51 protein-coding genes, 1 tRNA gene and 1 pseudogene (1 of these 53 running past the window's edge) are annotated in these 57671 nt (G+C 72.5%); 15 read left to right on the top strand and 38 right to left on the bottom strand.

From position 1 onward, the window contains the following. The 3 genes in view from ACFO9I_RS09355 to ACFO9I_RS09345 are tightly spaced (each overlapping or abutting the next) and all read left to right on the top strand, a layout consistent with a single transcriptional unit that may run on beyond the window. On the top strand, nt 1-1201 hold the 3' portion of the coding sequence (locus ACFO9I_RS09355) for a hypothetical protein (RefSeq protein WP_379180094.1). It extends 563 nt beyond the left edge of the window; the window shows 1201 of its 1764 coding nt (coding positions 564-1764); its start codon lies beyond the left edge, outside the window; its stop codon occupies nt 1199-1201. Further along, nucleotides 1198-3069: a hypothetical protein gene (locus ACFO9I_RS09350; protein WP_379180092.1), complete on the top strand. Its 1872-nt coding sequence runs from the start codon at nt 1198-1200 to the stop codon at nt 3067-3069. Before ACFO9I_RS09355 ends, ACFO9I_RS09350 begins: the two co-directional genes overlap by 4 nt. Further along, entirely contained in the window at nt 3066-4247 is a 1182-nt protein-coding gene (locus ACFO9I_RS09345) for an acyltransferase family protein (protein WP_379180090.1), read from the top strand. Before ACFO9I_RS09350 ends, ACFO9I_RS09345 begins: the two co-directional genes overlap by 4 nt. 63 nt (nt 4248-4310) lie before the next feature. On the opposite strand, the gene ACFO9I_RS09340 is transcribed toward ACFO9I_RS09345, so the two are convergent. The 3 genes from ACFO9I_RS09340 to ACFO9I_RS09330 all read right to left on the bottom strand — a co-directional run bounded on the left by ACFO9I_RS09340 (nt 4311) and on the right by ACFO9I_RS09330 (nt 9765). Further along, entirely contained in the window at nt 4311-4823 is a 513-nt protein-coding gene (locus tag ACFO9I_RS09340; RefSeq protein ID WP_379180088.1) for an AAA family ATPase, read from the bottom strand. A 101-nt stretch (nt 4824-4924) separates the two neighbouring features. Then, complete coding sequence (locus tag ACFO9I_RS09335; RefSeq protein ID WP_379180086.1) at nt 4925-9016, bottom strand: alpha-(1->3)-arabinofuranosyltransferase domain-containing protein; 4092 nt, start codon at nt 9014-9016, stop codon at nt 4925-4927. After that, a complete protein-coding gene (locus ACFO9I_RS09330) occupies nt 9013-9765 on the bottom strand; it encodes a class I SAM-dependent methyltransferase (RefSeq protein ID WP_379180084.1) in 753 nt (250 codons plus the stop codon). Before ACFO9I_RS09330 ends, ACFO9I_RS09335 begins: the two co-directional genes overlap by 4 nt. A 71-nt stretch (nt 9766-9836) precedes the next feature. Here ACFO9I_RS09330 and ACFO9I_RS09325 point away from each other — a divergent pair, with 71 nt between their 5' ends. Then, nucleotides 9837-11000 (top strand): glycosyltransferase family 4 protein, encoded by a 1164-nt coding sequence (locus ACFO9I_RS09325; protein WP_379180082.1) that lies wholly within the window; start codon nt 9837-9839, stop codon nt 10998-11000. Between the two features lie 30 nt (nt 11001-11030). Here the strand turns inward: ACFO9I_RS09325 and ACFO9I_RS09320 are convergent, their stop codons facing one another. Genes ACFO9I_RS09320 through ACFO9I_RS09300 form a run of 5 tightly spaced genes read right to left on the bottom strand, consistent with a single transcriptional unit; the run spans nt 11031 to nt 15940 of the window. Continuing rightward, the gene (locus ACFO9I_RS09320; RefSeq protein ID WP_379180080.1) at nt 11031-11186 is read right to left on the bottom strand and encodes a hypothetical protein; all 156 of its coding nucleotides are present in this window, start codon (nt 11184-11186) and stop codon (nt 11031-11033) included. A 31-nt stretch (nt 11187-11217) separates the two neighbouring features. Next, the gene (locus ACFO9I_RS09315; protein ID WP_379180078.1) at nt 11218-12927 is read right to left on the bottom strand and encodes a hypothetical protein; all 1710 of its coding nucleotides are present in this window, start codon (nt 12925-12927) and stop codon (nt 11218-11220) included. Between the two features lie 24 nt (nt 12928-12951). Continuing rightward, entirely contained in the window at nt 12952-13707 is a 756-nt protein-coding gene (locus ACFO9I_RS09310) for a decaprenylphospho-beta-D-erythro-pentofuranosid-2-ulose 2-reductase (RefSeq protein WP_379180076.1), read from the bottom strand. A gap of 33 nt (nt 13708-13740) precedes the next feature. After that, on the bottom strand, nt 13741-15081 hold the full coding sequence (locus ACFO9I_RS09305) for an FAD-binding protein (RefSeq protein ID WP_379180074.1): 1341 nt from the start codon (nt 15079-15081) through the stop codon (nt 13741-13743). Then, complete coding sequence (locus ACFO9I_RS09300; protein WP_379180072.1) at nt 15074-15940, bottom strand: decaprenyl-phosphate phosphoribosyltransferase; 867 nt, start codon at nt 15938-15940, stop codon at nt 15074-15076. Before ACFO9I_RS09300 ends, ACFO9I_RS09305 begins: the two co-directional genes overlap by 8 nt. A gap of 109 nt (nt 15941-16049) precedes the next feature. Here ACFO9I_RS09300 and ACFO9I_RS09295 point away from each other — a divergent pair, with 109 nt between their 5' ends. After that, complete coding sequence (locus ACFO9I_RS09295; protein ID WP_379180070.1) at nt 16050-17306, top strand: lipopolysaccharide biosynthesis protein; 1257 nt, start codon at nt 16050-16052, stop codon at nt 17304-17306. A 36-nt stretch (nt 17307-17342) separates the two neighbouring features. Here ACFO9I_RS09295 and polA read toward each other — a convergent pair whose 3' ends face one another. After that, on the bottom strand, nt 17343-20054 hold the full coding sequence (gene polA, locus ACFO9I_RS09290) for a DNA polymerase I (protein WP_379180068.1): 2712 nt from the start codon (nt 20052-20054) through the stop codon (nt 17343-17345). Between the two features lie 66 nt (nt 20055-20120). On the opposite strand from polA, the gene ACFO9I_RS09285 reads away from it, so the two are divergent. Continuing rightward, nucleotides 20121-20576 carry a PaaI family thioesterase gene (locus tag ACFO9I_RS09285; RefSeq protein ID WP_379180066.1) on the top strand — a complete coding sequence of 152 codons (456 nt, stop codon included), beginning with the start codon at nt 20121-20123 and terminating at the stop codon, nt 20574-20576. Nucleotides 20577-20583: 7 nt separating this feature from the next. On the opposite strand, the gene ACFO9I_RS09280 is transcribed toward ACFO9I_RS09285, so the two are convergent. Beyond that, on the bottom strand, nt 20584-21174 hold the full coding sequence (locus tag ACFO9I_RS09280; protein ID WP_379180064.1) for a GNAT family N-acetyltransferase: 591 nt from the start codon (nt 21172-21174) through the stop codon (nt 20584-20586). Nucleotides 21175-21288: 114 nt separating this feature from the next. Here ACFO9I_RS09280 and ACFO9I_RS09275 point away from each other — a divergent pair, with 114 nt between their 5' ends. Continuing rightward, on the top strand, nt 21289-22035 hold the full coding sequence (locus ACFO9I_RS09275) for a DUF554 domain-containing protein (protein WP_379180062.1): 747 nt from the start codon (nt 21289-21291) through the stop codon (nt 22033-22035). A 135-nt stretch (nt 22036-22170) separates the two neighbouring features. Then, nucleotides 22171-23523: an ABC transporter substrate-binding protein gene (locus tag ACFO9I_RS09270; RefSeq protein WP_379180060.1), complete on the top strand. Its 1353-nt coding sequence runs from the start codon at nt 22171-22173 to the stop codon at nt 23521-23523. 248 nt (nt 23524-23771) lie between these two features. On the opposite strand, the gene ACFO9I_RS09265 is transcribed toward ACFO9I_RS09270, so the two are convergent. From ACFO9I_RS09265 to ACFO9I_RS09240, 6 genes are all read right to left on the bottom strand, one after another. Beyond that, nucleotides 23772-24545, bottom strand: a complete 774-nt coding sequence (locus ACFO9I_RS09265) for an ABC transporter ATP-binding protein (protein ID WP_379180058.1) — start codon at nt 24543-24545, stop codon at nt 23772-23774. Then, on the bottom strand, nt 24542-25489 hold the full coding sequence (locus tag ACFO9I_RS09260) for an ABC transporter ATP-binding protein (protein ID WP_379180056.1): 948 nt from the start codon (nt 25487-25489) through the stop codon (nt 24542-24544). Before ACFO9I_RS09260 ends, ACFO9I_RS09265 begins: the two co-directional genes overlap by 4 nt. A 7-nt stretch (nt 25490-25496) precedes the next feature. Then, nucleotides 25497-26672: a branched-chain amino acid ABC transporter permease gene (locus ACFO9I_RS09255; RefSeq protein WP_379180054.1), complete on the bottom strand. Its 1176-nt coding sequence runs from the start codon at nt 26670-26672 to the stop codon at nt 25497-25499. A gap of 12 nt (nt 26673-26684) precedes the next feature. Beyond that, nucleotides 26685-27986, bottom strand: a complete 1302-nt coding sequence (locus tag ACFO9I_RS09250; RefSeq protein WP_379180052.1) for a branched-chain amino acid ABC transporter permease — start codon at nt 27984-27986, stop codon at nt 26685-26687. Between the two features lie 210 nt (nt 27987-28196). Further along, nucleotides 28197-28799, bottom strand: a complete 603-nt coding sequence (locus tag ACFO9I_RS09245) for an ANTAR domain-containing response regulator (protein ID WP_379180050.1) — start codon at nt 28797-28799, stop codon at nt 28197-28199. A 60-nt stretch (nt 28800-28859) separates the two neighbouring features. Beyond that, nucleotides 28860-29024: a hypothetical protein gene (locus tag ACFO9I_RS09240; RefSeq protein WP_379180048.1), complete on the bottom strand. Its 165-nt coding sequence runs from the start codon at nt 29022-29024 to the stop codon at nt 28860-28862. A 101-nt stretch (nt 29025-29125) separates the two neighbouring features. On the opposite strand from ACFO9I_RS09240, the gene ACFO9I_RS09235 reads away from it, so the two are divergent. Both ACFO9I_RS09235 and ACFO9I_RS09230 read left to right on the top strand, forming a co-directional pair. Beyond that, a tRNA-Leu gene (locus ACFO9I_RS09235) sits at nt 29126-29198 on the top strand. Between the two features lie 46 nt (nt 29199-29244). After that, the gene (locus ACFO9I_RS09230) at nt 29245-29988 is read left to right on the top strand and encodes a transposase (protein WP_379180046.1); all 744 of its coding nucleotides are present in this window, start codon (nt 29245-29247) and stop codon (nt 29986-29988) included. 3 nt (nt 29989-29991) lie between these two features. Here ACFO9I_RS09230 and pyk read toward each other — a convergent pair whose 3' ends face one another. The 14 genes from pyk to ACFO9I_RS09160 form a co-directional block, all read right to left on the bottom strand. Further along, nucleotides 29992-31452, bottom strand: a complete 1461-nt coding sequence (gene pyk / locus ACFO9I_RS09225; protein WP_379180044.1) for a pyruvate kinase — start codon at nt 31450-31452, stop codon at nt 29992-29994. 137 nt (nt 31453-31589) lie between these two features. Further along, nucleotides 31590-33056, bottom strand: coding sequence for a glutamate synthase subunit beta (locus ACFO9I_RS09220; RefSeq protein ID WP_379180042.1), 1467 nt, complete (start codon nt 33054-33056; stop codon nt 31590-31592). Nucleotides 33057-33124: 68 nt separating this feature from the next. Continuing rightward, the gene (gene gltB, locus ACFO9I_RS09215; protein WP_379180040.1) at nt 33125-37663 is read right to left on the bottom strand and encodes a glutamate synthase large subunit; all 4539 of its coding nucleotides are present in this window, start codon (nt 37661-37663) and stop codon (nt 33125-33127) included. Nucleotides 37664-37864: 201 nt separating this feature from the next. Beyond that, entirely contained in the window at nt 37865-38767 is a 903-nt protein-coding gene (gene lgt / locus ACFO9I_RS09210) for a prolipoprotein diacylglyceryl transferase (protein ID WP_379180038.1), read from the bottom strand. A gap of 3 nt (nt 38768-38770) precedes the next feature. Then, nucleotides 38771-39394, bottom strand: coding sequence for an SCO family protein (locus ACFO9I_RS09205; RefSeq protein WP_379180036.1), 624 nt, complete (start codon nt 39392-39394; stop codon nt 38771-38773). Further along, on the bottom strand, nt 39387-40184 hold the full coding sequence (gene trpA / locus ACFO9I_RS09200; RefSeq protein ID WP_379180034.1) for a tryptophan synthase subunit alpha: 798 nt from the start codon (nt 40182-40184) through the stop codon (nt 39387-39389). The genes ACFO9I_RS09205 and trpA overlap by 8 nt, the downstream gene beginning before the upstream one ends. Beyond that, a complete protein-coding gene (trpB, locus tag ACFO9I_RS09195; RefSeq protein ID WP_379180032.1) occupies nt 40181-41470 on the bottom strand; it encodes a tryptophan synthase subunit beta in 1290 nt (429 codons plus the stop codon). The genes trpA and trpB overlap by 4 nt, the downstream gene beginning before the upstream one ends. Further along, entirely contained in the window at nt 41467-42249 is a 783-nt protein-coding gene (gene trpC / locus ACFO9I_RS09190; protein WP_379180030.1) for an indole-3-glycerol phosphate synthase TrpC, read from the bottom strand. Before trpC ends, trpB begins: the two co-directional genes overlap by 4 nt. Before the next feature lie 71 nt (nt 42250-42320). Beyond that, the gene (locus tag ACFO9I_RS09185; RefSeq protein WP_379180028.1) at nt 42321-42770 is read right to left on the bottom strand and encodes a DUF2752 domain-containing protein; all 450 of its coding nucleotides are present in this window, start codon (nt 42768-42770) and stop codon (nt 42321-42323) included. Between the two features lie 22 nt (nt 42771-42792). Continuing rightward, nucleotides 42793-42993: an HGxxPAAW family protein gene (locus ACFO9I_RS09180; RefSeq protein ID WP_379180026.1), complete on the bottom strand. Its 201-nt coding sequence runs from the start codon at nt 42991-42993 to the stop codon at nt 42793-42795. Nucleotides 42994-43036: 43 nt separating this feature from the next. Beyond that, complete coding sequence (locus tag ACFO9I_RS09175) at nt 43037-43711, bottom strand: Trp biosynthesis-associated membrane protein (RefSeq protein WP_379180024.1); 675 nt, start codon at nt 43709-43711, stop codon at nt 43037-43039. Beyond that, nucleotides 43704-44057 carry a phosphoribosyl-AMP cyclohydrolase gene (gene hisI / locus ACFO9I_RS09170; RefSeq protein WP_379180022.1) on the bottom strand — a complete coding sequence of 118 codons (354 nt, stop codon included), beginning with the start codon at nt 44055-44057 and terminating at the stop codon, nt 43704-43706. Before hisI ends, ACFO9I_RS09175 begins: the two co-directional genes overlap by 8 nt. A gap of 53 nt (nt 44058-44110) precedes the next feature. After that, nucleotides 44111-45922 carry an ABC transporter ATP-binding protein gene (locus ACFO9I_RS09165; protein WP_379180020.1) on the bottom strand — a complete coding sequence of 604 codons (1812 nt, stop codon included), beginning with the start codon at nt 45920-45922 and terminating at the stop codon, nt 44111-44113. Then, entirely contained in the window at nt 45919-47745 is a 1827-nt protein-coding gene (locus ACFO9I_RS09160; protein ID WP_379180018.1) for an ABC transporter ATP-binding protein, read from the bottom strand. The genes ACFO9I_RS09165 and ACFO9I_RS09160 overlap by 4 nt, the downstream gene beginning before the upstream one ends. Nucleotides 47746-47824: 79 nt before the next feature. Here ACFO9I_RS09160 and ACFO9I_RS09155 point away from each other — a divergent pair, with 79 nt between their 5' ends. From ACFO9I_RS09155 to ACFO9I_RS09145, 3 genes are all read left to right on the top strand, one after another. Further along, nucleotides 47825-48460, top strand: coding sequence for a TIGR03085 family metal-binding protein (locus ACFO9I_RS09155; RefSeq protein WP_379180016.1), 636 nt, complete (start codon nt 47825-47827; stop codon nt 48458-48460). Nucleotides 48461-48524: 64 nt separating this feature from the next. Beyond that, complete coding sequence (locus ACFO9I_RS09150; protein WP_379180014.1) at nt 48525-49562, top strand: hypothetical protein; 1038 nt, start codon at nt 48525-48527, stop codon at nt 49560-49562. Between the two features lie 82 nt (nt 49563-49644). Further along, on the top strand, nt 49645-49818 hold the full coding sequence (locus ACFO9I_RS09145) for a hypothetical protein (protein WP_379180012.1): 174 nt from the start codon (nt 49645-49647) through the stop codon (nt 49816-49818). 17 nt (nt 49819-49835) lie between these two features. On the opposite strand, the gene hisF is transcribed toward ACFO9I_RS09145, so the two are convergent. From hisF to hisD, 7 genes are read right to left on the bottom strand one after another with little or no spacing between them, the layout of a single operon-like run. Further along, the gene (gene hisF, locus ACFO9I_RS09140; protein WP_379180010.1) at nt 49836-50597 is read right to left on the bottom strand and encodes an imidazole glycerol phosphate synthase subunit HisF; all 762 of its coding nucleotides are present in this window, start codon (nt 50595-50597) and stop codon (nt 49836-49838) included. Continuing rightward, on the bottom strand, nt 50594-51331 hold the full coding sequence (gene priA, locus ACFO9I_RS09135; RefSeq protein WP_379180008.1) for a bifunctional 1-(5-phosphoribosyl)-5-((5-phosphoribosylamino)methylideneamino)imidazole-4-carboxamide isomerase/phosphoribosylanthranilate isomerase PriA: 738 nt from the start codon (nt 51329-51331) through the stop codon (nt 50594-50596). Before priA ends, hisF begins: the two co-directional genes overlap by 4 nt. 43 nt (nt 51332-51374) lie before the next feature. After that, complete coding sequence (locus ACFO9I_RS09130; protein WP_379180006.1) at nt 51375-51701, bottom strand: hypothetical protein; 327 nt, start codon at nt 51699-51701, stop codon at nt 51375-51377. Next, nucleotides 51698-52348, bottom strand: coding sequence for an imidazole glycerol phosphate synthase subunit HisH (hisH, locus tag ACFO9I_RS09125; protein WP_379181109.1), 651 nt, complete (start codon nt 52346-52348; stop codon nt 51698-51700). Before hisH ends, ACFO9I_RS09130 begins: the two co-directional genes overlap by 4 nt. Further along, on the bottom strand, nt 52345-52971 hold the full coding sequence (gene hisB / locus ACFO9I_RS09120; RefSeq protein ID WP_379180004.1) for an imidazoleglycerol-phosphate dehydratase HisB: 627 nt from the start codon (nt 52969-52971) through the stop codon (nt 52345-52347). Before hisB ends, hisH begins: the two co-directional genes overlap by 4 nt. Beyond that, nucleotides 52968-54071 carry a histidinol-phosphate transaminase gene (locus tag ACFO9I_RS09115; RefSeq protein WP_379180002.1) on the bottom strand — a complete coding sequence of 368 codons (1104 nt, stop codon included), beginning with the start codon at nt 54069-54071 and terminating at the stop codon, nt 52968-52970. Before ACFO9I_RS09115 ends, hisB begins: the two co-directional genes overlap by 4 nt. A 4-nt stretch (nt 54072-54075) precedes the next feature. Beyond that, nucleotides 54076-55386, bottom strand: a complete 1311-nt coding sequence (gene hisD / locus ACFO9I_RS09110; protein WP_379180000.1) for a histidinol dehydrogenase — start codon at nt 55384-55386, stop codon at nt 54076-54078. Between the two features lie 85 nt (nt 55387-55471). Between hisD and ACFO9I_RS09105 the strand changes: the two genes are divergently transcribed. Then, nucleotides 55472-56137: an LON peptidase substrate-binding domain-containing protein gene (locus ACFO9I_RS09105; protein WP_379179998.1), complete on the top strand. Its 666-nt coding sequence runs from the start codon at nt 55472-55474 to the stop codon at nt 56135-56137. Nucleotides 56138-56149: 12 nt separating this feature from the next. After that, on the top strand, nt 56150-56638 hold the full coding sequence (ybaK, locus tag ACFO9I_RS09100; RefSeq protein ID WP_379179996.1) for a Cys-tRNA(Pro) deacylase: 489 nt from the start codon (nt 56150-56152) through the stop codon (nt 56636-56638). Nucleotides 56639-56928: 290 nt separating this feature from the next. On the opposite strand, the pseudogene ACFO9I_RS09095 reads toward ybaK, so the two are convergent. Continuing rightward, nucleotides 56929-57671 (bottom strand): annotated as a pseudogene (locus ACFO9I_RS09095) (hypothetical protein); the annotation flags it as partial.

Genomic DNA, 57671 nt, shown 5'->3' with positions numbered 1-57671 from the left:
CCGGGGCAACACGCCCGAGCGCCTGCTGTCGCTGTGGGCCCGCTACCGCCCCGGCATCGTGGCGCACACGGTCGTCGCAGCGACGTACCTCGCGCTGTACGTCGAGTACGGCCTCAACTTCTCCCCCGGCGACAGCAGCAACCAGCCGTGGTCCCCGATCGCCTGGAACCTGGTGGCCGTGGCGCTGCTGCCCGGGCTGGTGGGTGGTCCGATCACCTGGGAGCCCCTGACGGTCGGCTCCTTCGCCGACCCCTCCCAGATCGTCCAGCTGGCCTCCTGGGCCCTGGTCGGCGCACTCGTGGTGTACGCCTACCGCACGCGCACCCGCAGCGGCCGGGCCTGGGCGCCGCTGCTCTTCACGCTGCTGGCCAACGTCGCCCTGCTCGCCTCGGCGCGCGCCAACATCGTCGGGCCGGACATCGCGCGCGAGTACCGCTACCAGACCGAGTCGGGCGCGCTGTTCGTGCTGTGCGTCGGGCTCGCGTTCCTCCCGCTGCTGGGCGCCGACGAGGTCAACGAGGCGCGCCCCGAGGTCCCCCGCCCCTACGAGCGCCAGGGCGTCGTGGTGCTCCTGTCCCTGGCCGTCGCGGCCGCGGCGCTCACCTCCAGCGACCGCTACATCGAGCTGTGGCAGGACCGGAACCCCACCGAGGCCTACATCTCCTCGGTGCGCAGCAGCCTCGCCGCCGCCGAGGACAAGCCGGTGCCGCTGGTCGACACCGGCATCCCGCAGACGCTGCTCTGGGCGTTCCGCTACCCCGAGAACGCCTACAGCCACGTGCTCCGCCCGTTCGCGGACGAGACGACCTACCCGCGCCACGCCGTCGACCGGCTCTACATGTTCGACGACGCCGGCCACCTCGCCCCGGTGGTCGTGCCACCGACCCGGCAGATGGTTCCCGGCACCGGCTGTGGCTACCCCCTCAAGGGCCGACGCACGGTGATCCCCCTCGACGGGCCCGTCATCGGGGGCGGATGGTGGATCCAGATCGGGTACGCCAGCCGCCGGGCGCTGTCGTTGCGGGTCACCGCGGGCGACGACGTCCACGACCTCGACCTCCCGGCGGGGCTGCACAACGTGTTCGTCCAGGCGTCCGGCGAGTTCCAGGAGGTGACCGTGAGCGGGTACCCACGCTCCAGCGACGCCTGCGTCGCCGAGCTCGCGCTCGGCGTCCCCGTCCCCGTGGCGGCCACCTCGTGACCGGCACCCACACCCGCCCCTCCCCCGCGGCAGCCACCGTCACGGCCACCCGCCGCCGGCTGTCCCGGCTGGCCCACGCGCTGGAGCACGACCGGGTGCTCCAGACGGCGCTAGCGATGATCGTGGTCCAGCTCGCCTTCCGCGCCTGGGCGACGTACGGCTCCTGGTTCCACTACGACGACCTCAACTTCATGTCGCGGATGATGAACGAGGGCCCGGGCCTCGACGTGGCGGCCCGGCAGTACTCCGGTCACGTCATGCCCGCCGCGATGTACCTCTCCTGGCTCGCCAACGCCGTCGCGCCCTTCGACTTCCGGGTGACCGCGACGATGCTGATGGCGATGCAGGCCCTCGCGGACGCGGGGCTCCTGGTGCTGCTGGTCCGCCTGTTCGGACTGAGGCGGGGCATCCTGCCGCCGCTGGCGCTCTACCTGTTCTGCGCCATCTCGGTCCCGATCGCCGTGTGGTGGGCTGCCGGGGCCAACCAGCTCCCGCTCCAGGTCGTCCTGTTCTGGGGGCTGGCGTCCCACGTCTCCTACCTGCGCACGCGACGGCGCCGACACCTCGTGTCCACGGCCGGGTGGCTGCTGCTCGGCTTCTGCTTCTACGAGAAGACCCTGCTGGTGTTCGGCGCGATCGCCATCGTCTCGCTCTGCTACTTCGCGACGGGATCGCTGCTCGACCGGCTCCGGCTGCTGTGGCAGCACTACCGCCCGGCGATCTGCCTGTACGTCGCCATGGGCATCGCCTACCTGGCGCTCTACGTCCGCATCGGGCTCACCTTCGAGCCGGAACGCGCGGGCAGCGACGCGCTGGGCGCCGTGATCTCCAACATGACGATCCAGGCGTACCTCCCGGCCCTGGCCGGTGGACCGCTGCACTGGGAGGAGCTCGAGCAGGGCGGCTACCCCACGCCGAGCGGTCCGGTGCTGCTGGTGAGCATCCTGGTCGTCCTCTACGTCGTCCGCGAGCTCGCCCGGCACCGCCGGCGCAGCATGCGGGCGCTGTGGCTGCCCGGCTTCTTCCTGGCCTGCAACATCGTCCTGGTCCTCGCCGGACGGGCCTCGTACGTCGGCGCGCTGATCAGCCTCGACTACCGCTACCAGGGCGAGCTCGCCGCGGTCACCGCCGTCGCGCTGGCCTGCGCCGCGATGCCGATCCGGGGCGCCGTCGAGACCGTGGAGAGGACCGGGACCAGCCCGCTGCTCGACGTCCCGCACCGCGTCACCGGGCTGGTGGCGGCGGTCAGCGCCCTGGGCCTGGTGTCGTCCGCGCAGTACGCCGTGCACTGGCAGGAGGCGGCCCCCGCCAAGTCGTACTTCGCCACGCTCTTCCGCGAGCTCGACGCCGCTCCGGGCACGGTCTCGCTGGTCGACCAGCGGGTCCCGACCGACGTGATGTTCGGCCTGGGCTACCCGGAGAACGCGCTGAGCCACCTGCTGCACGACGATCCCGGCCCGGCCCGCTTCGTGGACGTGGCCACCGACCACCTCTCGATGGTCGACAGCCACGGCCGGGTGGTGCCCGCGATCGTGCCGGACACGCGGCGCGGCCGCCCCGGTCCACGCAAGGAGTGCGGCTTCCGCGTCGGCGACCAGCCGGTCACGATCCGTCTCGACGGTCCGGTCGCGTACGGTGGCTGGTGGGTGCGGATCGGCTACATCGCCACGGGCGACAGCCCCGTGCGGATCACCACGGGCGACGTGACCCACACGACCACGGTCGAGGCCGGGCTGCACGCGCTCTACCTCGCGGGCGGCGGCCGGTTCGACGAGATCGAGGTCTCCGCCCTGGCCGAGGGTGTGTCATTGTGCACGGACGACGTGACCGTCGGCCGCCCAGTTCCCAGGACGGAGTTCGCCCCGTGACCTTCCAGGACCGCTCCTTCCCGACCCTGAACGCGGTGCGCGCGGCCGGCGCGATCATGGTGGTGCTGACCCACGCGGCGTTCAACACCGGCCAGATCAACCACGGCTGGACGGGGGCCGCGCTGGCCCGCCTCGACTTCGGCGTCACGCTCTTCTTCGTGCTCTCGGGCTTCCTGCTGAGCCGGCCCTACTTCCTCACCCGTGAGCTCGGGCGCCCGTGGCCGTCGACCTGGCACTTCTGGTGGAAGCGGGCCCTGCGGATCCTGCCGCTGTACTGGGTGGTGGTCGTGGCCTCGCTGCTCCTCGACCCCGCCAACGAGGACGCCACCTGGCAGGACTGGCTCAGCCACCTGACCCTGACCCAGCTCTACCGCCCCGAGCTGCTGGCCAGCTCGCTGACGCAGATGTGGAGCCTGTGCACCGAGGTGGCGTTCTACCTGCTGCTGCCGTTCCTGTGCCACGCGCTGGTGTGGGGCCGTCGGCAGCGCGACGGCCTGCACCTGCCGACGATCTACGGGCGGGCGGCGGTGCTGGCCGTCCTCGGCGTGATCTGGCAGGCCGTCGTGGCCCAGATCCCCGGCCACGAGGGCCACTACGCCCAGTGGCTGCCCGGCTACCTGCCGTGGTTCCTGGTCGGCACCTGCTTCGCGGCCCTCTCGGCCGACCTCGTCGTGCACCCGCGCGAGCACCCGGTGGAGCGCCTGGGCCGGGACCTGCCGGGCTGCTGGATCCTGGCGACCGCTGTGTTCGCTATCGCCTGCTCCCCCGTCGCCGGTCCGCGGACGCTGCTCCCCCCGGGCGGCTGGGAGGCCGCCTCCAAGGTGGTGCTCTACACCGTCGCCGGGGCGTTCTACCTGCTCCCCCTGGTGTTCGGGCCGGTCCGCGAGGGCTGGGTGCGCGCCAAGCTCAGCAGTCCCGTCCCGGTCTGGCTCGGCGACATCTCCTACGGCGTGTTCGCGATGCACATGTTCTTCCTGAACCTGGTCTTCAGGGTCCTCGACATCGAGATCTTCACCGGGCACTTCATCACCGTCGCGCTCGCCACGCTGCTCCTGACGATCCCGGTGGCCACGGTGTCGTTCCGCTGGTTCGAGCGGCCGATCCTGCGCGCCAAGAACGTCTGGTTCTTCGCGCGCCTCGACACCGCCAGCCGCCCCGAGCGCGCCTCGGTGCTCTGAGGGCTCGTGTCCCGGTGCCGCCGGCGCGCACCCGGCGACCGGAGGGAGGACGGGCCGGCGTCGCTAGCCGCCGGCGTCGGTGCTGATCAGCCCCGTGTGACGGAGGATCTCGTCGACGACCTCGGTGAGCGGTGGGGTCGCATCGATCACCACGCCACTCCTGGGGATGTCCTCCCCGGTCCGGTGGAGCCGGACGATCAGGTCGCGCTCGGACGGTCGCGAGCCCCACTCGTCCTGCGGGCGTCGGTCCAGCCGCCGGAGCAGCGTGTCGAGATCGACATCGAGGACGAAGACCTCGTCGAACAGGTCGATGAACTTCACGAAGTTGCGAGACCCACCGCAGAAGAATGTGGCGGGCTCGCGCCGGTCGGCGGCCAGCTGCCGTACGCGTTGCACGTCCCAGAGGTGGTGCTCGTGCACGGCAGTCGCGAGCGGCTGGCCGGTCTCGGGATCGCCCTGGTAGGCCAGCTCCCTGTCGCCGTTGACCGCCTGGTAGCCACGCCGCTGCAGCTCACGGCACACCGAGGTCTTTCCCGTCCCGGAGACGCCCTCGACGAGGTAGTTGCGCACACCCATCGGGGCAGTATCGGCTCGGGCTCCTGCGAAGGACAAGCGTGCAGACCCGCACGGCGCCGGCGACCGGGAGCACCGGCCGGGCGAGGCCGTGCGCCCGGAGGTCAGTCAGCCGGCCGGTCGGCCCGGTGCACGTGCGGGTGGGCGTCGTTCCGTCGCAGTCCGGCGAGCGCCGCGACCGCGAGGCAGATCGCAGCCAGGCTCCACGCCTGGCTCCAGCCCACCGCCCAGCTGCGGTCGGTGATCGCGGACCACGACAGTGCGAGGCTGCCTACGAGCAGCGTGAGACCGGCCAGCAGCGGCCAGCCCTGGAAGCGACGAAGCCCGAGGCCCGCCGCGGTCGCCACCAGGACGCCGGCCAGGCCCCACCAGCCGCAGAGCAGGCCGCCGGCCAGCACCGCGACGGCCAGGTCCAGCAGCCCGGGCCGACCGGCGTCGAGGGCCGGCAGCTCCCGCCGGGCCGGGGAACGACGTGCCCGGAGGACCGACCCCACGACGACCAGCAGGCAGGCCCCGACCAGCACGGCTCCCCCGGCCAGCAGCAGGCTGAACGTGCCCGCAGGGCGGAAGGTCAGCTGCACGTCGCCGGCGGCGCCCGCCGGCAGGCGCCACCCCTGCTTCCAGCCGTCGACCCGCTGGGGGGTGAGCTCCTGGCCCTGCCAGGTCGCGACCCAGCCGTCGTTGACGTTCTGCGGCACGGTCAGCAGCGATGCGCTCGAGCGCTCCGGCACCGCGACGGACACCGGTTCGCCCCGTTCGTCACGCGTGACCGGCACGTCCCGGGTGGTCGGGGTGGTCGTGGCCCCGGTGCGGTGCAGCTCCAGGGAGTCCACCCGGAACAGGTGCGAGGGGGCGGCGAGCACGTCGGTGGTCCGGGCGTCCAGGGACACGTCCGGGTCGCCGCAGACCTCGAAGGGCACGCTCTCTCCCCGGACCAGTGCCCGGGTGCTGGCCTGCAGCCGGGTCCGGAGGACCTGGTCGCCGACACGCACCGTGGGGCCGCTGCCACAGCCGAACGAGCGGGGAACCGCCGTCTGGGGCGCGAGCGACTCCCGGTTGACCCGCAGCCCGCTGATACCAGCCGGCATCTCCACGAACTGCTGACCGACGACGGAGAACGCCGGCTCGGTGGTCAGCACCCGCAGGTCGAGAGAGTCGGTGCGCCAGCCGGGGAGCCGGGCCCGGCCGTCCTCGTCGAGGTCGAGGACTCGGGTGCGCCCCTCGGCCCGGACCTGCAGTCGGCTCGGCATCGACGCGGCGGCGGCCGGGTTCAACCGCACCCGCAGCTCGCGCACGACGCGCGGCGCCCCCAGCTCGACGTGCAGGCGTTCACGGGTGTCGGTGGTCACCCACGTCGTCGCGAGGTTCCCGTCAACGGCGGCCAGCGGTCCCTCCGCGACGTCGGCCGGGCGGCCGCCGCTCGCGGTCGCGGACGCGCCGGAGAGGAGCAGCCTGCGTCCGTCGGTGGTGCGACGAAGCGAGACCGTGCCGGAGAGCTCGTAGTCCTCGGCATAGGCCGGGGTGAAGCGGCGCGCCAGCACGTCCCCGTCCTCGCCGGGCGAGACGAGCGCGTCGTCGCAGGGCAGCGCGTGCCCGACCTTCACGCAGGCGGCCCGGTCCGGGTCACGCGTCAGTGAGACCGTGTCGAGGGGGTAGCGGTCGTCGACCCGGGGCAGCTGCAGATAGCGCTGCGACTGGACGCCGGGGACCTCGACCTCGGCCAGGCCGAAGGACCCGGGCAGCCGCAGGTCGCGACCGGCCGCGGTCACCCGGAGCACCGAGGTGTCGGTGAAGCCGGTCCGGTAGGTCCGGGACCGTCCGGGCGCGGGAGCGGCCACGACCAGCGTGTCCTCGCCGGAGCCCAGACGCAGCCGCGGCACCGGCGCCGAGTCCCGGGAGAGCGTGACGCGCACCTGCGCGACGTCGGTGGGTTGACCGAACGTCACCTGCCACCACTGGCCGGTGGGGTCCACCTGGCGCGCCGATCGCCAGGCGGTCGACGGGTCCCCGTCGAGGGCGGCCCCGGGGTGGGAGCCGATCTGCAGCGGCGGCAGCGCGTCGGCGTACGCCTCCGAGCTGGTCGAGGTGACCGCGCTGACGTCACCGGTCCACACGGCCGTCGTCTGCCAGCGGGCGGGGTCGGCGAGGAAGCGGTGGCTGTGCTCGGGGCCGTTGAGGCGGTACGGCTCCCCGGCCGACATCGTGGCCGACCGGTTCCAGCGGACCGCGGCGAAGTTGGTCTCGCGGCGGCGGGCACCGTCGGTGAGCACGAGCCCCGCCTCGTCGCCGGACGCGTCCTCGGCGAGGACCCGCTGCGCCGGCCCGGCCAGCCCGGCCCGCAGCCCGCTGCCCGGGTCACCCATCAGCACCTGCGGGTCGGTGGTCAGCCGGGCACCGGCCGGCGGATCGACGTCGTACACGTCGATGGAGCCGGTGCGGGCCGCCAGCCCGTTCCCCGTCACCAGTCGGGTGCCACCGTCGGCACTGGTCGTCCAGGCGCCGGAACCGACCCGGGGGCCGAACGACCTCGCCGGCGTGATGCCCTCCGAGGCGGTCAGCACGCTGCGGACGTAGGCCGGGTCGGGACTGCCGGTCTGGAAGCGGGCCAGGTCGTTGCGGACCACGATCCGGCCCACGCCGTTGGCCGCGAGGTAGGCCGCGAGGGTGTCGCTGGGGCGGCCCGACTCCACCGCGCGGGTGACGGCGTCGAGGAACACCACGTTGCCGGGCGGGGCGAGCGGGATGACGTTGCGCACGGCCCACGGGCTCTGCGCGAGCCCCTGCATCACGTCGTCGTGGACGTTGCCCCAGTCGTAGACGCCGAAGGCCGAGGCGGGCAGCTCGAGGGCCACCGTGCCGTCGTCCTCCTCGGCGAGGTAGTCCGCCGCCGCGGACCAGTAGCGGGGCACCGCCTCCACCCCGTTGCGGGGGGCGATCTCGTCCTGCGCCCAGGGCAGCGCCAGGGCGACCAGGGCGAGGGCGGTGGCCACCTGCAGCGCGCGCAGCGCCGGCCGGGCGCCGGGCCCGCGCAGCAGCCGAGGGATCAGGTGCAGGGCGTGCGCGACGCCGAGGACCAGCGGGATGCGCAGCACGACGTCGAACTTGTGCAGGTTGCGGAACGGCGCCAGGGCGCCGTCGAGCAGGCCGGTCCGGTCCGCGGCCCACCACCCGGCGAGGTCGCCGGAGTAGCCGAACCCGACCAGGGTCACGCCGACCAGCAGGCCCAGCGTCAGGAACCGCTGGTGCGGGTTGCTGCGCAGCAGCACACCGACCAGTCCCAGGGCCGCGACGCCGGCCGCGTCGACCATCAGGAAGGGTGTCGTCACGAGGTGCTGGCCCGCGGGGTAGTCGATGCCGGCGAAGTAGGCGACCCAGTCCGACGTGCCCAGCAGCGTCCGCGCCAGGCCCGTGGGGACCGTCGTGATGGTGGCGTTCTCGATGTAGTCCAGGAACGGCGGGGAGTAGCGCCCGAGCAGCAGCAGCGGTCCCGACCACCAGGCCGTCGCGAGGCCGGTGAACAGCACCCACCACCCGAGCAGCCGCCACTTCCGCGGGCCACCGGCGCGGGTGAGGATCCACAGCAGGCCCAGGGGCAGGACCGCGGCCACGGCGACCGCGTTGACGCCACCGCAGGTCGCGACCGCCAGCGCGCTGAGCGCGGCGCCGCGGCGTACGGACCCGCGCTCGCTCGCCGCCACCAGCGGCAGCAGCACCCAGGGCGCGATCGCCATCGGCCACACCTCGACCGAGACGCCGCCCAGCAGCGTCGTGATCCGGGGGGTGAGCACGAACGCGAAGCCCGCGACCACCTGGGTGACCGGCGACCCGAGGCCGAGCCGCTGGGCCAGCCTCACGATGCCGACGAAGGCCAGGCAGAGCAGCAGGCTCCACCACAGCCGCTGGACCACCCACGGCGGCAGGTGCACGAGGTCGCCGAGCCAGAAGAACGGCCCCATCGGCCAGGCGTAGCCGTAGGCCTGGTTCTGCAGCTGGCCGAAGGCCGCGGACGGATCCCACAGGTGCAGTCCGCCGGTCAGGAACTTGCCCGGGTCGGTGACCAGGTCGAACTTCGTGTCGGCGACCATCCTCCCGGCCGACTGCGCGAAGCAGAAGGCCGTGAGCACGGCGGCGTAGCCCCACATGCGCAAGCGCGACGTGGCCGACGCACGCGCCGGCCGCTCCTCCGGCCGGCTCACGCCTTGCGCACCACGATGACGAGGTTCCAGGTCACGAGCTCACGCAGGATCGGGACCCGGGTGAGCCAGTGGCTCCAGCGGGGGTTGTAGCGGGGCACGACGTCGAGCACCTCGCCGGCCGTCTGCTGCCGGGCCCAGGCGAGACCCGCCCGCACGGTGACCGGGAACAGCGACTCGCCGTACCGGTTCTTGGGCTCGTGGCCGTGGTGCGCGCGGTAGCGCCGCCGGGCGTACCGGCCGCCGAGGAAGTGCCAGGGGGCGGTCTCGTGGCCGCCCCAGGGGCCGAACCAGACGGTGTAGGAGATGAAGGCGACCCCACCGGGCCGGGTGACCCGCAGCATCTCGTCGGCCATCCGCCACGGGTCGGGCACGTGCTCCAGCACGTTGGAGGAGTAGCAGAGGTCCACGCTGGCGTCGCGGAAGGGCAGGTTCATCCCGTCGCCCACGACCGTTCCGGCAGCGATCGCGCCGGTGCCGGACAGCTCACCGACGTCGGCGTCGAGGGCCCAGTACTGCGCACCGGCCGCCTCGAAGGCAGCCCTGAAGTAGCCCGGTCCCCCGCCCACGTCCAGCACCGTGCGCCCGGACAGGTCGAGGTAGGTCGACAGCTGCCCGACGGAGTCCGCGGCGAGCGCCGAGTAGAACCGGTCGGGGTCGCTCTGCTCGACCCGGAAGTCGCCGAAGAGCCGCACCGACCGGCGCAGGTCCGGGGTCCACGCGCGCGGGGACGGCGTGGAGCGGGTGTGCATGGCGCAGACCCTATCCGAGCACCCACGGGGTCCCGACGGCCTCACCGTCGACCCCGCGATAGCCTCGCCGGATGCCGACGACCGACGCCCGCATGCTCGAGGGCCGGCACGTGGTCTTCCTCAGCTGGCGCGACACCGGCAACCCCGAGGGCGGCGGCGCCGAGCGCTACCTCGCCAAGGTCGCCGAGGGGCTGGTCGCCCGGGGCTGCCGGGTCACGGTCTTCAGCGCGGCGTACGCCGGCGGCGCCCCCGACGAGGTCGTCGACGGGGTCCGGCACGTGCGTCGCGGGTCCAAGCTCTCGGTCTACCTGCAGGGCATGAGGCTGCTGGCCACCCGCCGGTTCGGCCGGGTCGACGCCGTGGTCGACGTGCAGAACGGCCTGCCGTTCTTCTCCGCCGCCGTCACCCGGCGCCCGGTGATGGTGCTGGTGCACCACGTGCACCGCGAGCAGTGGCCGGTCGTCTACCCCGGGCTCACCGGGCGGGTCGGCTGGTGGATCGAGAGCCGATTGGCGCCGTACCTCTACCGCCGGTGCCAGTACGTCGTGGTGTCGCGGGCCACCCGCGAGGAGCTGCGCGGGCTCGGCGTGCGCGGCCCGCGGGTCGCGGTCGTGCACAACGGCACCGACCCGGTCGTGGCCGTGCAGGCCCGCAAGAGCGCCCACCCCTCGGTCTGCGTGGTGGGCCGGCTGGTGCCGCACAAGCAGGTCGAGCACGCGATCGACGCCGTCCTCGCGCTGCGCGCGGAGTTCCCCGACCTGCGCCTGCGGATCGTGGGCAGCGGCTGGTGGGACGCCGAGCTGCACCGCTACGTGTCCGAGCGCGGAGCCGGCGACGCAGTCGTCTTCGAGGGTCATGTGTCGGAGGTCCGCAAGCAGGAGGTCTACGAGGAGTCCTGGGTGATGGCCCTCCCCTCGGTCAAGGAGGGGTGGGGCCTCGTCGTCGGCGAGGCCGCCGCGCACGGCACCCCCACCGTCGCCTACGCGAGCGCCGGCGGCACCCGTGAGTCGATCGCGCACGGGGTCTCGGGCGTGCTCGTGGACGACCAGCAGGCGTTCACCGACGCGCTCGGCGAGCTGCTGCGCGACGCCCGGCGCCGCAGCGAGCTCGCCGAGGGCGCACGCCTGCACAGCGTCCGCTTCAGCTGGGGCCACTCACAGTCCGCGTTCGCCCACGTGGTCGCCTCCGCGCTGCGGGGCGAGAGGGTCGACAGCCAGGACGCCGTCGAGGAGTGAGGTCGTGCCGGTCGGCCCGGAGGGCAAGGCCTACTGCGTCGACCCGTAGTCCATCACCGGCTCGCTGACGTTCGCCGGTGAGTTGCTCGCTCCGTCGGTCTGCGACTCGATGACGCCGACCAGGGTCACGCCTGCCAAAGTCCCGCCGACGACCATGCCGACGACGGACAACAGGATTGGGTGCACGGTGGATCCTCCCTCTACGGGACGGAAGTTATCACCTCCGGGCACGGGAACCCGCCACGACGCGGGTTCTTCGCCAACCAACGGTAAGGATTCCGGCCACCGGCAGCAGCAGGAACGCCGTCCAGGCCGCACCCGTGGCAGCATCCCTCGCGACCGAGGACGTCCGCGGGGCGACCGGCTCGTCGAGCCGCACCACCTCGAGGTCCCTGCCGTCGAGGAGCGTCGTGCCGGCGACCGGGGCGTCGTAGTCGCGGGTGGTGGGGACGTCGTGCTCGCGGACCACCAGACCGACCCCGAGTGCCGCCAACCGGCGGGACCGGGCCTCTGGGTCGGGTGCCCGCAGCGCCGCGAGCACCTCGGGGACCCTCGGGTCCTCGCCTGCCAGCACCCGTCCCGAGACGCTCAGCTGGTCGCTGGCGAGGTAGTCGCGGGTCAGGTAGCGCCCGGCCGGGTCGAGCACCTTGCGGCCACCGTTCCACACCGGAGCCCGGTAGCTGGTGAACGGCAGCAGCAGGACGTCGCCCGGTGCCGTGCTCGCGGCGACCAGGTCGCGGGCCCGCGCGTAGTCGGCCGGGTAGTCGGCCGGCTCGAGCCGGCCGCCCAGCCCCCACGCCACGTCGGGCATCAGCGCCAGCGGGAGCAGCGCGCCGGCCAGTCCGACGAGGACCCGCGGCCCCTGGTCGGGCCACCGGTCGGCGAGCCGCTCCGCGGCCGCCGCCACCAGGACCGCGGTCAGCGGCGCGCAGAGCGCGAGCATCCGGCCCCCGTCGCGGAGCAGTCCCCCGCCGGGCACGTGGCTGGCGACCCACCCTGCCGCGCCGGGGGCGAGCCAGGTGACCAGCGCCAGGGTGTAGCCGACCAGCCAGACCGTGACGAGCGAGGCGGTGTCGCGTCGCCCCAGCCGCCGGAGCACGGGCCGGGCCCCCGCCAGGGCGGCGACGAGCAGCACGAGCGTGGCGAGCACCGTCAGCAGCAGGCTGTGCCGCGAGCCCGGGACCACCTCGGCGTTCCAGATCCCGCCGAGGCTCAGCGCGGCCAACGGTCCCGGGAGCGGCCCCTCGTCACCGAGGCCGAAGACCGAGCCGGCGCCCGTGGACGTCGCCGTGGACAGGTGGAGCAGGCCGGCCACCACCCAGGGGGCGTTCGCGGCCGCGCAGAGCGCCACCAGGCCTGCGCTCCGTCGCGGGGTACGACGCGAGACGCCGGACACGAGCAGGGCCAGCGAGGAGAGCAGCGCGGCGCTCGCGCTCAGGCTGCCCAGGGGCAGGAGCAGCAGCGTGGCCGGCGCCAGGCGGGCGCCCCGCCGGTAGCGCGCGCCCTCGACGAGCAGCCACGGCAGGACGGCGTACCCCAGCAGGACCGGCCAGTGCCCCATCGCGAGCCGCTCGACGACGAACGGGTTCCAGACGTAGACACTGACGGCGACGCAGCCCGCGAGGGCGCTCCGTCCCACCAGGCGCAGGATTCCCAGCCCGGCGAGCACCAGGCTGCCCACGAGCACCAGCTTCTGCAGCAGCATCCCCGGCACGAGCTCGTCGAGGACGGCCACGACCGCGTCCGACGGCACCGCACGCGGCAGGGCGGTGCCGAGCCCCAGGAAGTCGGCTCGCAGGGCCAGGTCGGGCACCCACACCATGTCGTAGGTGAGCACGAAGCCCCGGCCGAGGGCCGGCCCCAGCAGCAGGAGCGGGAGGACCACGGCCCAGGCCCGCGGCAGGATCCGCGCGGGCGTCGGTCTCACGGTGTCGGTCTCACGGTGTCGCGCTCACAGCGGCAGCCGGCGGAACAGCGGGCGAGGGACGTGACGCAGCCCCGACATCACGCCGCGCATCGCTCGCGGCACCCAGACCAGGTCGTCGCCGCGGGCCACGCCCGTGACCACGGCGTCGGCGACCTGCTCGGCCGTCACCGACAGCGGAGCCGGCGAGCGCCCCTCGGTCATCTTGGTCCGCACGAAGCCCGGGCGCACCACCAGGACCCGGGCGCCGCTCCCCCGCAACGCCTCGCCCAGGCCGAGGAAGAACCCGTCCATGCCGGCCTTGGTGGAACCGTAGACGAAGTTGGAGCGGCGCACCCGCTCGCCGGCCACGGACGACAGCGCCACCACGACGCCGTGGCCCTGACGCCGCATCACGTCGGCCAGGCAGACCCCGACGCTCACCGCGCCGACGTAGTTGACCCGGGCCAGGGCGACCGCGGCGTCGTGGTCCTGCCAGGCCTGCTCCTCGTCGCCGAGCAGGCCGAAGGCGACGACCGCCACGTCGATGTCCCGCTCGCGGGCGATGTCGTCGACCAGGCCGGGGTGCGCGTCGGTCTGCTCGGCGTCGAAGTCGACGGCGTCCACGCTCAGCCCCAGGGCCCGGACCCGCGCGACCGCCTCGTCGCGCCGCGGGCCGGGCCGGGCCGCGAGCACGACGTGCGGCCGGCAGGTGCGCGCCCAGGCGGCCACGACCGCCTGCGCGATGTCGCTGGTCCCGCCGAGGAGCAGCACCGTCTGCGGCTGTCCGAGCGCGTTGATCATCGTCTCTCCCTCATCGAGGTCACACCCACGGGGTCACAGCTCCAGTCGCCGGGACAGGTCCGAGCGGAACACCCCCGACGGGTCGACCCGCCGGCGGACGTCCCGGAAGTCGTCGAGGCGGGGGTACATCCGGCCCAGCCGCTCCGGCGCCAGCCGCGCGTCCTTGGCCAGGTAGACCCGCCCGCCCGCGGTCACCACCAGCTCGTCGAGGTGGTCGAGCAGCCCGCCCAGCGCCGGGTGGGCGGGCAGGTCGAGGGCGACGGTCCACCCCGCCATCGGGAACGACAGCAGACCGGGGTTGCCCGGCCCGAAGCGCTTGAGGACCGAGAGGAACGAGGCGTGCCCCTGCTCGGTGATCCGCTCGAGGATCCGCGCCATGACGTCCTCCGCGCCGTCCGGCACGACGCACTGGTACTGCACGAAGCCGCGCGGGCCGTAGAGGTGGTTCCAGCCCCCGACCCCGTCCAGCGGGTGGAAGAACGTCGACAGCGACTGGATCTCGCCGGTGCGGTGGGCCGGCGCCTTGCGGAACCAGAGCTCGTTGAAGGCGCGCACGGTGACCGGCCGGACCAGTCCGCCGGGCAGGTGCCGCGGGGCCGCCAGCCGGGGCCCGCGGGGGGTCGCGAGCGGCTGGCGCGCTGCGGCCCCGCCCAGCTGGTCACGCGTCGCGTGCTCGCCCTGCGAGAGGACCGAGCGGCCCAGCCGGCGGCCCCGGGCGAGGGTGTCGATCCAGGCCACCGAGTAGGTGTGGTCCGCGTCGGTCTCGCGCATCGCCGCCATCGTCGCGCGCAGGTCCGGGAGCCGGGTCGTCGTCACCGAGACGTACGACGTCTCCACCGGGATCGTCCGCAGCGCGGCCCGCGTGATCACCCCGGTGAGGCCCATGCCGCCGACGGTCGCCCAGAAGAGGTCGGGGTCCGTGTCGGGCCCGATCCGCCGGGTCTCGCCGTCCGCGGTCACCAGCTCGAGCCAGTCGACGTGACGGCCGATGCTGCCGACGACGTGGTGGCTCTTGCCGTGCACGTCGCACGCGATCGCCCCGCCGACGGTGACGTAGCGGGTCCCCGGCGTGACGGGCAGGAAGCGGCCGTGCGGGAGCAGCGCGGTCATCAGGTCGTGCAGGCTGGTGCCGGCCGCGGCGACCACCGCCCCCGCCCCTGCGTCCACCTCCACCGGACCGGTGACCGGGAGCAGCACCGCGCCCCCGGCGTTCTGGGCCGGGTCGCCGTAGGAGCGGCCCAGGCCGCGGGCGATCAGGCCCCGGGGCCCGGCCGCGCGAACGACCGCAGGCACGCCCCCCGGCTCCGCCGAGACCACCTCGGCGACCGTGGGAGCGGTGCCGCCCCAGCCGGACAGTGCGCGGTGCTCAGACATCGACGACCCCCAGCGTCAGCAGGACCAGCCAGACCAGACCGGTCGCCTGCAGCAGCCGGTCGCCCCAGACGATGTCCTCGGGCTCGGCGGCCTCACCCGCGTCGATGTCGACGGCGTACCGCAGCAGGCCCACGACGAACGGGACGATGGACAGGGTGTGCCACGGCACCTGCGAGCTGCCGGAGTTCTCGAACGCCCACAAGCAGTACGACATCGTGGTGGCGGCCGCGGCGATGCTCCAGACGAACCGCAGGTAGGTGTCGGTGTAGCGCACCAGCGAGCGGCGCGTGCCCGCCTCGCTGCCGAGGGTGTGCAGCTCGGAGTAGCGCTTGCCCGCCACCATGAACAGCGAGCCGAAGCCGGCGACCAGCAGGAACCAGTCGGAGATCGGCAGCCCGGCGGCCAGACCACCGGCGACCGCGCGCATCAGGAACCCGGCGGTCACCAGGGTGATGTCGAGGACCGGCTCGTGCTTGAGCCAGAAGGAGTAGAGCGCCTGCGCGGCCAGGTAGGCCGCCAGCAGGACCCCGAGCTCCCAGCGGGTCGCGAAGGCGGCGGCCAGGGCGAGGGCGGCCAGGCAGCCGGCGACCACCAGGGCCGTGGCCACCCCGAGCTGGCCGGCCGCGATCGGCCGGTGCCGCTTGCGCGGGTGCAACCGGTCGGCCGCCACGTCGGCGCAGTCGTTGACGAGATAGATCGACGAGGACGCCAGGCAGAACGCCACGAACGCCACCAGGGTCGCGGTCAGGACGTCGGCGTCGGTCACCTGCCCCGCCGCCAGGGGTGCCGCGACCACGAGGAGGTTCTTGGTCCACTGCTTCGGCCGCATCGACCGGAGCACGGCACCAGGGAGAGTCACCCGCGGAGTCTAAGAGACGCCCCGTTCCTGCAGCCCGCGCCCGGCCGGGACACTCCGAGGGACGCGGCTGGGGCACGCCGCGCGTGCGGTCGCCCACTACGCTCCACCCGTGGTTTCCCGATCCGGCCGTCTGGCCACCTTGCTGGGCGGGGGCGGATCGATCGCGGTCGCGATGGGCGTCATGAACGTCGCGACGTACGGCTTCACCATGGTCGCCGCCCGCCTGCTCGGCCCGCCCGCGTACGGCGCCCTCGCCGGCCTGATGGCCACGCTGCTGGTGATCACCGTGCTCCAGCTGGGGCTCCAGGCCACGGCCGCGCGCCGGATCTCGGCCGACCCCGACCACGTGGCGCAGATCGAGCGCACCATCCTCGGCGTCACCTACCGGGCGGCGCTCGCGCTCGCGGTGCTGCTCCTGGCCCTGTCGCCCCTCATCAACCGGCTGCTCCGGCTCGAGAGCCTGCCCACGGCCGCCCTGGTGGCCGTCACCTCGATCCCGTTCACGATCATGGGCGGCCAGGCCGGGATCCTGCAGGGCGAGCGCCGCTGGTGGCAGCTGTCGGTGCTCTACGTGCTCAGCGGCGTGCCGCGCCTCGTGATCGGCACGGCGCTGATCTGGTGGTCCCCCACCGAGACCAACGCCCTCATCGGCACCGCGCTCGGTGCGGTGGCACCCGTCGTCGCCGGCTGGTGGTTCCTGCGCCGCGACCGCGAGCCAGGGGTCAGCAGCGAGATGCACGGCTTCCGCTCGGTCATGATCGAGACGTTCCGCAACTCGCAGGTGCTGCTCGCGTTCTTCGCCCTCTCCAACGTCGACGTGATCGTGGCCCGCAACGTGCTGCCGGAGCACGACGCCGGCCTGTACGCCGGCGGCCTGATCCTCACCAAGGCCGTGCTGTTCCTGCCGCAGTTCGTCGTGGTGGTGGCCTTCCCGGCGATGTCGACGATCGCCGAACGACGCCAGGCGCTCACCACCAGCCTCGGTGTCGTGGCCGGGATCGGCGTCGCCGTCACGCTGGGTGCCGCGGCGCTGCCCCGGCTGGCGCTGGTCTTCGTCGGCGGCGCCGACTACACCGAGATCACCGACAACCTCGCGGTCTTCGCGGTGCTCGGGACGGTGCTGTCGATGCTGCAGCTGCTGGTCTACTCCGTGCTGGCCCGCCAGGCGCACCGCTCGGTGCTGCTGGTGTGGCTCGCACTGGTGGTCCTGGTGGTGCTGGGGCTGCTCACGACGGAGTTCGAGCAGCTGCTCACCGTGGTCATCCTCGTCGACGCCTCGCTGTTCGTGGTGCTGCTGGTGCTCGGCCTGCGCCGCACCGGCACGGAGCCGGCCGCGGTCGAGCCGCCGCTGGGCCCGGCCGGCTGACCCGGCCCTCGCTCCGGCCCCGCCCCGCGGCGTGGGTCAGTGCGCCGCCTCGTGCCAGCTGTGGCCGGTGCCGACCGAGACGTCCAGCGGCACGGCGAGGTCGGCGGCGGCGCCCATCTCGCGGCGTACCAGCGTCTCGAGCTGCTCCCGCTCACCCGGCGCGACCTCGAACACGAGCTCGTCGTGGACCTGGAGCAGCATCCTCGAGCGCAGCCCCGCCTCCTCGATCGCGCGCTGGACGTTGAGCATCGCCACCTTGATCAGGTCGGCGGCCGACCCCTGGATCGGGGCGTTGAGCGCCATCCGCTCGGCCATCTCGCGCCGCTGCCGGTTGTCGCTGGTCAGGTCCGGCAGGTAGCGGCGGCGACCCCAGATGGTCTCGGTGAAGCCGGAGCGGCGCGCCTCGTCCACGACGCCGGCGAGGTAGTCGCGCACCCCGCCGAAGGTCTGGAAGTACTCGTCCATCAGGCCGCGCGCCTCGCTCGGCTCGATCCGCAGCTGCTGGCTCAGGCCGAAGGCGGACAGGCCGTAGGCGAGCCCGTAGTTCATCGCCTTGATCTTGGCGCGCATCTCGACGGTGACCGCGTCGGCCGGCACGTCGAACACCCGGGCGGCGGTGATCGAGTGGAAGTCCTGCCCCGACCGGAACGCCTCGATGAGCAGCGCGTCCTCGGAGAGGTGCGCCATGATCCGCATCTCGATCTGGCTGTAGTCGGCCGTCATCAGGGACTCGAAGCCCTCGCCCACGACGAACCCCTCGCGGATCCGGCGTCCCTCCTCGGTGCGGATCGGGATGTTCTGCAGGTTGGGGTCGGTGCTGGAGAGACGGCCGGTGGCCGCGATCGTCTGGTTGAAGGTGGTGTGGATGCGGCCGTCCTCGGCGACGGTCTTGAGCAGACCCTCGATGGTCTGCCGCAGCCGGGTGACGTCGCGGTGCCGCAGCAGCGCGAGCAGGAACGGGTGCTCGGTCTTCTCGTAGAGCTGCTGCAGCGCGTCGGCATCGGTGGTCCAGCCGGTCTTGGTGCGCTTGGTCTTGGGCATGTCGAGCTCGTCGAAGAGCACGACCTGCAGCTGCTTGGGCGAACCGAGGTTGATCTCCTTGCCGATCACCGCGAACGCGTCGTCCGCGGCCTTCTTCACCTCGCCCGCGAAGTGGCTCTCGAGGCTCTCGAGGTGGTCGGTGCCGACCGCGATACCGGTGCGCTCGAGCTGGGCCAGCAGGTGCACCAGCGGCAGCTCGATGTCGGCGAGCAGGCGCACGCCGCCGTGTGCCTCGATCGCGTCGTCGAGGGCCTCGGCGAGGTCGAGCACCGCCCGCGCGTGCAGCATCGAGGTGTCGGCGGCACCGGTGTCGGCGCCGTCGAGGGTGTCGAAGCTGAGCTGGCCGCTGTCCTGGGACTCCTGCTTCAGCTCGCGCTTGAGGTAGCGCAGCGTCAGGTCGGCGAGGTCGTAGGAGCGCTGGTCGGGGCGGACCAGGTAGGCCGCGAGGGCGGTGTCGGAGACCAGCCCGTCGAGCGGCCAGCCCCGCGCCGACAGCGCCAGCATCGGGCCCTTCGCGTCGTGGAGCACCTTGGCCGCGGTGGCGTCCGCGAACCAGGCGGCCACCGCGGCGTCGTCCTCCGGGGTGATCTCGGCGGCATCGAACCAGGCGGCGGTGCCGTCCTGGGCTGCCAGGGCGACCGACCAGATCTCGCCGGTGCCGGCGCGCCAGGTGCCCTGCACGGTGACGCCGGTACGCCGGTCGCCCGGCGCGGCGTGCTCGGCCAGCCAGGCCGCCACCTCGCCCGAGCCGAGCCGGGCACCGACCATCTCGAAGCCGGAGTCGTCGATCTCCTCCTCCGACTGGAGGGTCTCGAACAGGCGGTCGCGCAGCACCCGGAACTCGAGGCTGTCGAAGAGCGTGTGCACCTCCTGGCGGTCCCAGGGCCGGACCGCCAGGTCGGTCGGGTGCAGCTCGAGGTCGAGGTCGCGGACCAGGGCGTTGAGCCGGCGGTTGCGGATCACGTCGCCGAGGTGGGCCCGCAGGTTGTCGCCGGCCTTGCCCTTGATCTGGTCGGCGTGGGTGATCACGTTGTCGAGGCCGTCGTACTGGGCGATCCACTTCGCAGCCGTCTTCGGCCCCACCCCCGGCACGCCCGGCAGGTTGTCGGAGTCCTCGCCCACCAGCGCGGCGAGCTCGGGGTAGCGGTGCGGCGGCACGCCGTACTTCGTCTCGACCGCCTCGGGCGTCATCCGCGACAGGTCGGACACCCCGCGCATGGGGTAGAGCACCGTCGAGTGGTCGGTCACCAGCTGGAGGCTGTCGCGGTCACCGGTGAGGATCAGCACGTCGAGGTCGGCGGCGAGGGCCTCGGTCACCAGGGTCGCGATGATGTCGTCGGCCTCGTAGCCCTCCTTCTTCAGGAAGGGGATGTGCAGCGCGTCGAGGACCTCCTCGATCAACGGCAGCTGGCTCTTGAACTCGTCGGGGGTCTTGTTGCGCTTGGCCTTGTAGTCCGGGTACTCGTCCATCCGGAAGCCCTGGCGCGAGACGTCGAACGCGACCGCGACGTGGGTCGGCTGCTCGTCGCGCAGGACGTTGATCAGCATCGACGTGAACCCGTAGACGGCGTTCGTGTGCTGCCCCGTGGTCGTCGAGAAGTTCTCCACCGGCAGCGCGAAGAACGCCCGGTAGGCCAGCGAGTGGCCGTCGAGCAGCAGCAGGCGTGGGCGGTCGGAGGCGGTCGGGGTCGCGGCGAGCTCAGGCACGGCGCGACTCTATCCGGCGGCGGGGACGGTCCCCGGGGCGGCAACGGGGTGCGCCACAATGGCGTCATGACCGACCCTGCCACCGCGTCCGCGCCCGGCGACAGCACCGTCGCCAAGTACCTCTCCTCCATGCCCGAGGGCATGGGCAGCCTCAACGAGCGGATGGGCATCGAGCTCGTGGAGGTCTCCGCCGAGCGGGTCGTGGGCACCATGCCCGTCGAGGGCAACACCCAGCCCTACGGGCTGCTGCACGGCGGCGCGTCCGTGGTGCTGGCCGAGACCCTGGGCTCGGTGGGCTCGGCCGCCCACGCGCACCCCGACCGGCTCTCGGTCGGAGTCGACATCAACGCCACCCACCACCGGTCGGCCCGCTCGGGCACGGTGACGGGAGTGGCGACCGCGGTGCACCTCGGCCGCAGCACGGCGACCTACGAGGTCGTCATCTCCGACGAGGACGGCCGCCGGGTCTGCACGTCGCGGATCACCTGCGCGCTGATCCCCCGGGAGAAGCTCACCCGCTGAGGGTCGATCACCCCGTGGGGTCGCCCACGGTGGAGGACTGGTTGCGCCGCATCGAGCGGCGCGCGGCCAGCACCTGTGTGAGCTGACGCCCGCCGTGGCGGTGCGCCGTGGACGGCCGCTGCGCGGTGAGCTTGGAGCGTACGGCGTGGGTCGTCGCCACCCGCAGCACCGCCTGCGGTCCCAGCGCGAGCCGGGCCATGAACCGGTTGGCGTCGCGCGAGCCGGCTGCGGCCGCGGTCGCGACGTGACCGATCCCCTGGTCCTCGGCGAAGGCCACCGCCGAGTCCATCAGCGCCCGACCGACGCCGTGGCGGCGGTACTGGGGGAAGACGTGCGGCGAGACCGCGAGCACGGTCGGCTCGAGGTTCAGCGGCGTCATCGTGGTGACCTGCAGGTGGACGGCCCCGGCGACCTCTCCGTCGTACTCCGCGACCACGATCCGCTCGGTCGGCGACGCGGCCGCGCGCTCGATGATCGTCACCAGGTCGGCCAGCTGCTCCTCGCGGTCGACCCGTCGCAGCACCTCGGTCCACAGCTCGGTGAGCAGGGGTGCGTCGGAGGGCAGTGCGCAGCGCAGCGCCACCAGTGAGCGGGTCATCTCGTCAGCCTTTCAGGCCGTCGTGCCGGGGGTGGGCGCGCGGCTCGGTCCCCCGCCACGCGACTCCAGAGGGCGAGACTACGCTCAGGGTCCCCGACCTGTCAGAGGAGTCCCGTGTTCCCCGGTATCGGCACCGTCGTGAACGTCCTCACCGTCCTCCTCGGGGCCACTGCCGGAGTCCTCCTCGGCAACCGGCTGCCGGTGCGCACCCGCGACGTCGTGACCGACGCGCTCGGGCTGGTCACCCTGCTGATCGCGGGCACCTCCGCGATGGCCGTGCTCGACGGCGACCTCGCGGACGCGGTCGGTTCCAGCGCCCCGATGCTGGTGGTGCTGGGCTCCCTGCTCGTCGGCGGGATCGCCGGGTCCCTGCTGCGCCTCGAGGAGCGCGTGGAGCGGTTCGGCGGCTGGCTGCAGCGCCGGCTGTCCGGCGAAGCCGGGTCGGTGGAGCGGCGCCGGTTCATCGAGGGGTTCGTGACCGCCTCGCTGCTCTTCTGCACGGGACCGCTGACCATCCTCGGGTCCCTCAACGACGGGCTCGGCAACGGGGCGGACCAGCTGTTCCTCAAGGCCGTCCTCGACGGCTTCGCCGCGATCGCCTTCGCGGCGTCCTTCGGCTGGGGCGTCGCGGCCAGCGTCGTGACCGTGGTGGGCGTCCAGGGCAGCCTCACCGTGGTGGGCTTCCTGCTGGGCGACGTGCTGCCCACGCCGCACCTCGCCGCGCTGACCGCGACCGGGGGCCTGCTGCTGGTGGGCGTGGCCCTGCGGCTGCTCCGGGTGCGCGAGATCCCCGTGGCCGACCTGCTTCCGGCGCTGGTCCTCGCCCCCTTTTTCGTGCAGTTCTCGGCCTGGATCCATTGAGGTAACGGTTCGGTCACGACAGGGTGCCCTGTGACCCGGCACACTCCGGGCGCACCTACCGTGGCATCGCCTGCCCAACCTCTCGGGGACGGGCTGCGGAGAAGTGCACCTCCACGCGACAGAAAGGTTCACCCCGTGAATCGATCCACCAAGGCCACCTGGATCAGGGTGATGGCCGGCACCGCCGCCCTCAGCTTCGCCCTGACCGCATGTGGCTCCGACGACTCCTCCGGGGACAACGCCTCGGACAAGACGTCGGCGTCCTCCTCCGAGTCGGCCGGCTCGAGCGACAAGTTCACCAACGACAAGTGCTCCGGCAACCAGACCAGCGCCGACGCGCTGCGCGTCGGCGGCATCCTGCCGCTCACCGGAAACCTCGCGTTCCTCGGTCCCCCGGAGGTCGCGGGCGTGGGCCTGGCCGTGTCGGACATCAACGCCGCGGGCGGCGTGGACGGGGCCAAGGCCTGCCACGACATCCAGGACTCCGGTGACTCGACCGACATGTCGGTCTCCACCTCCTCCGCGGGAACCCTCATCGCGAACAAGCCGTCCGTCGTCATCGGCGCCGCGTCCTCGAGCGTGTCGCTGAACGTCGTGGACACCTTCGCCGACAACAAGATCGTCGAGGTCTCCCCCGCCAACACCGCGGTGGACCTGAGCGGCTACTCGCCGTACTACTTCCGCACCGCTCCGCCGGACGGCATCCAGGGCAACGCGCTCGGCACCCTGATCAGCACCGACGGCTACCAGAAGGTCGCGTTCCTGGTGTTCAACGACACCTACGGCACCGGTCTGCGCAACGCCGTCGAGGAGACCATCACCGGCTCCGGCGGTGAGTGCGTCTACGGCTGCAAGGGCGACGGCGACGAGTTCCCCGCCGGCCAGACGACGTTCTCGTCCGAGGTCAGCGCGGCCCTCGCGTCCAAGCCCGACGCCATCGTCGTGCTCGCGTTCGACGAGACCAAGCAGATCGTGCCCGAGCTGGCCTCGCAGGGCTGGGACATGTCGAAGACCTACTTCTCCGACGGCAACACCGCCGACTACAGCGCGACCTTCGAGAAGGGCACCCTCGAGGGCGCCCAGGGCACCATCCCCGGCGCCGACCCCGACGCCGCGTTCAAGGAGCGCCTCAGCGGGTGGGCCGAGGTCGGCGAGGGCAAGCCGCTCACCGACTACGCCTACGGTGCCGAGTCCTACGACGCCACCATCCTCGCCGCGCTCGCCGCGGTGAAGGGCGGCGGCACCGACTCCGAGACCATCCAGAAGAACTACGCGGCGGTCTCCGGCGCGACCGGTGGCGAGGAGTGCAAGACCTACGCCGACTGCCTCGAGCTGCTCAAGGCCGGCAAGGAGATCCGGTACGCCGGCCCGTCGGGCATCGGTCCGATCAACGACAAGAACGACCCGTCCTCGGCGTTCATCGGCATCTACACCTTCAACGCCGACAACAAGAACGAGCTGACCAACTCGGTCGAGGGATCCTCCTGATCCGCACGCTCGTCTGACTGACACACACACCAGTCGGGCCCCGGACCTCACGGTCCGGGGCCCTTCTGCGTGCGGCCGACAGAGCCGGGCGCGCCCCAGCCCTTGTAACGCGGTGTCCACGGCACTGGTGCGGTGTTGCGGCACCGCGCCAGCGCCGTGGACACCGCGTTACATGAGAGGGCCGCTCCCATGCACGAGGGCCCCGGACCAGTCGGTCCGGGGCCCTCGGAGGTCGTGCTGTGGGCGGCTCAGTGCTTGGGGTGCTCCTCCTCGACGTCCTTGGCCAGCGTGCCGAGGTAGAGCTCGATGACCTTGGGGTCGTTGGCGAGCTCGCGGCCGGTGCCGGTGTAGGCGTCGCGACCCTGGTCGAGGACGTAGCCACGGTCGCAGATCTGCAGGCACCGACGGGCGTTCTGCTCGACCATGACCACGCAGACACCGGTCTTGTTGATCCGGCGGGTGCGCAGGAAGGTCTCGTCCTGACGCACCGGCGACAACCCGGCAGACGGCTCGTCGAGCAGCAGTACCGACGGCTCCATCATCAGCGCGCGTGCCATCGCCAGGGACTGGCGCTCGCCGCCGGACAGGGCGCCGGCGCTCTGGTTGCGCCGGTCGTGCAGGACCGGGAAGAGGTCCCACATGGCGGCCAGCCGCTCGGAGACCTTCTTCGGGCGCAGGAACAGGCCCATCCGGAGGTTCTCCTCGATGGACAGCGACGGGAAGACGTTGTTGGTCTGCGGGACGAACCCGACGCCCATCTCCACCAGCTGGTTGGTGCGCAGGTTGGTGATGTCGCGGTCCCCCAGCATGACGGTGCCGGAGTGCACCTTCACCAGGCCGAACATGGCCTTGAGCAGGGTCGACTTGCCGGCGCCGTTGGGGCCGATGATGCCGATCATCTCGCCGGGGTAGGCGACCAGGCTGCAGCCATTGAGGATGTTGACGCCGGGGAGGTAGCCCGCCACGACGTCCTTCGCCTCGACGACCGCCTTCTGGCTGCCCGGCACGGGCTCTGCACTCACTGGGACTCCTCCTCGCGCTCGGCGGCCACTTGCGCCTCGATCTCCTCCATGACCTCGTCGCTGAGCAACGCGTCGTCGCCCAGGTCGGTGTCGTGGTGGGCGCCGAGGTAGGCGTCGATCACGGCGGTGTCGGACATGACCGAGTCGGCCGGACCCTCCGCCACCAGGCGCCCCTCGGCCATCACGTTGACCCAGTCCGAGATGTGGCGGACGACGTGCATGTCGTGCTCGACGAAGAGCACGGTCATGCCCTCGTCGCGCAGGCTCTGGATGTGCCCGAGCAGCGACTGGGTGAGCGCAGGGTTCACGCCCGCCATCGGCTCGTCGAGCATGATCATCTTGGGATCGCTCATCAGGGCCCGGGCCATCTCGAGGAGCTTGCGCTGGCCACCGGACAGGCTGCCGGCGTAGTCGTCCTTCTTCTCCAGCAGCTTGAAGCGGGCGAGCAGCTCCTTGGCCTTCTCCTCGATCTCGCGCTCCTGGCGACCCCACAGGGGCCGGAAGACGCACTTGAGGAGGTTCTCCCCGGCCTGGTCCTGGGCGCCGAGCATCATGTTGTCCATCACGGTCATCCGGCTCAGCGCCTTGGTCAGCTGGAAGGTGCGGACCATGCCGGCCTTGGCGACGCTGGACGCGGACGTCTTGTCCAGCTTCGCGCCGTCGAAGGACCAGTGGGCGCCGGTCTTCGCCGACGACGGCCGGTCGAACCCGGTGATCAGGTTGAAGAACGTCGTCTTGCCGGCACCGTTCGGGCCGATCAGGGCGGTGATGATGCCGCGCTGGACCTCGAGGTGCTCGACGTCCACCGCGGTCATGCCGCCGAACTGGCGGACGATCTTGTCGACCACCAGGATCGGGTCGGGCTTGGCCGCACCGGGTGAGGTGTCGACCCCGGACATCAGGGCCCGGCGCGCCTCCGGGTCGGACAGGTCGGACCTGCTCACCGTTGACTCAGACATTGAACCGCAGCTCCCTCTTGTTCCCGAGGATTCCTTGTGGCCGGAAGATCACGATGAGCATCAGGGCCACGCCGACGACGATGTAGGAGAACTGCTCGGTCTGCTGGCCGTTCATGATGCTGTCGGGGACGTAGCCGTTGGCGATGCCCTTGATCATGATGCGGGCCGAGTAGAAGATGATCGACCCCAGCACCGGGCCGAAGATGGTCGCCGCGCCACCGAGCAGCAGCGCGGTGTAGCAGAAGAACGTCAGCGAGCGGCCCATGGAGTCGGGCTGCACCGAGGCGGGCAGCACGTAGATCATGCCGCCGAGGGCACCGAAGAGGCCGCCGATGACCAGCGCCTGCATCTTGATGGCGAAGACGTTCTTGCCGAGGCTGCGGATCGCATCCTCGTCCTCACGGATTCCGCGCAGCAGGCGCCCCCAGGGGCTGCGCACCAGCAGGAACACCACCAGCAGGCAGATACCCACCAGAAGCCAGGCCACGAAGCGCACCCACCAGCCGCTCACACCGGTGTTCTGGTAGTTCACCGGCATCAGGAAGAAGAGCATGAAGACGCCGAGGGCGATGAGGGCGCCGACCGCCGTACGTCGTGCGGTGTTGCCGACGCGGCTGCCCGACCGGACCAGGGCCACGATGCCGGCGACCGTGGCGACCAGGACCAGCCAGCCCATCAGCCGCACCCAGCCGGCGCCGTTCGCGACGTCGAGGTAGTTGTAGGGGCTCAGCGTGGAGTCACCGCCACCGAAGAACGACAGGTTGCTGAAGGGGGTGCGGTAGGTGACGCCCTGGAGGCCCTGGGCCGCACCGGTGAAGTCGGTCAGCAGCGCCGATCTGCCGACGTACCTGATGATCTCGGCGGCCGAGATCGTCACGATGGCGAGGTAGTCACCGCGCAGCTTCAGCGTCGGGGCTCCCAGCACCAGGGCGAACACGAACGCCGCGGCGAAGCCGATGATGATGCCGACGATGAGCGGCAGGTCGTGGCCGATCGAGATCGCGAAGCCGTACGCACCGAGCAGCATGAAGCCGGACTGGCCGATGTTGAGCAGCCCGGTGAAGCCGAAGTGGATGTTCAGGCCGATCGCGGCGATCGCCACGGCAGCGGTCTGCGGCGAGATCGCCTCGCGCAGCATCGAGTTGAGAATCGACTGGAGAGTGTCCATGACCCGTCCTTCCTAACCGACCCGCTCCGGGCGGCCGAGCAGGCCCTGGGGCCTGACCAGCAGCAGGAGGATGAGGATCAACAGCGCGGTGGCGTACTTGAAGTCACCGGGCATCCCCAGCACCGGGGAGAGCTCGACGACCAGGCCGATGATGAGCGAGCCGACCAGGGCGCCGAAGGCGGTGCCGAGGCCACCGAGAGTGACGGCCGCGAAGAGCAGCAGCAGGATCTGCAGGCCGGAGTCCCACTTGATGCCGTTGGTGACCAGGGCGTAGAGCAGGCCGGAGAGGCCGGCGAGCGCCATGGCGACGGTCCAGACGAGCCGGATCACCTTGTCCACGTCGATGCCGGACGCGGCGGCCAGCGCCGGGTTGTCGGACACCGCCCGGGTGGCGCGACCGACGCGGGTACGCAGCAGGGCGTAGCCCACGGCCGCGATCACGACGATCGAGATGCCCATCGCCACGAAGGACTGGTTGGTCATCGTGATCGGGCCGATCTCACGGACCGAGGGGTTGTCCTGGACGACGCGGACGGTGCGCGCGCCGATCGTGTATTGGAAGGTGTATTGCAGGGCCAGCGAGAGGCCGATCGTCACGATCATCATCTGGGTGAGCCCGAGGCCGCGGCGCCGCAGCGGCATCCACATCACCCGGTCCTGGAACCAGCCGGTGAAGCCGCAGAGGATCACGACGAGGATCCCGCCGACCCAGACGTTGAGCCCGTGCTCGTTGATGAGCACGTAGCCGAGGATGCCGCCGAGGCCGACCTGCTCGGCGTGGGCGAAGTTCGAGAGGCCGGTCGTGCCGTAGATCAGCGAGAGGCCGATCGAGGCGAGGGCCAGCAGGAGGCCGAGCCGCAGGCCGTTGGCCGAGCTCTGGACCAGCTCGTCGAACTTGCTCGTCGAGGAGACGTACGCCGAGGTCCGCACCGGGATCAGGGCCGGGACGGTCTTGCCGAACTTCGCCTGGACGGTGATCTCGGCCGAGCCGGAGACTGCCGTGCCGTCCGGCAGGGTGTCCTCCTGGAGGGCCACCGTGTAGGGCCCCTCCTTCTTGACCTGGAGGCTCCACTTGCCGTCGTCGCCGGTCGTGACCTCCTCGGCGTTGCCCGCCTCGTCGGTGATCGTCAGCTTCGCGTCCGGGACCACGCCCTCGTCGGAACGCACGGTGCCCGCGATGCAGGCGGCGTCCGTCGAGGGCAGGCACAGGGTGCCGACCGCACTCGCCGGTGGAGCACCGAGCAGGAGGACCAGCGGAGCCAGGAGCAGCGTCACGACGACGCCGGCGAAACCCTGCCGAACACCCCTCTCCACTCCCCGCTCATGGACTGACTGTCGAGACTTCAACTCGGTCCTCCGATCCAGGCACCCGGCGGGCGCTGCCCGGCAGTCTAGGGGTCCGGAAGGTGGGCCGCGCCACATCCCCACGCCGATCCGATGAGTCGTTCGGGCCTTTACCGAGTCGTGACATCGACGAGACGAGGCCGTGTCATGACTGTCGGCGCGAGTGGCTGCTGACGCCCCTCAGCCGGCGATGCCGGGACCGTGCGTGACGACCCCTTCGGCGACCTGGCGCATCGAGAGCCGCAGGTCCATGGCGGTCTTCTGGATCCAGCGGAACGCCTCCGGCTCGGTGAGCTGGAGCTGCTGCTGCAGGATGCTCTTCGCGCGGTCGACCGCCTTGCGGGTCTCCAGCCGGTCCTGCAGGTCGGCCACCTCGGTCTCGAGCTGGCTGAGCTCGGCGAACCGGCTGACCGCCATCTCGATCGCCGGCACCAGGTCGCCCTGCGTGAAGGGCTTGACGAGGTAGGCCATCGCGCCGGCCTCGCGGGCACGGTCGACCAGGTCGCGCTGGGAGAAGGCCGTCAGGATCACGACCGGGGCGATGCGCTGGCCGGCGATCCGCTCGGCGGCCGCGATCCCGTCGAGCACGGGCATCTTGACGTCGAGGATCACCAGGTCGGGGCGGAGCTGCTCGGCGAGCTCCACGGCCCGGGCTCCGTCGCCGGCCTGGCCGACGACGTCGTACCCCTCCTCGGTGAGCATCTCGGCGAGGTCCATGCGGATCAGCGCCTCGTCCTCGGCGATGACGACGGTGCGCGGGGTGGCGGCTGCGGGCTCGGTCACGAGCAGAAGATTATCGGCAGCCACCGGGACCGCCCCGCGCCGGCCGGTCCGGCGCTGAGGTCAGGCCGGCTGCGGTGCGGCAGTACGCCGCCGGCCGAGCTCGGCGAGGAAGATCTCGACCTCGTCACGCTCGACGCGCAGGCGGCTCAGGTCGGTCGCCGCGCTGCGGGCGTTGGCGACCGCCCGCTGGTTGCTCCGTCGCCCCCAGAGCCAGAACCTCACCATGACACTCTCCCCATCCTTGCCGGAGTTTAAGTCTACTGGATTTGTAGAGATTGCCCAAGGGGTCTCACCGATTGCCGATCGGATAGGGTCTGGCTCCGCCGGCCCCGGTACTCCAACGGCAGAGAGAGTGGTCTCAAACACCATCCAGTGTGGGTTCGAATCCCACCCGGGGCACCCGTCGGACGTGTGCGATGTCGGCGCATCCTGGCAGCCTCGCCGCGTGTACTCCCGCCGCGTCCAGGAGCAGGCGCTCGCGCACCTGACGACCGGGGCGACACTGTCGGAGGTCAGCCGGGCCACGGGGGTCAGCCGGGCGACCCTGCGCTCCTGGCGGGAGCAGGGGCCTCGTCAGGACCGAGGGACCTGCCCGGCCTGTGACGGGGCGGACCTGGTCCGCACCGCCTACGCAGCCGTCCTGGGCTACTACCTCGGTGACGGCCACGTCAGCCGGGCTGCGCGCTACTTCGCGCTGCGCATCACCTGCGACGCGACGTACCCGGCGATCATCGAGGACGTGGTCGACGTCGTCACCCAGGTGCATCCCGGACGCCAGGTGTTCAGGGTGCCCGCACCCGGCTGCGTCGTCGTCCAGTCCCACTGGATGCACTGGCCCTGCCTGTTCCCGCAGCACGGTCCGGGCCGCAAGCACGAGCGGCCGATCGTGCTCGAGGACTGGCAGCGGGACATCGTGGAGGAGCACCCGGCAGCGTTCCTCCGCGGCCTGTTCCACTCCGACGGCTCCCGGGTGCGCAACTGGGCGACCCGGGTGGTGGCCGGCGAGCGCAAGAGGTACGACTACCCGCGGTGGCAGTTCACCAATGTCTCCAGCGACATCCGGGAGCTCTGCTGCTGGGCCCTCGACCTGGCCGGCGTCGCCTGGCGCCGGTCGAACCACAAGACGATCAGCGTCTCGCGGCGAGCCGATGTCGCCCGCCTCGACGACCTGGTCGGCCCGAAGGGATGACCCTCAGCCGCGCCGGTACGCCGGGGCGACGCCGTTGATGGCGTCCCCCATCCGGTGGATCCGCAGCGCGTTGGTGGAGCCGGGGATGCCGGGGGGCGCGCCGGCGATGATCACGACGAGGTCGCCCTCCTCGACCCGGCCGATGCGCAGCAGCTGCTCGTCGACCTGGCGGACCATCTCGTCGGTGTGCTCGACGGCGGCGGTCTTGAACGTCTCGACGCCCCAGCTCAGTGCGAGCTGGGAGCGCACGGCCGCCTCCGGCGTGAACGCCAGCAGCGGGACCGGGCCACGCAGCCGCGACATGCGACGGGCCGAGTCGCCGCTCTGGGTGAACGCGACGACGTACTTCGCGGCGACGCGCTCGGCAACCTCCGCGGCCGCCTTGGCGATGACTCCACCCTTGGTGTGCGGGTCCCAGTCGATCTCGCGCAGCTGGCCGGGGCCGTCCTGCTCGAGGGCGTGCCGCTCGGTGGCGGAGATGATCTTGGCCATCGTCTCGACGGTGTGGACGGGGTACTCCCCCACGCTCGTCTCGCCGGACAGCATGACCGCGTCGGCGCCGTCGAGCACGGCGTTGGCCACGTCGGAGGCCTCGGCCCGGGTCGGGGCCGGGTTGGAGACCATCGACTCGAGCATCTGGGTCGCGACGATGACGGGCTTGGCGTTGAGCCGGGCCTTCTCGATCACCTGCTTCTGCAGGAACGGCACGTCCTCGAGCGGGCACTCCACGCCGAGGTCACCGCGGGCGACCATGAAGCCGTCGAAGGCGGCGATGACCTCGTCGAGGTTCTCGATCGCCTGCGGCTTCTCGATCTTCGCGATGACGGGGAGGCGCACGCCCTCCTCGTCCATGATCTTGCGGACGTCGGCGGCGTCCTTGGCGTCGCGCACGAAGCTGAGCGCGATGAAGTCCACGGTCAGGTGCAGGGCGAACCGGAGGTCCTCGATGTCCTTCTCCGACAGCGCCGGCACGGACACCGCGACGCCGGGCAGGTTGATGCCCTTGTGGTTGCTCACCTTGCCGCCGACGAGCACCTCGGTGCGGACGTCCTGGTCCTCGACCGCGGTGACCCGCAGGCGCACCTTGCCGTCGTCGATGAGGATGGGGTCGCCGACGTTCACGTCGCCCGGGAGTCCGGCGTACGTCGTGCCGCACTCCTTGTCGTTCCCGTCGACGTCGCGGGTGGTGATCGTCCACTCCTGGCCGCGGCGCAGCAGCACCGGGCCGTCGGAGAACGTCGCCAGCCGGATCTTCGGGCCCTGCAGGTCGGCGAAGATGCCGACGCCGTGGCCGCTGGCGTCCGAGGCCTCGCGCACCAGCCGGTAGGACTCGGCGTGGTCGGCGTGGCTGCCGTGGCTCATGTTCAGCCGGGCGACGTCCATGCCGGCGTACACGAGCTCGCGGATGCGACGCGGGGAGGAGGTTGCCGGGCCGAGGGTGCAGACGATCTTGGCTCTACGCACGTCCCTCACCCTAGCGGGTTCTTAGATCGTTCCAACACTCAGCCGTGACGTCTTCCCAGCCGGTTCCTGACGTTCTCAGCCGAGGCGACGGCTGAGAACGTCAGGAGTCACCGGTGCACCGGTGATCCAGCCCGGACTCAGACGACCAGCGGACGCTCGGTCGGCTTGATCGGCGCGGGGAGCGTGGTGGAGCCGGTCAGGAAGGTGTCCACCGCCGCGGCCGCCGCACGACCCTCGGCGATCGCCCACACGATCAGCGACTGGCCGCGGCCCGCGTCGCCGGCGACGAAGACGCCCGGGACCGACGACATGTACGACGCGTCGCGGGCGATGTTGCCGCGCTCGTCGAGGTCGACGCCCAGCTGCTCCACGAGGCCCGCCTTCTCGGGGCCGGTGAAGCCCATCGCGAACAGCACCAGCTCGGCCGGGATCTCGCGCTCGGTGCCCTCAAGCTCGACGAGCCTGCCGCCCTGGAACTCCACGTCGACCAGGCGCAGCGCCCGCACGTTGCCGTCCTCGTCGCCGAGGAACTCCTGGGTGGAGACGGAGTAGACCCGCTCCCCCGCCTCCTCGTGCGCCGAGGAGACCCGGAACACCATCGGGTACGTCGGCCACGGCTGGCCGGCCGGCCGCTGGCCCGGAGGCTCGGGCATGATCTCCAGCTGCGTGATCGACGCGGCACCCTGACGCGTGGACGTCCCGAGGCAGTCCGCGCCGGTGTCGCCGCCGCCGATGATGACGACGTGCTTGCCCTCGGCGGTGATCTGGCCCTCGACCTCCTCGCCGAGCGCGACCCGGTTGGCCTGCGGGAGGAACTCCATCGCCTGGTGGATCCCGCCGAGCTCGCGGCCGGTGACCGGCAGGTCGCGGGCCTCGGTCGAGCCCATGGCCAGCACGACCGCGTCGTACCGGTCCTTGAGGCTCTGCCCGGTCAGGTCACCGCCGACGTCCACGCCGGACCTGAAGACGGTGCCCTCGCGGCGCATCTGGTCGAGGCGCTTGTCGAGGTGCTGCTTCTCCATCTTGAACTCGGGGATGCCGTAGCGCAGCAGGCCGCCGATCTTGTCGGCGCGCTCGTAGACGGCGACCGTGTGGCCGGCCCGGGTCAGCTGCTGGGCGGCGGCCAGACCGGCCGGGCCCGAGCCGATCACCGCGACCGTGCGGCCGGAGAGCCACTCCGGCGGCTGGGGCCGCACGAAGCCGGAGTCCCACGCCTTGTCGATGATCGAGACCTCGACGTTCTTGATGGTGACCGGGTCCTGGTTGATGCCCAGGACGCAGGCCGTCTCGCACGGGGCCGGGCACAGGCGACCGGTGAACTCCGGGAAGTTGTTGGTCGCGTGCAGGCGCTCGATCGCGCCCTCCCAGTCGTCGCGCCAGACCAAGTCGTTCCACTCCGGGATGATGTTCCCGAGCGGGCAGCCCTGGTGGCAGAACGGGATGCCGCAGTCCATGCAGCGACCGGCCTGCTCGGTGATGATCGGCAGCAGCGCCCGCCCCGCACTTCCGGGGTAGACCTCGTTCCAGTCGTGGACCCGCTCCTCGACAGGTCGCCGCTCGGCGACCTCGCGGCCCGTCTTGAGGAATCCCTTGGGGTCAGCCATTGCACGCCTCCTTCGTCGGCGAGCAGCGGCCCGCCATGCTCTGCCGGAGCTCCATGTCCTCGCCACGATCAGCCATGGAGGACCTCCATGATCCGGGCCGCGGCCTGCTCCTCGTCGAGACCCTCCTCGAGGGCCTCGGCGCGAGCGTCCAGGACCCGCTTGTAGTCACTGGGCATGACCTCGGTGAACCGCGCGACGGCGGCCGGCCAGTCGGCCAGCAGCTCCTCGGCGACGGTCGACCCGGTCTCCTCGAGGTGGCGGGTCACCAGCGCGTGCAGCTCGTCGACCGCGTCGCCCTCGACCTTGTTCAGGTCGACCAGCTCGGGGTTGACCCGGCCCTCGTCGAGGTCCAGCACGAACGCGTAGCCACCGGACATGCCCGCGGCGAAGTTGCGTCCCGTCGGACCGAGGATCACCACGACGCCGCCGGTCATGTACTCGCAGCCGTGATCGCCCACGCCCTCGACGACCGCGAGGGCCCCGGAGTTGCGGACGCAGAAGCGCTCGCCGACCACGCCGCGCAGGAAGATCTCGCCCGACGTGGCGCCGTACCCGATCACGTTGCCGGCGATGATCTGCTCACGCGCGTCGAAGGTCGCCGCCCGGTCGGGGCGTACGACGATCCGGCCGCCCGAGAGCCCCTTGCCGACGTAGTCGTTGGCGTCGCCCTCGAGGCGCAGCGTGATCCCCTTCGGGACGAACGCGCCGAAGGACTGGCCGGCCGAGCCGGTGAACGTGATGTCGATCGTGCCGTCCGGGAGGCCCTCGCCGGCGTACCGCTTGGTCACCTCGTGGCCGAGGATCGTGCCGACGGTCCGGTTGACGTTGCGGATCGCGACCTGGGCCCGGACAGGCTCGCCCCTCTCCAGCGCGTCCTGCGCCAGCGGGACCAGCTCGGTGACGTCCAGCGACCGGTCGAGGCCGTGGTCCTGCACCGTCGTGTTGCGCAGCGCGGCCCCCTCGGGGAGCTCGGGCTTGTGCAGGATCGGCGACAGGTCGAGCCCGGCGGCCTTCCAGTGGTCGACCGCCTCGGCGACGTCGAGGACGTCGACCTGGCCGATGGCCTCCTCGAGGGTGCGGAAGCCGAGCTCGGCCAGCAGCTCGCGGACCTCCTCGGCGATGTACTCGAAGAAGTTCACGACGAACTCGGCCTTGCCGGTGTAGCGCTCGCGCAGGACCGGGTTCTGCGTCGCGACGCCCACAGGGCAGGTGTCGAGGTGGCAGACCCGCATCATGATGCAGCCCGAGACCACCAGCGGGGCGGTGGCGAAGCCGTACTCCTCCGCGCCGAGCAGCGCCGCGACGACGACGTCGCGACCGGTCTTGAGCTGGCCGTCGGTCTGCACCACGATCCGGTCGCGCAGGCCGTTGAGCAGCAGGGTCTGCTGGGTCTCGGCCAGGCCGAGCTCCCACGGACCGCCCGCGTGCTTGAGCGAGGTCAGCGGCGAGGCGCCGGTGCCGCCGTCGTGGCCGCTGATCAGCACCACGTCGGCGTGCGCCTTGGAGACGCCCGTCGCGACCGTGCCGACGCCGACCTCGGAGACCAGCTTCACGTGGACGCGGGCCTGCGGGTTGGCGTTCTTCAGGTCGTGGATCAGCTGCGCGAGGTCCTCGATCGAGTAGATGTCGTGGTGCGGCGGCGGGCTGATCAGCCCCACCCCCGGCGTGGAGTGCCGGGTCCTGGCCACCCACGGGTAGACCTTGTGGCCGGGCAGCTGGCCGCCCTCGCCGGGCTTCGCGCCCTGGGCCATCTTGATCTGGATGTCGTCGGAGTTGGTGAGGTACTCCGAGGTGACGCCGAACCGGCCGGACGCGACCTGCTTGATCGCGCTGCGCCGCTCGGGGTCGTAGAGGCGGTCCGGGTCCTCGCCGCCCTCCCCGGTGTTGGACTTCGCGCCCAGCCGGTTCATCGCGACCGCGAGGGTCTCGTGGGCCTCCTGGCTGATGGACCCGTAGGACATCGCGCCGGTGGAGAAGCGCTTGACGATCTCCGAGACCGGCTCGACCTCCTCGATCGGGATCGAGGGCCGGTCCTTGAAGCGGAACAGCCCACGCAGCGTCATCAGCCGCTGCGACTGCTCGTCGACGCGCTGGGTGTACTGCTTGAACACGTCGTAGCGCCCGGTGCGCGTGGCGTGCTGGAGCCGGAACACGGTCTCGGGGTCGAACAGGTGCGGCTCGCCCTCGCGACGCCACTGGTACTCGCCGCCGATCGACAGCTCACGGTGCGCCGGCGCGATCCCGCCGCGGGGGTACGCCGTGGCGTGGCGCCGCGCGACCTCCTCGGCGATCGTGTCCAGGTCGATGCCGCCGAGCTTGGAGGTGGTGCCGGTGAAGTACCGGTCGACCACCGCCTGCGACAGGCCGACGGCCTCGAAGATCTGCGCGCCGGTGTAGGAGGCCACGGTGGAGACGCCCATCTTGGACATCACCTTCAGCACGCCCTTGCCCAGCGCCTTGATCAGGTTCGCGACGGCCTTCTCGGCGTCGGCCTTGACGTAGTAGGCCTCGCGGGCGAGGTCCTCCACCGACTCCATGGCCAGGTAGGGGTTGACCGCGGCCGCGCCGTAGCCGACCAGCAGTGCCACGTGGTGCACCTCGCGCACGTCGCCGGCCTCGACCAGCAGCCCGACCTGGGTGCGCGTCTTCTCCCGCACCAGGTGGTGGTGGACCGCACCGGTGAGCAGCAGCGACGGGATCGGCGCCAGCTCGGCGGTGGAGTGCCGGTCGGAGAGCACGATGATGCGGGCGCCGCCGGCGATCGCCTCGGACACCTCGGCGCAGATCTCGTCGATCCGGGCCGCCATCGCGTCGCCGCCGCCCTCGACGTCGTACAGGCCGCGCGCGACGTGGGTGATGAAGCCCGGCATGTCGCCGTCGCGGTTGATGTGCCGGATCTTGGCCAGGTCGTCGTTGGAGATGACCGGGAACGGCAGCACCACCTGGCGACACGACGCGGGCGTCGGCTGGAGCAGGTTGGCCTCCGGGCCGATGGTGCCGTTGAGCGAGGTGACGAGCTCCTCGCGGATCGCGTCCAGCGGCGGGTTGGTGACCTGCGCGAACAGCTGCGCGAAGTAGTCGAACAGCAGCCGCGGCTTCTCGCTGAGCGCTGCGATGGGCGTGTCGGTGCCCATCGACCCGATCGGCTCGGCCCCGGTGTTCGCCATCGGGGTGAGCAGGACCCGCAGCTCCTCCTCGGTGTAGCCGAAGACCTGCTGGCGGCGGGTCACCGAGGCGTGGGTGTGCACGACGTGCTCACGCTCGGGGATGTCGTCGAGGTGGATCAGGCCGGCGTGCAGCCACTCGTCGTACGGGTGCTCCGCGGCGAGGCCGGCCTTGACCTCCTCGTCCTCGATGATGCGGTGCTCGTCGGTGTCGACGAGGAACATCCGGCCCGGCTGCAGCCGACCCTTGCGGACGATCGTGGCGGGGTCGAGGTCGAGCACGCCCACCTCGGACGCCAGCACGACCAGCCCGTCGTCGGTGACCCAGTAGCGCGAGGGACGCAGGCCGTTGCGGTCGAGGACCGCACCGATCTGCGAGCCGTCGGTGAAGACGACGCAGGCGGGGCCGTCCCACGGCTCCATCATCGAGGAGTGGAACTCGTAAAAGGCGCGGCGCTTGGCGTCCATCTCGGCGTGGTTCTCCCACGCCTCGGGGATCATCATCAGCACCGAGTGCGGCAGCGACCGGCCACCCATGTGCAGCAGCTCGAGCACCTCGTCGAACGAGGCGGAGTCCGAGGCGCCCGGGGTGCAGATCGGGTAGAGCCGCTCGAGGTCGCCCGGGATCAGGTCGGACTTCAGCAGCGCCTCGCGGGCCCGCATCCAGTTGCGGTTGCCCATGACGGTGTTGATCTCGCCGTTGTGGGCGATGAAGCGGAACGGGTGCGCCAGCGGCCAGCTCGGGAACGTGTTCGTCGAGAAGCGGCTGTGCACGACGGCCATCGCCGAGGCGATCCGCTCGTCGGTCAGGTCGGGGAAGAAGTTGTCGAGCTGGTCGGTGGTGAGCATGCCCTTGTAGGCGAGCGTGCGCGACGACAGCGACGGGAAGTAGACCTCGGTCTCGCGCTCGGCGCGCTTGCGCAGGCAGAACGCGAGGCGCTCCAGCGCCATCCCGGTCAGGCGGGAGCCGGCACCGGCGACGAACAGCTGGCTGAAGGCCGGCATGACGCCCAGCGCGGTGGCGCCCAGGATGTCGGGGTTGGTGGGTACGTCGCGCCAGCCCAGGACCGCGAGGCCCTCCTCGGCGGCGATCTCCTCGATCTGCCGGCGGGTCTTGGCCACCTGCCCGTCGTCGCCGGGCAGGAACGCCGTGCCCACGGCGTACGAGGACGGCGGGGGCAGCTCGAAGCCCGCCTCACGGGTCACGTCGCGCAGGAACGCGTCGGGGACCTGCATGAGGATTCCGGCGCCGTCGCCGGAGTTGGGCTCGGCTCCCGCGGCGCCGCGGTGGTCGAGGTTGCGGAGCGCGGTGAGCGCCTTGGCCACGATGTCGTGGCTGGCGTTGCCGGTCAGGGTCGCGACGAAAGCCACGCCACACGCGTCGTGCTCGTGGCTGGAGTCGTAGAGGCCCTGGGGCGGCGGGAATGCGTGCTGGTACGGCACCGGGCATTCTCCCGTCGTCGTGCCGGCGCGTCCCCCGGGTTGCCCCGGAAGGCGTACCGGCGGGTTCGGCCGTGCAAGTGAGATGCAGCGTCAGGCGTTGCAGGGGACGACATTGGCCCTAGCGGAGGCCTCAGGCTACCACCGAGTTCCGCCGCCGAGCACCGGCTGTTCCCCTGGCGGACAGGGCCGTCCGGCGCCCGGTCAGTCGACCGTGCCGGGCGTCGTGCGGGACTCGTCGGACGCCTCGACCGACTCCGGCTCCGGCTCGTGGCCGGGCCGGTAGACCTCGGTCTCGCGTCCGGGGCGCAGCCGGGAGCTGACCACGAAGTAGATCGCGGCGGCGACGAACAGCACGATCGAGGTCCAGACGTTGAACCGCAGCCCTCCGACGTCCTTGAGCTCGACGTCGTCGATGCGCAGCATCTCGATCCAGCCGCGGCCGGCGGTGTAGGCCATCACGTAGAGCGCCACCACCCGCCCGTGGCCGAGGCGGAACTTGCGGTCCGCCCAGACGACGAAGCCGAAGGCGCCGAGGTCCCAGAGGCACTCGTAGAGGAACGTCGGGTGGAACGTCTGGTAGTCGAAGTAGCCGACCGGACGGTTGTCGCGCGAGATCTCCAGGCCCCACGGCAGGTCGGTCGGCTTGCCGAACAGCTCCTGGTTGAACCAGTTGCCCCAGCGCCCGAGGGCCTGGGCGACCAGGACCCCGGGCGCCATCGCGTCGAGCACCGGCAGCAGCCGGATCCCCTTGCGGCGGGCGCCGATGTAGACACCCAGCGCGCCGAGCGCGATCGCGCCCCAGACACCGAGCCCGCCACGCCACACGTAGAGCGCCTCGATGGGGTGCTTGCCCTCGCCGAAGTACAGGTCGTGGTCGGTCATCACGTGGTAGAGCCGGCCACCCACGAGGCCGAACGGCACCGCCCAGACCGCGAGGTCGCTGACCTCGCCGGCGCGACCGCCACGGGCCACCCAGCGCCGCTCGCCGATCCAGATGGCTGCGACGATGCCGAGGATGATGCAGAGCGCGTAGCCGCGGACCGGCAGCGGGCCGAGGTACCACACCCCCTGCGAGGGGCTCGGGATCGAGAGCGCCGTGAGCATGGGTCAGTCCCCCTGGGCGAGCAGCGTGTGGATGTCCTCGGCGAACTGCGCCGCCGACGTCTCCTGGGACCAGTAGACCGGGGCCTCGTCGTGGCTGTCGATCCCGGTGATGGTCGTGCCGTGCGTGACGTCGTACCCGCCGGAGGGCAGCTTCTTGCCCTGGGTCACGCCCACCCCGAGCGGCTTGCCGATCTCGACGATGTCGGCGAGGTCGCCGGTCAGCCCGATGAAGTCCGGGTCGACGTGCTCGAGGTAGCGGGCCAGCACCGTCTCGGTGTCGCGGGCGGGGTCGGTGGTCACGTAGACCACGTCGACCCGCTCGCGGTCGGCGTCGCTGAGCCGTGTCATGGCCGAGGCGAGGTTGGCCATCACCACCCCGCAGATGTCGGGGCAGTGGGTGTAGCCGAAGAAGACGAGGGTGAGCGGCTTGTCGGTGCTCTTCGTGAGCGAGTACGACGCGCCGGTCGTGTCGGTCAGCGGCACGGCGGACACCTCGAACGGCGGGTCGAGGCGGTTGCCGTTGAACCCGCCGGAGGACGACGACGCCTCCCCGCCGCAGCCGGCCAGCGCGAGCAGGCCGGTGGCGAGGACCGTGGCGAGGGCCCGACGCCCGCGGGCCCTACGCACGACGTACGCCGGCGGCGAGGTCCTCGGTGAGGGCCCGGAGCGAGCGCAGGCCCGCCGCCCGGTCGTCGGGGTGGTCGAGCAGGGTGCGGACGAAAGCCGAGCCGACGATCACGCCGTCGGCGTACGACGCCACCTCGGCCGCCTGGTCGCCGTTGCTGACGCCGAGCCCGACACCGATCGGCAGCGACGTGTGCCGCCGGGTGCGCTCGACCAGCGGACCGGCGAGGTCGCTGGTCGTGGCGCGGGCGCCGGTCACACCCATGACGGCGGTGGCGTAGACGAAGCCGCGACAGGCCGCGGTCGTCATGGCGATGCGCTCGTCGGTCGAGGACGGCGCCACCAGGAAGACCTTGTCGAGGTCGTGGCGGTCGGCCGCCGCGATCCACTCGCCGCCGCTGTCGGGGGTCAGGTCGGGCGTGATCAGGCCCGCTCCCCCGGCGCTGGCCAGGTCGGCGGCGAACCGCTCGACGCCGTACCGCTCGACCGGGTTCCAGTAGGTCATCACCACGGTGGGCGTGCCGGTCGCGGCGACCGCCTCGACGGTGCGCAGCACGTCGGTGGTCCGCACGCCCCGGTCGAGCGCCTGCTGGGCGGCGGCCTGGATCGTCGGGCCGTCCATCACCGGGTCGCTGTAGGGCAGGCCGACCTCGATGACGTCGCACCCGGCGTCGACCATCGCCCGGAGGGCCTCGATGCCGCCGGCGACGTCGGGGAACCCGGCCGGCAGGTAGCCGACCAGCGCCGCACGGCCGTCGGCCCTGGCCTTCTCGAACGCCAGCGCGGTGCTCACGCCTCACCCTCCTCGGGGTCGCCCACGGGCTCCTCGGTGACCTGGTCGGGGTCGCCGAGCCCGAAGTACTCGATCGCGGTGCCCATGTCCTTGTCGCCGCGGCCCGAGAGGTTGATGAGGACCGTCGCCTCGGGGCCCTTCTCGGCCGCGAGCCGCTCGGCCACCCGGAGCGCGCCGGCCACCGCGTGGGCGGACTCGATCGCGGGGATGATGCCCTCGGTGCGGCTGAGCAGCGCCATCGCCTGCATGGCCTCGTCGTCGGTGACGGGGAGGTACGTCGCCCGCCCGGTCGCCGCGAGGTGGGCGTGCTGGGGCCCGACACCGGGGTAGTCGAGGCCGGCGGAGATCGAGTGGGACTCGATGGTCTGGCCGTCCTCGTCCTGCAGGACGTAGGTGCGGGCGCCGTGCAGGACGCCCTTGGCACCGGCGTGGATGGTGGCGGCGTGCCGCGGGGTGTCGACGCCCTCGCCGCCCGGCTCGAAGCCGTAGATCGCGACCTCGGGGTCGTCGAGGAAGGCGGTGAACAGGCCGATCGCGTTGGACCCCCCGCCCACGCACGCCGCGATGGCGTCGGGCAGCCGGCCGTAGCGGTCGAGGCACTGCTGGCGGGCCTCGTCACCGATGCCGCGGGTGAAGTCACGGACCATGCTGGGGAACGGGTGCGGCCCCGCCGCGGTGCCGAAGAGGTACGCCGTGTGGTCGACGCTGGCGACCCAGTCGCGCAGCGCCTCGTTGATGGCGTCCTTGAGCGTGGCGCTGCCGGACTCGACCGGGACGACCTTGGCGCCCAGCAGGTGCATGCGGGCGACGTTGAGGGCCTGGCGGCGGGTGTCGACCGCGCCCATGTAGACGGTGCAGTCGAGGCCGAAGTAGGCCGCGGCCGTCGCGCTGGCGACGCCGTGCTGGCCGGCGCCGGTCTCGGCGATGACGCGGGTCTTGCCCATCCGCTTGGTCAGCAGGGCCTGGCCGAGCACGTTGCGGATCTTGTGGGCGCCGGTGTGGTTGAGGTCCTCGCGCTTGAGCAGGATCCGGGCGCCGACCTTGTCGCTGAGCCGCTCGGCGAGGTAGAGCGGGCTGGGCAGGCCCGCGTAGTCGCGCAGGATCGCGTCGAAGTCGGCGACGAAGGTCGGGTCGGCCATGGCGTCCTGCCAGGCGACGGTGAGCTCGTCGAGCGCCGCCACGAGCGCCTCGGGCATGAAGCGGCCGCCCCAGCCGGCCTCGGGTCCGCCGAACCAGCCCTGGGCGTCCGCGTCGTAGCTGGTCGGCCTCTCCACGTTGGTGGTCATGCCTGCACTCCTGTCATGGCTCGCACGGCCTGCTCGGGGTCGCCGTCCTTGACGAGCGCCTCGCCCACGAGCACCGCACGGGCGCCCTCGGAGACGAAGCGGACCACATCGTCGCGACCGAAGATGCCCGACTCCGCGACCTTGACCCGGTCGTCCGGGATCAGGGGCGCCAGCCGGCCGAAGGTGTCGCCGTCGACGGCGAGGGTCTTGAGGTTGCGGGCGTTGACGCCGACCAGCTCGGCGCCCAGGGCGACCGCGCGCTCGGTCTCGGGCTCGTCGTGGACCTCGACGAGCACGGTCAGGCCGAGCTCGCCCGCCACGTCGAAGAGCCGGCGCAGGTCGTCGTCGGCCAGCGCCGCCACGATGAGCAGCGCGAGGTCGGCGCCGGCGGCGCGGGCCTCGACCAGCTGGTACTCCGTGACGATGAAGTCCTTGCGCAGGATCGGGGTGTCCACCGCCGCCCGCACCGCGCGCAGGTCGTCGAGGCTGCCGCCGAACCGGCGCTGCTCGGTGAGCACGCTGATCGCGCCGGCCCCGCCGGCGGCGTATGCCGCGGCCAGGCGGGCCGGGTCCGGGATGTCGGCGAGGTCGCCCTTGCTGGGGCTGCGTCGCTTGACCTCGGCGATCACGCTCGAGCCGGGCGCGCGGAAGTGCGGCATCGGGTCCCGGGGCGGGTCCACGTCGGCGAGCGCGGCGCGCAGGTCGGCCAGGCGGGTCTGGGACTCGCGTGCGGCGAGGTCCGTCCGCACGCCGGCGACGATGTCGTCGAGCACGGACATGGGACCTCCTGGTCGGTACGAGGGTGTGGGGACAAGCCTCTCACCCGGACGGTGAGCGTGGGCGCGGGGGCTCAGGGGGCGAGCCAGCCGCCCACCGGCAGGTTGCGGGCCACCGTGAAGACGGCCAGCACCGCCACGAACGCGACCCAGGCCGCACGCGGGATGCGCAGCGGGGCCATCGCTGCTCCCCCACGCCAGCAGGCCACGAGGCGCCGCGCCCACAGCGCCACGACGAACGGCGCGGCCACCACCAGCAGCAGGTTGCTCGACGCGGCCGCGACCAGGTCGAGGTGGGTGAGGTCGTTGACCGCCCGCAGGCTGCCGCAGAGGGGGCAGCTGAGCCCGAGCAGCGCCACCGGGCAGAATCCCCAGGACCCGGAGGCGTGGGGGTCGCGCAGGTGGAGCGCCAGCGTGCCGGCCACGGCCAGCGCACCCGCCGCCAGCGGCAGGGACAGCCGCTGCAGGCGACCGGGCCGCGTGAGCGGCGGCGGCGCGGCGGCGGCCATCACGGGCAGGGTCACGGGCTCTCCCGTCAGGGGACGGTCAGTGGCTGGAGGCGTTCAGGCCCAGCTTGGCCATGACGGCGTAGACGACGAGCGAGGCGACGCACAGGGCCACGCCCACCCAGAAGACCGTCATGTTGATCGGGTCCAGCATCAGCCCGGCTCCCCCCACCACGAAGCCGAGCAGCGCGACCGCGACAGCACTCCAGGCTGCGGGGGTGTTGCCGTGGTTGTCAGACATGCAGGCTCCTCGAAACGCGGGGGTCGGTCGTGCGGGACACAGTCTATTGGGCCGTTCCGGCCTCGGGGCCGCGACCCTCGTCGATCGGTGCGGCCGTGGGGTCGCGGCCCTCGTCGATCGCCTTCCAGAGCTCGAGGTTGGACTGATCCTCGGGCGCGACGGCGGCCTGCGCGGGGCGACCGCCGGTGGGGGCGTCGTACCTGCTGCCCATCTCCGGCCAGGCCGGCGCCCACCGGACGGCCAGCACCGTGGCCACCAGCGAGAGCACCGCGCCGGCGGCGGCCGCCCAGAACCAGCCCGTGTGGGAGACCGCCACGTCCGTGATGCCGACCGCGGCGTAGTCCGCGCGGAGCGTGTCGACCACCGACGACCACCCCGCCACCACCGCGGCGAGGGTGCCGAGCGAGGCGACCGCACCCAGCAGCGCGACGGCGCGTCGGACCCGGCCACGGGTGACCAGCACCACGCCCCAGCACGCGAGCACCACGAGCGCCAGGGCGCCCGCGGCCGGGGCCTTGCCGGAGTCCACCGACAGGGCGAGCGAGGAGAGCTGGCCCGCCGAGTCGCCCTCGGCGTGCGCCCACGGCTTGTTGCCGGCGACGGCGGCCAGGCCGGCGCCGACCAGGCCAAGGAGGACGACCGGCCCGAACGTGCGGCGTGCCGGGTCCCGCGGCGGCTCGGTGGGCTCGTCCGCGGGCGCGTGCCCGGCGTCAGCCATCGGCGCGCTCCAGCAGCACGTCGGCGTCGAAGCAGGTCCGGTCGCCGGTGTGGCAGGCCACGCCCTCCTGGTCGACGCGGAGCAGGATCGTGTCGCCGTCGCAGTCGAGGCGGACCTCCTTGACCCGCTGCACGTGGCCGGAGGTCTCCCCCTTGATCCAGTACTCCTGGCGGGACCGGCTCCAGTACGTCGCCCGGCGGGTCGTGAGCGTGCGGGCCAGCGCCTCGTCGTCCATCCAGCCGAGCATCAGCACCTCGCCGGTGTCGTGCTGCTGCACCACGGCGGGCACCAGCCCGTCGGCGGACCGCTTGAGGCGCTGGGCGATGGCGGGGTCGAGGGAGGTCACCCTCCCAGTATCGCGGGAGGGCAGTGCCGGGCCTGATCCGGCCCGGCTCGACGTCAGGCGCCCTGCTGTGCGACCCAGGAGGCGTGCAGCCCGGCGTAGACGCTGTCGGGCTGCTGCACGAGCTCGCGGTGGGGACCGCGCTGGACGATCCGGCCCTTGTCGACCACGACCACCTCGTCGGCGTTCTCGGCGGTCGACATCCGGTGCGCGATGGTGACCGAGGTCCGGCCGCTCATCAGGCGCTCGAGCGCGCGGCCGATCCGCATCTCCAGGGCCGGGTCGACGGCGCTGGTCGCCTCGTCGAGCACGAGCAGGTCCGGGTCGGCGAGGTGGGCCCGCAGCAGCGCGACCAGCTGCCGCTCACCGGCGGACAGCGACTCGCCGCGCTGGCCCACCCGCGTCGCGAGCCCCGCGGGGAGACCGGCCAGCCAGTCGCCCAGCCCGAGCTCGTCGGCGCTGGCCAGGACGTCGGCCTCGGCCGCGTCCAGCCGGCCGTAGCGCACGTTGGCCAGCAGCGTGTCGTCGAAGAGGAAGCCCTCCTGCGGCACCAGCACCACCCCGCGTCGCAGCGAGGAGTGCGCGATCGTGCTCACGTCGACCCCGTCGAGCAGGACCCGGCCCTGCGACGGGTCCATCAGCCGGGTGAGCAGCTTGGCGAAGGTGGACTTGCCGGAGCCGGTCTCGCCCACGATCGCCACCCGCGTGCCCGCGGCGATGTCGAGGGTGACGTCCCGCAGGACCGGGGGCCCGCCGGGGTAGGCGAACGTGACGTCCTCGAAGCGCACGTCGATCGGCCCGCGGGGCAGGGTCTCCCCCTCCGGACCGGGGTCGACGAGGTCGGCGGGCGTGTCGAGGATCCCGATCACCCGCCGCCAACCGGCGATGGCGTTCTGCGCGTCGGTGAGGATCTGGGTGCCCATCTGCACCGGACCGACGAACAGGGTCACCAGGAACGCGAAGGCGAGCACCTTCCCGGCGGTGATGTCGCCCGCGAAACCGAGCCAGATGCCGACGATCAGCACGCCGGCGTTCGCGAGGCCGGCCGAGACCCCGCCGAGGGAGAACGAGAACGCCGTGAAGCCCTGGGCGCGGGTGCTGGCGGCCTTGTGGGCCTCGATCGCGTCGTCGATGCGGCGCTGGGTGCGGTCCTCGACGGCGTACGACCGCACGACCGCCGCACCGACCACCGGCTCGGAGACGGCCGAGAGCAGCAGTCCGACCTGGCGGCGGACCGTGCCGTAGGCGTCGGAGAGCTTGCGCTGGAAGAAGCGCAGCGAGAGGAAGAGCGGCGCGAAGCAGACCCACACCACGACCGCGAGCTGCCAGCTGTAGACCACCATGATGATCGTGGCGACCAGCATCTGGCCGATGCTGACCACGAAGATCAGACCGCCGAAGACGAGGAACTGGCTGACCTGGTCGACGTCGCTGGTCACCCGCGCGACCAGCGCGCCGCGGCGCTCGGTGTTCTGCGTCAGCAGGGGCAGGTCGTGGACGTGGCGGAACGCCTTGATCCGCAGCGTCGCCAGCCCCTTCTCCGAGGCGGTGAACAGCCGGCTCGTCATGGCGTACGACGCCCAGCTGGTCACCAGCAGCCCGACGAAGGCCGCGAGTCCCATCAGCGCGGTGAAGCGGACGTCGGGACCGCCGGGGCCGTTCAGGCCGCGGTCGAGGGTCTGCTGGACCGCGATCGGCACGATGACCTGGCCCACGGAGGCGAGCACCGCGAGCACGAGGGTCCAGCCGATCCCCTCCTTGAGCTCCGGGGAGAAGGCGACACCGCGGCGGATGGTCTCGATCGCGGCGATCTCCTCGCCGGTGTCCATCCGGGTGCCGCTGGTGCGCTCGCTGGTCGTGGCGCTCACTGGGTGTCTCCTGCCAGCTCGCCCGAGTGGTCGGGCAGGGCCTCGGGGTGCTCGCTGTGCTCGTAGGCGTTGACGAGCCGGGCGTACGACGGGCTGCGGCGCAGCAGCTCCTGGTGGGTGCCGCGGTCGACGATCCGGCCGCCCTCGAGGTGGACCACCTCGTCGGCGAGCCCGATCGTGGCCTTCCGGTAGGCGACCACCACCAGCGTGGCCCCGGTGTCGCCGGAGCGCAGCGCCTCGAGGATCCGCGCCTCCACCTCCGGGTCGACCGCGGACGTGGCGTCGTCGAGGATCAGCAGCCGCGGCCGGCGCACCAGCGCCCGGGCCAGGGAGATCCGCTGGCGCTGACCGCCCGACAGGGAGGTGCCGCGCTCCCCCAGCTTGGTGTCGAGCCCCTCGGGCAGCGCGGCGACGAACCCGTCGGCCTGCGCTGCGCGCAGCGCGGCCCACACCTCCTCGTCGGAGACGTCGGCGCCCAGGGTGACGTTGCCACGCACGGTGTCGTCGAAGAGGAACGCGGTCTGCGGCACGATCGCGACCGAGCGGGCGAGCTCGCCGCGGGCCAGGTCGCGCAGGTCGGTGCCGTCGAGCAGGATCCGGCCGCCGTCGGGGTCGACGAGGCGGGTCATCAGCGTGGTGAGCGTGCTCTTGCCGGAGGCCGTGGCGCCGACCAGCGCCACCGTGCGACCCGGCTCGACCTCGAAGGTGAGGTCCTCGAGCAGCCCCTGCTCCGGGTCGTGGGCGTAGGTCAGGCCGTCGACGACGAGCCGGGCGCCGCCTGCGTCGCGGGTCAGGAACCGGTCGCCGTACTGCATCTCGCCGGTCGCCTCGAGGACGGCGGTCACCCGGCGGAAGCCGACGACGCTGCGGGGGAACTCCCCCAGCAGCCAGCCGATGGAGCGGATCGGGAAGGACACGATGGTCAGCAGGTAGGCGACCGTGACCACGTCACCGGCGTCGGTGGCGCCGTTCAGCACCCGGGAGACGCCCACCGCCAGGACGACCAGCACGCCGGCGCTGGGCAGCGCCGCCAGGATCGGGTCGAACGCCGCGCGCACCCGGCCGGCCCGGATGTTGACGTCGCGCAGCTCGTGGGCCCGGTCGGCGAACCGGCGGGTCTCCTCCTCCTCGCGCCCGAGGGTCTTGACCACCAGGGCGCCGTCGAAGGACTCGTGGGCGATCTCGCTGACCTCGGCACGCAGCTGCTGGGCCCGCGTCATCAGCGGGGAGGCGAGCCGCTGGTAGGCGAGGTTGGCGACGATGACCGCCGGGAAGACGAGCAGACCGACCATTGCCAGGACCACGTCGGCGAAGAACATCTGCGCGATGGCGATCACCATCATCGCGAGGGTGCCGACCGCCATCGGCAGCGGCGCGATCGGCCCCCAGGCAGCCTCGACGTCGGCGTTCGCGTTGGAGAGCAGCTGCCCGGTCGGGTGGCGCTGGTGCCACTCCATGGGGAGGGAGAGGTACTGCCGGGTCACGGCCCGGCGGGTGTGCGCCTGCATGCGGTACTGCATGACGCCGGCGCCGAGGCGGCGCGCCACGATGCCGACGGCGCGCAGGATCGCGACGCCGAGGAAGAGCGCGAGCACCGCCCACAGCAGGCTCGCGTCGATGCTGCCCTGCTCGAACGCCGGCAGCACGACGTGGTCGGTCGACCAGCCGAGCACCCAGGCGTCGGCCACGGTGAGCGCGCCGAAGAGCAGGCTGCCGATGGTGGAGACGGTGAAGATCCAGGGCTCCCGGCGGATGGCGACGCCGAGCACGGCGAACCCCTCGCGCGTCGTCGATCCGCGCCGCCCCACCCGTTTGTCCGTCACCGGCTCAGGTTATTCGCCGCCACCGACACCCGCCGAATCACGCGGGGCCCACCGCTGGGTCCGACCTATGCTCGCGGGCATGAGCACCCCCTCCCTCGCCCGGCGTGAACGACGCGCCCTCTGCGACACCGCACTGGCTCTCGGCGAGGACGCACCGACGCTGTGCGAGGGCTGGGACGCCAAGGACCTGGTCACCCACCTGCTGGTGCGCGAGAACCGTCCCCTCGGCGCGCTGGGGATCGCGGTGCCCCGCCTCGAGGGGCTCGCCGAGCACGAGATGGCGAAGGTGGGCCGGGCCGACTTCGCCGCGCTGGTCGAGAAGCTGCGCCACCCCCGCCTCACGCCGTACGCCCTCCCGCCCGTGGACCGGCTCCTGAACACCCTGGAGTACTTCGTCCACCACGAGGACCTGCGGCGGGCGCAGCCCGGCTGGGAGGCGCGCGAGCTCGACCAGCGCGACCAGTCCCGCCTGTGGTCGGCGATCAAGGTCGCCGGGCGCGGTCTGGTGCGTCCGGCCGGCGTGCCCGTGCAGCTGCGTCGCACCGACACGGGCGCCACCGCGGTGCTCCGGCGCGGGGACGACCCGGTCGTGGTGACCGGGCTGCCCTCCGAGATCGTGCTGCTGCTCTTCGGCCGGGACCGGGTGGCCGAGGTCCGGCTCGACGGGACGGCCGAGCGGGTGGCGCGGCTGCGGAGGGCCGACCTCGGCATCTGAGCCGTGCCCGAACCGTGACCACGAGTGCCGGACGACCCGGGTCCCGGCGCCGTACCGTCGGCCCATGGGACGACCTCTCACCACGCCCGCGTCGCGGGTCCCGGCGCTGGTCGCCGCCCTTGTCGGGTCGACCCTGGTCGGGTCGCTCCTGCTCGGCGGGTGCAGCAGCGGCGACGCCACCCCCTCGGACGCGCCGGCGACCCCGGTGGAGCCGACCGACGAAGACTCCAGCGCCACGGTCCCGGACGGGGTCGCGGTCACCGGGCTCGACGACGGCCCGGTGGGGCTCGCAGCGGTCGGCAGCGACGTCTGGGCGGCGCTCCCGGACGCCGGCCGGGTCCTCGTGTCCGGCGACCGGGGCGTGAAGGTGGGGTCGCTGCCGCTTCGGCTGGTCGACACCCCCGAGGGTGTCTGGGTGAGCGCGATCGGGGACGGGGCGGTGGTCCGCATCGACCCCGGCAGCGGTGAGGTCGACCGGCGTACGACGCTTCGGCCCGCGGGCAGCGAGCCCGAGGGGCTGGCGTTCGACGGTGACCGCGTCTGGGTGGTGGACCAGGCCGGTGACCGGGTGCTGCCGCTGGACCCCGCCACCGGGAAGATCGGCGCGGCCGTCGAGGTGGGCATCGGGCCGCGGCTGGTCGCGGCCGGTCCGGACGGGGTCTACGTGAGCAGCTACGTCGCCGGGTCGGTGACCCGCGTGGCCGACGGCGAGGCGACCACCGTCGACGTCGCGGGCTGCACGTCACCGCAAGGGCTGGCCGAGGCCGCCGGTGTGGTGTGGGTCGCCTGCACCACCGACGGCCGCGTGGTCGGGCTCGACGCCCGGACCCTGACGCCGGTGGCCGACCTCCCCGACCTCGCGACCGCCGACGCGGTCGTCGCGGACGGGGACACTGTCCACGTCGTCGGCCAGCAGGGTCCGACGGTGTGGACGATCGACGCCCGCACGCGGGAGGTCACCGGCGAGCTGGTGCTGGACGCGCAGCCGAGGACGACCGAGAACGTCGACGCCGTGCTCCAGGACGGGCACCTGTGGGTGTCGCACCCCGAGGGGCGCCGGTTGTACGACGTGCCGCCGGCGCTGCTGGCAGCTGGCCGGTGACCCGCCCGGCTGCGCCGCCCCCGGGCGGCCGGCCGCGGGAGTACTCTCGAAGCAGATCGAGTGCCGACGACGGGGGAAGCGCATGTTCTGGTGGATCGTGGTGGCCGTGGTGGTCGTCGGACTGGCGGCGTACGCCTTCTGGCCGCGTCGCGGCGGGATCAGCGACCGCAGGGCGCGCAGCGACGTGCAGACCTTCCAGGGCAAGGTCGAGAACTACAACAACCCCAGCGGTCCGAACTTCGGTGGTCCACTCTGAGCGAGTGACGCGCCCGGTCAGCGCACCGGGTGACCCGCTGCGGCCAGCGCGGCCTTCACGTCGGCGATCCGCAGCGTGCCGAAGTGGAACACCGTCGCTGCCAGCACCGCGTCCGCACCCGCCTCGACGGCGGGCGGGAAGTGCTCCACGCGACCGGCGCCGCCCGAGGCGATGACCGGGATGCTGACCTCGCGTCGCACGGCGCGGATCAGGTCGAGGTCGAACCCGTCCTGGGTGCCGTCGGCGTCCATGGCGTTGAGGAGGATCTCGCCCGCGCCGAGCTCGGCCGCACGTGCCGCCCACGCAATCGCGTCGAGCCCGGCGGACTTGCGCCCACCGTGGGTGGTGACCTCGAAGCCCGAGTCGGTGCCGGGCGCCCGTCGCGCGTCGACCGAGAGCACGAGCACCTGGTTGCCGAAGCGGTCCGCGATCTCGGCGACCAGCTCGGGCCGGTTGATCGCAGCGGTGTTCACCGCGATCTTGTCGGCGCCCGCCCGCAGCAGCCGGTCGACGTCCGCCACGCTGGAGACTCCCCCGCCGACGGTCAGCGGGATGAAGACCTCCTCGGCGGTGCGCGACACGATGTCCATCGTGGTGGCCCGGCCCTCGTGGGAGGCCGAGATGTCGAGGAACGTCAGCTCGTCGGCGCCCTCGGCGTCGTAGGTGCGGGCCAGCTCCACGGGATCACCGGCGTCGCGGAGCTCCTTGAAGTTGATCCCCTTCACCACGCGACCTGCGTCGACGTCGAGGCACGGGATGACCCGGACGGCGAGGCTCACGACACGGCCGGCTTCGTCAGGGCCAGCGCGTCCTCGAGGGTGAACCGGCCCTCGTAGAGCGCGGTCCCGGCGATGGCGCCCTCGACCCCCTGCGGCACCAGCGACATCAGGGCGCGGATGTCGTCGAGGGTGGTGACGCCGCCGGAGGCGACGACGGGTCGGTCGGTGGCCGCGCACACGTCGCTGAGGAGCTGCAGGTTCGGGCCCTGGAGCATGCCGTCCTTGTTGACGTCGGTGACGACGTACCGCGCGCAGCCCTCGGAGTCGAGCCGGGCGAGCACGTCGTAGAGGTCGCCACCCTCGCGGGTCCAGCCGCGCGCCGCGAGCGTGCGGCCGCGGACGTCGAGGCCCACGGCCACCCGGTCGCCGTACTCCGCGATCGCGCGGGCGCACCACTCCGGCTGCTCCAGCGCCGCGGTGCCGATGTTCACCCGGCGGCAGCCGGTCGCCATCGCGGCGGCCAGCGACTCGTCGTCGCGGATGCCGCCGCTCATCTCGACGCGGATGTCGAGGGTGCCGACGATCTTCGCCTGCAGCTCGCGGTTGTGGCCGCGGCCGAACGCGGCGTCGAGGTCGACGAGGTGGATCCACTCCGCACCCGCGTCCTGCCAGCGCAGCGCCGCCTCGACGGGGTCGCCGAACCGCTTCTCCGAGCCGGCCACGCCCTGCACGAGCTGGACGGCCTGGCCTCCGGCGATGTCGACGGCGGGCAGCAGCTCGAGGTAGTCAGCCATGGGGAAATCCTAGGTTCGGGGACGAGTAGAGCGGCGCCGGGTCTCAGCGCCGGCGGAACAGCAGGGTGTGGATGACGGGCGCGACGAGGAGGCTCACCATCACCGCCAGGATCCGCAGCCCCCACTCGGGCGTGACGACCCAGACGAGCACGTTGACCGCGACCAGCAGGCAGATCGTGAACGTCAGCTCACGGCGCCGGCGCTGGGCCAGCAGGCCCGGCGTCCGTCGCGGCGTCGGCAGCCAGCCGGTCAGCGCCCGGCGACGGGCCTGCGACCGCTGCCGGCGCTCCTCCTCGCGGGCGCGGGCGGCAGCCCTGATCGCGGCCTCGCGCTCCCGCTCGGCCCGGCGGACCTGCCGCTCCTTGCTCACCCGAGGGTCCGTACCCAGTTGCGCAGCAGTGCGGCGCCCGCGTCGCCGGACTTCTCGGGGTGGAACTGGGTCGCGGTGAGCGGGCCGTTCTCCACCGCCGCCACGAACCGGTCGCCGCCGTCCTGCGGCTCCCCCGTGCGGGCCCACGTGACCAGCGGCGCGCGGGTGCGGTCGTTGGTCTCCAGGGTCCACTCGCGGACCCCGTAGGAGTGGACGAAGTAGAACCGCTCGTCCTCGATGCCCTCGAAGAGTCGCGACCCAGCGGGGACCTCGACGGTGTTCCAGCCCATGTGCGGCACGACCGGCGCCCGGAGCCGCTCGACGACACCCGGCCACTCGTCGCAGCCCTCGGTCTCGACGCCGTGCTCGACCCCGCGCGCGAACAGCACCTGCATGCCCACGCAGATGCCGAGCACCGGCCGGCCGCCCGCGAGCCGGCGGCCGATGATCCGGTCACCCTTGATCGCGCGCAGCCCGGCCATGCACGCGGCGTACGCACCCACGCCGGGGACCAGGAGCCCGTCGGCCTCCAGGGCCGCGTCGAAGTCACCCGTGAGGGTCACCTCGGCGCCGGCGCGCTCGACGGCACGCACGGCCGAGCGGAGGTTCCCCGACCCGTAGTCGAGGACGACGACCCGGGGGCTCAGAGCGTGCCCTTGGTGCTGGGGACGCCCGTCTCGCGCGGGTCGAGGGCCACCGCGTCGCGGAAGGCGCGGGCGAAGGCCTTGAACTGGGTCTCGACGAGGTGGTGCGGGTCGCGGCCGGCGAGCACGCGGACGTGCAGCGCGAGGTGGGCGTGGAAGGCGATCGTCTCGAAGACGTGCCGGGTCAGCGAGCCCTGGAACGCCGGGCCCGAGTCGCCGCCGATGGCGACGTACGCCTGGGCGTCCGGCTCACCGGTGTGCACGCAGTACGGGCGCCCGGAGACGTCCACGACGGCCTGCACCAGCGCCTCGTCGAGCGGGACGGTGGCGTCGCCGAAGCGGCGGATGCCCTTCTTGTCCCCCAGCGCCTCGCGCAGCGCCTGGCCGAGCACGATCGCGGTGTCCTCGACCGTGTGGTGGGCGTCGATGTGGGTGTCGCCCTCGGTCTGGACCGTCAGGTCCACCAGCGCGTGCCGCGCGAAGGCGGTGAGCATGTGGTCGTAGAACCCGACGCCCGTGGAGATGTCGTGCCGACCGCTGCCGTCGAGGTCGACCTCGACGAGCACCTTGGACTCGCTGGTCTGTCGCTCGATCCGCGCGACCCTGCCCGATCCCTGGGAGCTCATGTGAGTCCTTCCTCCGTGACGGCGACGAGCGCCTTCTTGAACGTGTCCATCTCCTCCGGCGTGCCGATCGACACCCGGAGCCACCCCTCGGGGCCGACCTCCCGGATCAGCACACCCCGGTCGAGCAGCCCCTGCCAGACAGCATGACGGTCGGCGAAGGTGCCGAACAGCGCGAAGTTGGCGTCCGTGTCGGCGACCGTGTGTCCCTGGCCGCGCAGCCACTCGACGCACGCGTCCCGCTCGGCGCGCAGCTCGTCGACCCTGCCGAGCAGCTCCGGCGCATGCCGCAGCGCCGCCAGCGCGACAGCCTGGGTGACCGCGGAGAGGTGGTAGGGCAGGCGCACGACGCGGATCGCGTCGCAGATCCGCGGGTCCGCGGCCAGGTAGCCCAACCGCGCCCCGGCGAGGGCGAAGGCCTTGCTCATCGTCCGGCTGACGACGAGGTTGCGGTGCTCCGGCAGCAGCTCCAACGCGCTGGGCGTGCCGCTGCGGCGGAACTCGCCGTACGCCTCGTCGACGACCACGATCCCGTCGTGCCCGGCCGCGGCCTCGCACAGCACGGTGACCGCCTCGGGGGCCAGGGCCGTGCCGGTGGGGTTGTTCGGCGAGGGCAGCAGCACGACGCTCGGGCGCCGCTCCTCGATCAGGGCGCGCGCCCGGTCGAGGTCGAGCGAGAAGTCGTCCTCGCGCCGGCCCTGGACCCACTCGGTCATGGTGTCGCGGGCGTACTCGGGGTACATCGAGTACGTGGGCGCGAAGCTCAGCGCGACGCGCCCCGGGCCACCGAAGGCCTGGAGCAGCTGCAGCATCACCTCGTTGGAGCCGTTCGCGGCCCAGACCTGCGCCGGGTCGATCCCGTGGGGGGTGTCCCGGGAGAGGTACGCCGCGAGCGCCTCGCGCAGCTCGGTGAACTCGCGGTCGGGGTACCGGTTGAGCGTGCCCGCGGCCTCGGCGACCGCGGCGGCGATGTCGGCGACGCACGCCGGCGAGGGTCCGTAGGGGTTCTCGTTGACGTTGAGCTGGACGGGCACGTCCAGCTGCGGGGCGCCGTACGGCGCGAGGCCGCGCAGCTCCTCGCGGAGCGGTGGGAACTCACCCATGGCGTCAGCCCTGGAAGCGGACGCGGACCGCGGCACCGTGGCCGGGCAGGTCCTCGGCCTCGGCCAGCGTGACGACGTGGTCGGCGACCTCGGCCAGGCCCTCGCGCGTGTAGTCGATGACGTGCACCGACTTGAGGAAGGCGCGGACCGACAGCCCCGAGGAGTGGCAGGCGCAGCCCGCCGTGGGCAGCACGTGGTTGGAGCCGGCGCAGTAGTCGCCCAGGCTCACCGGCGCGTAGGAGCCGACGAAGATCGCGCCCGCGTTGCGCACCCGGGCGGCGACCGCCGAGGCGTCGGCGGTCTGGATCTCGAGGTGCTCGGCGGCGTAGGCGTTGACGACCTCCAGGCCCTGCTCGACGTCGTCGACGAGCACGATGCCGGACTGGCGACCGGCCAGGGAGGTGCGGATCCGCTCGGTGTGGCGGGTGACGGAGACCTGCTTGTCGAGCTCGGCCTCGACCTCGTCGGCGAGGCGCTCGGACGGGGTGACCAGGACGCTGGCGGCCATGGGGTCGTGCTCCGACTGGCTGATGAGGTCGGCGGCGACGTGCGCGGGGTCGGCGGTGTCGTCGGCGAGCACCGCGATCTCGGTCGGGCCCGCCTCGGAGTCGATGCCGACCAGGCCCTTGAGCAGCCGCTTGGCCGAGACCGTGTAGATGTTGCCCGGGCCGGTCACCAGGTCCACGCGGCGGCAGGGGCCGGCGCCGTAGGCGAACATGGCGATCGCCTGGGCTCCGCCCACGGCGTACACCTCGTCGATGCCGAGCAGCGCGCAGGCGGCCAGGATGGTCGGGTGCGGCAGGCCGCCGTGCGCCTTCTGGGGGCTCGAGGTCAGCGCGATGGACTCGACGCCCGCGACCTGGGCGGGCACGACGTTCATGACCACGCTGGAGACCAGCGGCGCGAGCCCGCCGGGCACGTAGAGGCCGACGCGCTGGACCGGCACCTTGCGGTGGGTGACCCGGGCGCCGGGCCCGAGGTCGGTGACGACGTCGTGCTCCAGCTCGGCCTCGCAGGTGGCGCGCAGCCGGCGGATCGACTCCTCGAGGCCGGCGCGGACGGCCGGGTCGAGCTCGTCGAGGGCACGGCGGATCGCCTCGGCCGGGACCGCGATGTCGGTCTGCTCGACGCCGTCGAACTTCGCGCTGAACTCGGCGATCGCCTCGACGCCGCGGTCACGCACCGCGTCGCAGATCGGGCGGACGACATGGATCGCGGCCTCGACGTCGAACTCGGCGCGCGGCACGGCCGCGCGGTAGTCGACGGGAGCCGCGCCGTCGGCGGCGGCTCCACGCAGGTCGATCCGGCGAATCATGGGGCCGATTCTACGAGGGCGGCGCGCCGCGGCCGAACCCGCGACGTTGGCTGGACCACGCCCGCGCGTGCCCTAGGTTGGCTGTGTGACCGCTCCCCTGCCGATGTTCCCGCTCAACGCGGTGCTGTTCCCCGGCGTGAGCGTGCCGCTGACGATCTTCGAGGACCGCTACCGCGCGCTGGTCCACCACCTGCTGCGGGTGGAGGACCCGGCGGACCGGGTCTTCGGGTCGGTGGGCATCCGGGAGGGGTACGAGGTCGGCGACCACGGGGCGCAGTCGCTCTACCGCGTCGGCTGCCGCGTCCAGCTCACCGAGGTGGAGCCGCACCCCGACGGCACGTTCGACATCGTGGCGGTCGGGCTGGACCGGATCGAGCTGCAGCGCCTGGACACCTCCGGGACCTTCCCGGTGGGGCACGTCGTCGAGCGGCCCGAGACCCCCGCGCACGTCCCCGAGGAGATCCTGGACCGGGCGCGGGCGACCTTCTCGGCGTACCGGATGGCGCTCACCGACATCCGCAGCGACCCCTACACCGGCAGCCTGCCCAAGGACCCCGGCTACCTCTCCTGGACCCTGGCCGCCGTCGCTCCCCTGCCGATGCACGAGCGGCAGGCGCTGCTCGAGGCCGAGGACGCAGCGGAGCGGCTGGTCATGGTCACCGACCTGCTGCGCGGCGAGCTGCGCGCGATGAACGTCATCCCGTCGCTGCCGGCCACCGAGGTGGCGCGGACCCGCTGGTCCCCCAACTGAGGGGAGGCCCGGATGGCGAAGAAGTCCGCAGGCGGGACGCCGGCCACGGTCGCCCTCACCCGCGCCGGCATCTCCTTCACCCTGCACGAGTACGCCCACGACCCGCGCGCGGAGTCCTACGGGCTAGAGGCCGCCGAGGCCCTCGGCCTGGATCCCGCGCGCGTGTTCAAGACGCTGATGGCCACCGTCGACGGCCGGCTCGCGGTCGCGGTGGTGCCCGTCTCGGGGCAGCTGGACCTGAAGGCACTGGCCCGCGCGCTGGGTGGCAGCAAGGCAGCCATGGCGGAGGTCGCCGCGGCCGAGCGGGCCACCGGGTACGTCGCCGGCGGCATCTCCCCCATCGGCCAGAAGCGCTCCCACCCGACCGTCCTCGACAGCACCGCGCTCGACCACCCCACCGTCTTCGTCTCCGGCGGTCGGCGAGGCCTGGACCTCGAGATCGCTCCTGCCGACCTGGTCCGGGTCACCGGCGCGACCACGGCGGCGATCAGGAGGGCGTGAGGTCTGGGCCGCGGCTCGCGGGCGGTGGCCTGCGTCCCAGGGCAGCACGGCAGGCCTGATCACCCGGCGGGTGCCGGGTGATCAGGCCTGCGCGTGCTGTCCGGTGTGGGTCAGTTGGTGTCGAGGCGGATGGTGCCGTGCGGGGCGACGAGGTAGCTGCGGCCGTGGGGGCCGTGCCACTCGTAGCTGCCGTCGCGTCGCCGTCGGTAGCGCCAGCGGCCGGAGGTCTTGCAGCGGTGATGTCGCCGGCAGAGTGGGGCGAGCCGGTCGGGGGATGTCTGCCCCGGCGGTCAGCCCTCGTCGAGCGGGACGTAGGGCTCGATGTGGTCGAGGTCGGACCGTCGGGCGTCGATCTGGCACCAGGGGAAGACACAGTGCCCGTCGCGCAGGATGACCAGCTCGGCCATCCACGGTGGTGGGTCGTGCTGGTCGACCGCCTTGGTGGTGGCGAGGTCGATGACCGGCTGGACGGTCACCCTCGAGCGGCCGACCCAGTCCTTGATCAGGTCGATGGTGGCCGGCCCGAGCCGCTCGACCGTGCCGGTCACCGTCCCGCTCGTGCCGGGCTCAGTGGTGGTGCAGCCGGTGGCGAGGTCGGCCAGGGAGAGGTCGGCCAGGTTGAGGTGGAGGTAGAGCCGGGTCCTGGGCGGCCGTGGCTTCACGTCTGTGACAGCGGCTGCATCCACGGGCGCGGCCGCGGGCTGGTCGGTGGGTTGTCCGGTGTCGTGTCCGGTGACGGAGAGGAGGTCGAGGGTGGCCTGCTGGGCGGCGATCACGCCGAGGGCCTTGGCCTTGCGGACCTCGAGGTCGTCCTGGTCGCCCATGGCCTTGAGCTGGGCGGCCTGGTCGCAGACCAGGTCGTGGAAGGCGGTCAGGTCGAGGGTGTCCCCGGCGACGTCGAGGTAGCTGGTGCCGTCGAACCGGCCGGGGTGGTCGTGCCGCAGCGTGACGTGCCACCCGTTGCGGCCCTTCTTCTCCTGCTGGGCGATCAGGTCGGGGTCGAACGTGGCGATCGCGTGCGCCACGGTGGTCT

This window comes from Nocardioides sp. GCM10023255 (assembly GCF_042653125.1).
In the GTDB taxonomy this organism is placed as follows: domain Bacteria; phylum Actinomycetota; class Actinomycetes; order Propionibacteriales; family Nocardioidaceae; genus Nocardioides.
The sequence above is the reverse complement of the archived record's forward strand: the minus strand, read 5'-3'. Positions and strand labels throughout refer to the sequence as shown.

Excerpts from the sequence above, each read along its gene's own strand:
- ACFO9I_RS09240 (WP_379180048.1), bottom strand. The coding sequence starts at position 29,024 with ATGGTGAGGTTCTGGCTCTGGGGGCGACGGAGCAACCAGCGGGCGGTC.
- ACFO9I_RS09175 (WP_379180024.1), bottom strand. The coding sequence starts at position 43,711 with ATGGCTGACGCCGGGCACGCGCCCGCGGACGAGCCCACCGAGCCGCCG.
- ACFO9I_RS09180 (WP_379180026.1), bottom strand. The coding sequence starts at position 42,993 with ATGTCTGACAACCACGGCAACACCCCCGCAGCCTGGAGTGCTGTCGCG.
- ACFO9I_RS09330 (WP_379180084.1), bottom strand. The coding sequence starts at position 9,765 with ATGCACACCCGCTCCACGCCGTCCCCGCGCGCGTGGACCCCGGACCTG.
- hisB (WP_379180004.1), bottom strand. The coding sequence starts at position 52,971 with ATGAGCTCCCAGGGATCGGGCAGGGTCGCGCGGATCGAGCGACAGACC.
- trpB (WP_379180032.1), bottom strand. The coding sequence starts at position 41,470 with ATGACCACCAACGTGGAGAGGCCGACCAGCTACGACGCGGACGCCCAG.
- ACFO9I_RS09340 (WP_379180088.1), bottom strand. The coding sequence starts at position 4,823 with ATGGGTGTGCGCAACTACCTCGTCGAGGGCGTCTCCGGGACGGGAAAG.
- ACFO9I_RS09280 (WP_379180064.1), bottom strand. The coding sequence starts at position 21,174 with ATGACCCGCTCACTGGTGGCGCTGCGCTGCGCACTGCCCTCCGACGCA.
- ACFO9I_RS09285 (WP_379180066.1), top strand. The coding sequence starts at position 20,121 with ATGACCGACCCTGCCACCGCGTCCGCGCCCGGCGACAGCACCGTCGCC.
- ybaK (WP_379179996.1), top strand. The coding sequence starts at position 56,150 with ATGGCGAAGAAGTCCGCAGGCGGGACGCCGGCCACGGTCGCCCTCACC.
- ACFO9I_RS09220 (WP_379180042.1), bottom strand. The coding sequence starts at position 33,056 with ATGGCTGACCCCAAGGGATTCCTCAAGACGGGCCGCGAGGTCGCCGAG.
- ACFO9I_RS09115 (WP_379180002.1), bottom strand. The coding sequence starts at position 54,071 with ATGGGTGAGTTCCCACCGCTCCGCGAGGAGCTGCGCGGCCTCGCGCCG.
- ACFO9I_RS09305 (WP_379180074.1), bottom strand. The coding sequence starts at position 15,081 with ATGTCTGAGCACCGCGCACTGTCCGGCTGGGGCGGCACCGCTCCCACG.
- hisD (WP_379180000.1), bottom strand. The coding sequence starts at position 55,386 with ATGATTCGCCGGATCGACCTGCGTGGAGCCGCCGCCGACGGCGCGGCT.
- trpC (WP_379180030.1), bottom strand. The coding sequence starts at position 42,249 with ATGTCCGTGCTCGACGACATCGTCGCCGGCGTGCGGACGGACCTCGCC.
- ACFO9I_RS09150 (WP_379180014.1), top strand. The coding sequence starts at position 48,525 with ATGGGACGACCTCTCACCACGCCCGCGTCGCGGGTCCCGGCGCTGGTC.
- ACFO9I_RS09325 (WP_379180082.1), top strand. The coding sequence starts at position 9,837 with ATGCCGACGACCGACGCCCGCATGCTCGAGGGCCGGCACGTGGTCTTC.
- priA (WP_379180008.1), bottom strand. The coding sequence starts at position 51,331 with ATGGCTGACTACCTCGAGCTGCTGCCCGCCGTCGACATCGCCGGAGGC.
- ACFO9I_RS09145 (WP_379180012.1), top strand. The coding sequence starts at position 49,645 with ATGTTCTGGTGGATCGTGGTGGCCGTGGTGGTCGTCGGACTGGCGGCG.
- lgt (WP_379180038.1), bottom strand. The coding sequence starts at position 38,767 with ATGCTCACGGCGCTCTCGATCCCGAGCCCCTCGCAGGGGGTGTGGTAC.
- ACFO9I_RS09155 (WP_379180016.1), top strand. The coding sequence starts at position 47,825 with ATGAGCACCCCCTCCCTCGCCCGGCGTGAACGACGCGCCCTCTGCGAC.
- ACFO9I_RS09255 (WP_379180054.1), bottom strand. The coding sequence starts at position 26,672 with ATGGACACTCTCCAGTCGATTCTCAACTCGATGCTGCGCGAGGCGATC.
- ACFO9I_RS09310 (WP_379180076.1), bottom strand. The coding sequence starts at position 13,707 with ATGATCAACGCGCTCGGACAGCCGCAGACGGTGCTGCTCCTCGGCGGG.